The sequence below is a fragment of the Streptomyces sp. 7N604 genome, from assembly GCF_052245475.1.
GTDB lineage: Bacteria > Actinomycetota > Actinomycetes > Streptomycetales > Streptomycetaceae > Streptomyces.
Genome location: NZ_JBQQBX010000001.1, coordinates 450,503 through 506,612, shown reverse-complemented (window position 1 = coordinate 506,612; position 56,110 = coordinate 450,503). Strand labels below are relative to the sequence as shown.

General features: G+C 72.1%; 46 protein-coding genes (1 of these 46 only partly in view). 25 read left to right on the top strand and 21 right to left on the bottom strand.

Annotation, left to right across the window (positions count from 1 at the left end; genetic code table 11):
* Positions 1–109: 109 nt before the first annotated feature.
* The 3 genes from ACTWP8_RS02285 to ACTWP8_RS02275 all read left to right on the top strand — a co-directional run bounded on the left by ACTWP8_RS02285 (position 110) and on the right by ACTWP8_RS02275 (position 5,284).
* Positions 110–1,189, top strand: a complete 1,080-nt coding sequence (locus ACTWP8_RS02285; protein WP_443320428.1) for a nitronate monooxygenase — start codon at positions 110–112, stop codon at positions 1,187–1,189.
* Positions 1,186–1,935, top strand: coding sequence for a 16S rRNA (uracil(1498)-N(3))-methyltransferase (locus ACTWP8_RS02280; protein WP_443320427.1), 750 nt, complete (start codon positions 1,186–1,188; stop codon positions 1,933–1,935). The genes ACTWP8_RS02285 and ACTWP8_RS02280 overlap by 4 nt, the downstream gene beginning before the upstream one ends.
* A gap of 73 nt (positions 1,936–2,008) precedes the next feature.
* Positions 2,009–5,284 carry a S41 family peptidase gene (locus ACTWP8_RS02275; protein ID WP_443320426.1) on the top strand — a complete coding sequence of 1,092 codons (3,276 nt, stop codon included), beginning with the start codon at positions 2,009–2,011 and terminating at the stop codon, positions 5,282–5,284.
* 95 nt (positions 5,285–5,379) lie between these two features.
* Here ACTWP8_RS02275 and ACTWP8_RS02270 read toward each other — a convergent pair whose 3' ends face one another.
* On the bottom strand, positions 5,380–6,606 hold the full coding sequence (locus ACTWP8_RS02270; RefSeq protein WP_443320425.1) for an alpha/beta hydrolase family protein: 1,227 nt from the start codon (positions 6,604–6,606) through the stop codon (positions 5,380–5,382).
* A 384-nt stretch (positions 6,607–6,990) separates the two neighbouring features.
* Between ACTWP8_RS02270 and ACTWP8_RS02265 the strand changes: the two genes are divergently transcribed.
* The 10 genes from ACTWP8_RS02265 (at position 6,991) to ACTWP8_RS02220 (ending at position 17,491) form a co-directional block, all read left to right on the top strand.
* The gene (locus tag ACTWP8_RS02265) at positions 6,991–8,337 is read left to right on the top strand and encodes a tetratricopeptide repeat protein (protein ID WP_443320424.1); all 1,347 of its coding nucleotides are present in this window, start codon (positions 6,991–6,993) and stop codon (positions 8,335–8,337) included.
* Between the two features lie 40 nt (positions 8,338–8,377).
* Complete coding sequence (locus tag ACTWP8_RS02260; RefSeq protein ID WP_443320423.1) at positions 8,378–9,466, top strand: tetratricopeptide repeat protein; 1,089 nt, start codon at positions 8,378–8,380, stop codon at positions 9,464–9,466.
* 93 nt (positions 9,467–9,559) lie between these two features.
* Entirely contained in the window at positions 9,560–9,919 is a 360-nt protein-coding gene (locus ACTWP8_RS02255; protein WP_443314857.1) for a histidine triad nucleotide-binding protein, read from the top strand.
* 19 nt (positions 9,920–9,938) lie between these two features.
* Positions 9,939–10,862, top strand: coding sequence for a ribonuclease Z (locus tag ACTWP8_RS02250; protein ID WP_443320422.1), 924 nt, complete (start codon positions 9,939–9,941; stop codon positions 10,860–10,862).
* Between the two features lie 293 nt (positions 10,863–11,155).
* Positions 11,156–12,571 (top strand): M1 family metallopeptidase, encoded by a 1,416-nt coding sequence (locus ACTWP8_RS02245; protein WP_443320421.1) that lies wholly within the window; start codon positions 11,156–11,158, stop codon positions 12,569–12,571.
* A gap of 198 nt (positions 12,572–12,769) precedes the next feature.
* Complete coding sequence (locus tag ACTWP8_RS02240; RefSeq protein WP_443320455.1) at positions 12,770–13,891, top strand: carbohydrate kinase family protein; 1,122 nt, start codon at positions 12,770–12,772, stop codon at positions 13,889–13,891.
* Between the two features lie 214 nt (positions 13,892–14,105).
* The gene (locus tag ACTWP8_RS02235) at positions 14,106–15,107 is read left to right on the top strand and encodes a PhoH family protein (protein ID WP_443320420.1); all 1,002 of its coding nucleotides are present in this window, start codon (positions 14,106–14,108) and stop codon (positions 15,105–15,107) included.
* Between the two features lie 28 nt (positions 15,108–15,135).
* On the top strand, positions 15,136–15,633 hold the full coding sequence (gene ybeY / locus ACTWP8_RS02230) for an rRNA maturation RNase YbeY (RefSeq protein ID WP_443320419.1): 498 nt from the start codon (positions 15,136–15,138) through the stop codon (positions 15,631–15,633).
* 13 nt (positions 15,634–15,646) lie between these two features.
* The gene (locus ACTWP8_RS02225) at positions 15,647–17,020 is read left to right on the top strand and encodes a hemolysin family protein (protein WP_443320418.1); all 1,374 of its coding nucleotides are present in this window, start codon (positions 15,647–15,649) and stop codon (positions 17,018–17,020) included.
* Positions 17,021–17,137: 117 nt separating this feature from the next.
* Positions 17,138–17,491 (top strand): cytidine deaminase, encoded by a 354-nt coding sequence (locus tag ACTWP8_RS02220; protein ID WP_443318641.1) that lies wholly within the window; start codon positions 17,138–17,140, stop codon positions 17,489–17,491.
* Here the strand turns inward: ACTWP8_RS02220 and ACTWP8_RS02215 are convergent.
* From ACTWP8_RS02215 to ACTWP8_RS02200, 4 genes are all read right to left on the bottom strand, one after another.
* On the bottom strand, positions 17,478–19,469 hold the full coding sequence (locus ACTWP8_RS02215; RefSeq protein ID WP_443320417.1) for an ABC transporter ATP-binding protein: 1,992 nt from the start codon (positions 19,467–19,469) through the stop codon (positions 17,478–17,480). The genes ACTWP8_RS02220 and ACTWP8_RS02215 overlap by 14 nt on opposite strands.
* A gap of 25 nt (positions 19,470–19,494) precedes the next feature.
* Positions 19,495–20,778, bottom strand: a complete 1,284-nt coding sequence (locus ACTWP8_RS02210) for a lanthionine synthetase C family protein (RefSeq protein ID WP_443320416.1) — start codon at positions 20,776–20,778, stop codon at positions 19,495–19,497.
* Between the two features lie 77 nt (positions 20,779–20,855).
* Positions 20,856–24,089, bottom strand: a complete 3,234-nt coding sequence (locus ACTWP8_RS02205) for a lantibiotic dehydratase (protein ID WP_443320415.1) — start codon at positions 24,087–24,089, stop codon at positions 20,856–20,858.
* A 117-nt stretch (positions 24,090–24,206) separates the two neighbouring features.
* On the bottom strand, positions 24,207–24,410 hold the full coding sequence (locus ACTWP8_RS02200) for a hypothetical protein (RefSeq protein WP_443320414.1): 204 nt from the start codon (positions 24,408–24,410) through the stop codon (positions 24,207–24,209).
* Positions 24,411–24,742: 332 nt separating this feature from the next.
* Between ACTWP8_RS02200 and era the strand changes: the two genes are divergently transcribed.
* Complete coding sequence (gene era / locus ACTWP8_RS02195) at positions 24,743–25,684, top strand: GTPase Era (RefSeq protein ID WP_443320413.1); 942 nt, start codon at positions 24,743–24,745, stop codon at positions 25,682–25,684.
* Positions 25,685–25,738: 54 nt separating this feature from the next.
* Here era and ACTWP8_RS02190 read toward each other — a convergent pair whose 3' ends face one another.
* Positions 25,739–26,005, bottom strand: a complete 267-nt coding sequence (locus ACTWP8_RS02190; RefSeq protein ID WP_443318646.1) for a protealysin inhibitor emfourin — start codon at positions 26,003–26,005, stop codon at positions 25,739–25,741.
* A gap of 27 nt (positions 26,006–26,032) precedes the next feature.
* The gene (locus ACTWP8_RS02185; RefSeq protein ID WP_443320412.1) at positions 26,033–27,136 is read right to left on the bottom strand and encodes a M4 family metallopeptidase; all 1,104 of its coding nucleotides are present in this window, start codon (positions 27,134–27,136) and stop codon (positions 26,033–26,035) included.
* A gap of 297 nt (positions 27,137–27,433) precedes the next feature.
* On the opposite strand from ACTWP8_RS02185, the gene leuA reads away from it, so the two are divergent.
* The 4 genes from leuA (at position 27,434) to ACTWP8_RS02165 (ending at position 31,877) form a co-directional block, all read left to right on the top strand.
* The gene (leuA, locus tag ACTWP8_RS02180; RefSeq protein WP_443320411.1) at positions 27,434–29,218 is read left to right on the top strand and encodes a 2-isopropylmalate synthase; all 1,785 of its coding nucleotides are present in this window, start codon (positions 27,434–27,436) and stop codon (positions 29,216–29,218) included.
* Between the two features lie 274 nt (positions 29,219–29,492).
* Positions 29,493–30,167 carry a TerB family tellurite resistance protein gene (locus ACTWP8_RS02175; protein ID WP_443320410.1) on the top strand — a complete coding sequence of 225 codons (675 nt, stop codon included), beginning with the start codon at positions 29,493–29,495 and terminating at the stop codon, positions 30,165–30,167.
* Between the two features lie 96 nt (positions 30,168–30,263).
* Positions 30,264–31,010: a DNA repair protein RecO gene (gene recO / locus ACTWP8_RS02170; RefSeq protein WP_443320409.1), complete on the top strand. Its 747-nt coding sequence runs from the start codon at positions 30,264–30,266 to the stop codon at positions 31,008–31,010.
* Positions 31,011–31,046: 36 nt separating this feature from the next.
* Positions 31,047–31,877, top strand: coding sequence for an isoprenyl transferase (locus ACTWP8_RS02165; protein ID WP_443320408.1), 831 nt, complete (start codon positions 31,047–31,049; stop codon positions 31,875–31,877).
* Between the two features lie 71 nt (positions 31,878–31,948).
* Here the strand turns inward: ACTWP8_RS02165 and ACTWP8_RS02160 are convergent, their stop codons facing one another.
* The gene (locus ACTWP8_RS02160; protein WP_443320407.1) at positions 31,949–32,311 is read right to left on the bottom strand and encodes an SCO5918 family protein; all 363 of its coding nucleotides are present in this window, start codon (positions 32,309–32,311) and stop codon (positions 31,949–31,951) included.
* Between the two features lie 300 nt (positions 32,312–32,611).
* Here ACTWP8_RS02160 and ACTWP8_RS02155 point away from each other — a divergent pair, with 300 nt between their 5' ends.
* Both ACTWP8_RS02155 and ACTWP8_RS02150 read left to right on the top strand, forming a co-directional pair.
* Positions 32,612–32,815, top strand: a complete 204-nt coding sequence (locus ACTWP8_RS02155) for a cold-shock protein (RefSeq protein WP_443318653.1) — start codon at positions 32,612–32,614, stop codon at positions 32,813–32,815.
* 211 nt (positions 32,816–33,026) lie between these two features.
* Positions 33,027–34,466, top strand: coding sequence for a DEAD/DEAH box helicase (locus ACTWP8_RS02150; protein WP_443320406.1), 1,440 nt, complete (start codon positions 33,027–33,029; stop codon positions 34,464–34,466).
* Between the two features lie 23 nt (positions 34,467–34,489).
* On the opposite strand, the gene ACTWP8_RS02145 is transcribed toward ACTWP8_RS02150, so the two are convergent.
* From ACTWP8_RS02145 to ACTWP8_RS02130, 4 genes are all read right to left on the bottom strand, one after another.
* Positions 34,490–34,906: a Fur family transcriptional regulator gene (locus ACTWP8_RS02145; protein ID WP_443318655.1), complete on the bottom strand. Its 417-nt coding sequence runs from the start codon at positions 34,904–34,906 to the stop codon at positions 34,490–34,492.
* Between the two features lie 94 nt (positions 34,907–35,000).
* A complete protein-coding gene (locus ACTWP8_RS02140) occupies positions 35,001–35,897 on the bottom strand; it encodes a metal ABC transporter permease (protein WP_443320405.1) in 897 nt (298 codons plus the stop codon).
* On the bottom strand, positions 35,897–36,664 hold the full coding sequence (locus ACTWP8_RS02135; protein ID WP_443320404.1) for a metal ABC transporter ATP-binding protein: 768 nt from the start codon (positions 36,662–36,664) through the stop codon (positions 35,897–35,899). The genes ACTWP8_RS02140 and ACTWP8_RS02135 overlap by 1 nt, the downstream gene beginning before the upstream one ends.
* Positions 36,665–36,684: 20 nt before the next feature.
* On the bottom strand, positions 36,685–37,677 hold the full coding sequence (locus ACTWP8_RS02130) for a metal ABC transporter substrate-binding protein (RefSeq protein WP_443320403.1): 993 nt from the start codon (positions 37,675–37,677) through the stop codon (positions 36,685–36,687).
* A gap of 171 nt (positions 37,678–37,848) precedes the next feature.
* Between ACTWP8_RS02130 and ACTWP8_RS02125 the strand changes: the two genes are divergently transcribed.
* A complete protein-coding gene (locus tag ACTWP8_RS02125; protein WP_443318659.1) occupies positions 37,849–39,231 on the top strand; it encodes a glycine--tRNA ligase in 1,383 nt (460 codons plus the stop codon).
* A 144-nt stretch (positions 39,232–39,375) separates the two neighbouring features.
* Here ACTWP8_RS02125 and ACTWP8_RS02120 read toward each other — a convergent pair whose 3' ends face one another.
* The 3 genes from ACTWP8_RS02120 to ACTWP8_RS02110 are packed head-to-tail and all read right to left on the bottom strand — an operon-like array spanning position 39,376 to position 41,575.
* Positions 39,376–39,963 (bottom strand): TetR family transcriptional regulator, encoded by a 588-nt coding sequence (locus tag ACTWP8_RS02120; RefSeq protein ID WP_443320402.1) that lies wholly within the window; start codon positions 39,961–39,963, stop codon positions 39,376–39,378.
* A 44-nt stretch (positions 39,964–40,007) separates the two neighbouring features.
* Positions 40,008–40,139: a hypothetical protein gene (locus ACTWP8_RS02115; RefSeq protein WP_443320401.1), complete on the bottom strand. Its 132-nt coding sequence runs from the start codon at positions 40,137–40,139 to the stop codon at positions 40,008–40,010.
* Positions 40,136–41,575, bottom strand: a complete 1,440-nt coding sequence (locus tag ACTWP8_RS02110) for an MFS transporter (RefSeq protein ID WP_443320454.1) — start codon at positions 41,573–41,575, stop codon at positions 40,136–40,138. The genes ACTWP8_RS02115 and ACTWP8_RS02110 overlap by 4 nt, the downstream gene beginning before the upstream one ends.
* Before the next feature lie 206 nt (positions 41,576–41,781).
* On the opposite strand from ACTWP8_RS02110, the gene ACTWP8_RS02105 reads away from it, so the two are divergent.
* The gene (locus tag ACTWP8_RS02105) at positions 41,782–42,699 is read left to right on the top strand and encodes a helix-turn-helix transcriptional regulator (protein ID WP_443320400.1); all 918 of its coding nucleotides are present in this window, start codon (positions 41,782–41,784) and stop codon (positions 42,697–42,699) included.
* Here the strand turns inward: ACTWP8_RS02105 and ACTWP8_RS02100 are convergent.
* Positions 42,672–44,126, bottom strand: coding sequence for an MFS transporter (locus ACTWP8_RS02100; RefSeq protein WP_443320399.1), 1,455 nt, complete (start codon positions 44,124–44,126; stop codon positions 42,672–42,674). The two genes, ACTWP8_RS02105 and ACTWP8_RS02100, sit on opposite strands and share 28 nt — an antisense overlap.
* Positions 44,127–44,224: 98 nt before the next feature.
* Between ACTWP8_RS02100 and dusB the strand changes: the two genes are divergently transcribed.
* Complete coding sequence (gene dusB, locus ACTWP8_RS02095; protein WP_443320398.1) at positions 44,225–45,361, top strand: tRNA dihydrouridine synthase DusB; 1,137 nt, start codon at positions 44,225–44,227, stop codon at positions 45,359–45,361.
* A 46-nt stretch (positions 45,362–45,407) separates the two neighbouring features.
* Here the strand turns inward: dusB and ACTWP8_RS02090 are convergent, their stop codons facing one another.
* On the bottom strand, positions 45,408–47,432 hold the full coding sequence (locus tag ACTWP8_RS02090) for an amylo-alpha-1,6-glucosidase (RefSeq protein WP_443320397.1): 2,025 nt from the start codon (positions 47,430–47,432) through the stop codon (positions 45,408–45,410).
* A gap of 503 nt (positions 47,433–47,935) precedes the next feature.
* On the opposite strand from ACTWP8_RS02090, the gene ppdK reads away from it, so the two are divergent.
* Complete coding sequence (ppdK, locus tag ACTWP8_RS02085; protein ID WP_443320396.1) at positions 47,936–50,671, top strand: pyruvate, phosphate dikinase; 2,736 nt, start codon at positions 47,936–47,938, stop codon at positions 50,669–50,671.
* Between the two features lie 563 nt (positions 50,672–51,234).
* Positions 51,235–52,299, top strand: a complete 1,065-nt coding sequence (locus ACTWP8_RS02080) for a helix-turn-helix domain-containing protein (RefSeq protein ID WP_443320395.1) — start codon at positions 51,235–51,237, stop codon at positions 52,297–52,299.
* Here the strand turns inward: ACTWP8_RS02080 and ACTWP8_RS02075 are convergent.
* The 4 genes from ACTWP8_RS02075 to nirB all read right to left on the bottom strand — a co-directional run.
* Entirely contained in the window at positions 52,277–53,437 is a 1,161-nt protein-coding gene (locus ACTWP8_RS02075; protein ID WP_443320394.1) for an alkaline phosphatase PhoX, read from the bottom strand. The genes ACTWP8_RS02080 and ACTWP8_RS02075 overlap by 23 nt on opposite strands.
* Before the next feature lie 284 nt (positions 53,438–53,721).
* Entirely contained in the window at positions 53,722–54,648 is a 927-nt protein-coding gene (locus ACTWP8_RS02070) for an oxidoreductase (protein WP_443320393.1), read from the bottom strand.
* Positions 54,649–54,768: 120 nt separating this feature from the next.
* Positions 54,769–55,122: a nitrite reductase small subunit NirD gene (gene nirD, locus ACTWP8_RS02065; protein ID WP_443320392.1), complete on the bottom strand. Its 354-nt coding sequence runs from the start codon at positions 55,120–55,122 to the stop codon at positions 54,769–54,771.
* A gap of 96 nt (positions 55,123–55,218) precedes the next feature.
* Positions 55,219–56,110 carry the end of a nitrite reductase large subunit NirB gene (gene nirB, locus ACTWP8_RS02060; protein WP_443320391.1) on the bottom strand. The gene runs 1,706 nt beyond the window's last position, so 892 of the gene's 2,598 nt are visible here — the last part of the coding sequence; its start codon lies off the right edge, out of view — the gene reads right to left on this strand; its stop codon occupies positions 55,219–55,221.

The window sequence follows — 56,110 nt, the reverse complement described above, 5'->3', positions numbered from 1 at the left end:
GTTCCGGGGGGCGATGGGGGTCTCCCCATCGCCCCCCGGAACGAATGCCCACACCACGGCGGCAGGGCCCGCTCAGCCGCAGGACGTCACCGCGTGACACCATGTGGACATGCCCTCCGTGTTCTCCGACCTGTCGCCGCACCCCATCGTGCAGGCCCCCATGGCCGGCGGCGCCTCATGCCCCGAGCTCGCCGCCGCCGTGTGCGACGCGGGCGGCCTCGGCTTCCTGGCTGCCGGGTACAAGACGCCGGAGGCCATGTACCAGGAGATCAAGCGGCTCCGCGGGCTCACCCAGCGCCCCTTCGGCGTGAACCTCTTCATGCCGCAGCCCTGCGTCGCCGACCCGTCCGCCGTCGAGGTCTACCGCGAGCAGCTCGCGGGCGAGGCCGCCTGGTACGAGACGCCGCTCGGCGACACCGACGGGTCGGCGGACGACGCGTACGAGGCCAAGCTCGCGATCCTGCTCGACGACCCCGTCCCGGTCGTCTCCTTCACCTTCGGCTGCCCCTCGCGCGCCGTCCTCGACGCCTTCGGCAAGACCGGCACGCTCACGGTCGTCACCGTCACCAGCGTCGCCGAGGCGCAGGCCGCCCAGTGGTCGGGCGCCGACGCCGTCTGCGTCCAGGGCATCGAGGCGGGCGGCCACCAGGGCACCCACCACGACGACCCGCAGGCCGACGGCACCGCCTCCGGCGTCGGCCTGCTGACGCTCATCGCGCAGGTCCGCGAGGCCGTACAGCTGCCGATCGTGGCGGCCGGCGGGCTGATGCGCGGCGGACAGATCGCGGGCGCCCTGGCCGCGGGCGCCGCCGCGGTCCAGCTCGGCACGGCCTTCCTCGTCACCACCGAGTCGGGCGCGAACGCGCTGCACAAGCGGGCGATGACGGACCCGCTGTTCACCGGTACCCAGCTCACCCGCGCCTTCTCGGGACGCCCGGCGCGCGGCCTGGTCAACCGCTTCATCCGCGAGCACGGCCCGTACGCGCCGGCCGCCTACCCGCAGATCCACTACCTGACCGCCGGGCTGCGCAAGGCCGCGGCCACGGCGGGCGACCCGCAGGGCATGGCGCTGTGGGCGGGCCAGGGCCACAAGCTGGCGCGCCAGCTGCCGGCCGGGCAGCTGGTCGAGGTGCTGATCGCCGAACTGGAGGCCGCGCGGGCGACGTTGACGCTCGGAGCCGCCACGTGACGGCTCCGGTCTTCCTGGTCGACCGCGACCGGCTCCGGCTCGGGGACGGCACGAGGGCCATCACGCTCGACGGCCCCGAGGGCCGCCACGCGGTGTCCGTACGGCGGCTGCGCATCGGCGAGGAGATCGTGCTGACGGACGGCGCGGGCAGCGGGGCGTACGGCACGGTGGCCGCCGTCGAGGGCAAGGACCGGCTGGAGGTCGCGGTCTCCGAGTTCCGTACGGAGGCCGAGCCGAGGCCCCGGATCATCGTCGTCCAGGCACTGCCCAAGGGGGACAGGGGCGAACTCGCCGTCGAGACCATGACGGAGACCGGTGCCGACGCGATCGTCCCGTGGGCGGCGGCGCGCTGCGTCACGCAGTGGAAGGGCGAGCGCGGCCTGAAGTCGCTGGGCAAGTGGCGGGCCACTGCCCGCGAGGCGGGCAAGCAGTCCCGCCGCCTCCGCTTCCCCGAGGTGACCGAGCCGATGACGACGCGTCAGGTCGCCGGGCTGCTGGCGGGGGCGGCGTTCGCGGCCGTGCTCCACGAGGAGGGCAGCGAGCCGCTGGCCACCGCGGAACTCCCCGCCGTGGGGGACATCGCGCTGGTCGTCGGCCCCGAGGGAGGCGTCTCCCCGGAGGAGCTTGCGGCGTTCGGGGAAGCGGGAGCGAAGCCGTACCGGCTGGGCCCGAGCGTGCTGCGCACCTCCACCGCGGGCACAGCGGCGACGGCCCTGCTGCTGGGCCGTACGGGCCGCTGGTCCTGACCGTACCCTGCCCACTGATCGCAAGTCACGGAAAGTGCTGGTCGGGTCCGCAGCGCGTGATTAGTGTGGCGGGGTGACCCAGCCTTCGACGCCTTCTTCGCCGCAGCCCTCGTATCTCCGCCACCCGCATCTGCACGGCGAGTTGATCACCTTTACCGCCGAGGACGACGTATGGGCCGCCCCCATCGACGGGGGCCGCGCCTGGCGGGTCAGCGCCGACAACATGCCCGTCTCGTACCCGCGCATCTCCCCGGATGGTGAGCACATCGCCTGGACCTCCACCCGCGACGGCGCGCCCGAGGTGCACATCGCGCCCGTGGACGGCGGCAGCTCCACGCGGCTCACCTACTGGGGCAGCTGGAAGACCGCGGTCCGCGGCTGGACCCCCGGCGGCGAGGTGCTGGCGATCAGCACGTACGAGCAGGCGTCCGTGCGCCGCACCTGGGCGCGGGCCGTCCCGCTGGACGGCGGCCCGGCGCGCACGCTCCCGTACGGTCCGGTCGGCGCCGTGGCGTACGGCCCGGGCGGGGCCCGCGGGGGCGTGTTGCTGCTCTCGGCGACCATGGGCCGCGAGGCCGCGGCCTGGAAGCGCTACCGCGGCGGCACGGCGGGCAAGCTGTGGCTCGACCGCGACGGGAGCGGGGAGTTCGGGCGGCTGCACGCAGAGCTCGACGGGAACATCGAGTGCCCGCTGTGGGTGGGGGACCGGATCGCGTTCCTCTCCGACCACGAGAGCACCGGCGCGCTCTACTCCTCCCTCCCCGACGGCTCCGACCTGCGACGTCACACCGCACTCGACGGCTTTTACGCCCGCCACGCGGCCACCGACGGGACCCGCGTCACGTACTCCTCGGCGGGCGAACTGTGGCTGCTGGACGACCTGGAGAGCGCGGAGCCGCGCCGCCTCGACGTCCGCCTCGGCGGCCAGCGCAGCGACCTCCAGCCGCACCCGGTGCGGGCCTCCGCGTATCTCGGCGAGGCCCGGCCGGACCGGACCGGCCGGGGCAGCGCGGTCGAGGTGCGCGGCAGCATCCACTGGGTCACCCACCGGGAGGGCCCGGCCCGCGCGCTCGCCGCGACACCGGGCGTACGCGGGCGGCTGCCGCGCGTCTTCCGGGCCGGACCGGGCGGCGACGAGCACGTCGTGTGGGTCACGGACGCGGAGGGCGAGGACGCCCTCGAGTTCGCCCCGGCCTGCGGTGCGGCTCCCGGCGCGGCCCCGCGCCGCCTCGGCGCCGGGCAGCTCGGCCGGGTCCTCGACCTCGCCATGGCCCCCGACGGCAGCCGCGCCGCCGTCGCCTCCCACGACGGCCGCGTGCTGATCGTCGAGCGGGAGTCCGGGGAGGTCCGCGAGGTCGTGCGCAGCGCGTACGGCGACGCCGACGGCCTCGTGTTCTCGCCCGACTCCGGCTGGCTCGCCTGGTCCCACCCGGGCCCGGGACCCTTGCGCCAGCTGAAGATCGCCAATGCCGCCGACCTGTCCGTCGCCGACGCGACGCCGCTGCGCTTCAACGACTTCTCGCCCGCCTTCACCGCCGACGGCAAGCACCTCGCCTTCCTCTCCGAGCGGGCCTTCGACCCGGTCTACGACGCGCACGTCTTCGACCTGGCGTTCGTCGGCGCCTGCCGCCCGCACCTCATCACGCTCGCCGCCGCCACGCCCTCGCCGTTCGGCCCGCAGCGGCACGGCCGCACCTTCGGGGACGACAAGGCGGACGAGGGCGGTGGCGGCGACCACCGGGAGGACCAGGACCAGGCGCCGCCCGCCACCCGTATCGACCTCGACGGGCTCGCCGACCGCATCGTGCCCTTCCCGGTCGAGGCCGCCCGCTACTCGACGCTGCGCGCCGCCGAGGACGGCGTGCTGTGGCTGCGCCACCCGCTGCGCGGCGTCCTCGGGTCGGCCCTGGCCACCCCGGAGGACGACGGGCCCACCACCGCACTCCTGCGCTACGACCTCGCCCAGCGGCGCGTAGAAGAACTCACCGGGGACGCCGACGACTTCGCCGTCAGCGGCGACGGCAGGCGGCTGCTGCTCCTCACCGGCGGCAAGCTGCGGGTCGTACCCGCCGACGGCAAGCCGTCCTCGGCGGGCGACGACGAGGACGGCGGGGACAGCCTCACCGTCGACCTGTCGCGGATCCGGCTGACCGTCGAACCGGCCGCCGAGTGGCGGCAGATGTACGACGAGGCCGGGCGCCTCATGCGCGACAACTTCTGGCGGCCGGACCTGGGAGGGGTCGACTGGGACGCGGTCCTCGACCGCTACCGGCCGGCGCTCGCCCGCGCCGCGACCCACGATGACCTGGTGGACCTGCTGTGGGAGGTCCAGGGCGAGCTCGGCACCTCCCACGCGTACGCCACCCCGCCCGGCGGGTACGGCGACCCGGCCCACCGGCAGGGGCTGCTCGGCGCGGACCTCGCCCGTGACGACGACGGGGTGTGGCGCATCGAGCGGATCCTGCCGTCGGAGAGCTCCGACCCGCACGCCCGCTCCCCGCTCGCCGCGCCCGGCGTGGCCGTACGGGCCGGGGATGCGATCGTCGCGGTCGACGGGCACCGGGTGGACCCGGTCACCGGTCCTGGCCCGCTGCTGGTCGGCGCGGCCGGCAAGCCCGTCGAGCTGACGATCGCCCCGGCCGGGGGCGGCGACCCGCGGCACGCGGTCGTCGTGCCGATCGCGGACGAGGAGCCGCTGCGCTACCACGCGTGGGTCGCGGACCGGCGCGCGTACGTGCATGAACGGTCCGGGGGGCGGCTCGGCTATCTGCACGTCCCCGACATGCAGGCGCCGGGCTGGGCCCAGATCCACCGCGACCTGCGCGTCGAAGTCGCCCGCGAAGGCCTGGTCGTGGACGTCCGCGAGAACCGCGGCGGGCATACCTCCCAGCTGGTCGTCGAGAAGCTGGCACGCCGGATCGTCGGCTGGGACCTGCCGCGCGGGCTGCAGCCGATGAGCTATCCGCAGGACGCGCCGCGCGGGCCGGTCGTCGCCGTCGCGAACGAGTTCTCGGGGTCGGACGGGGACATCGTCAACGCGGCGATCAAGGCACTGGGGATCGGTCCGGTGGTCGGCACGCGGACGTGGGGCGGGGTGATCGGGATCGACCACCGGTACGGGCTGGTCGACGGCACGGTGGTGACCCAGCCGAAGTACGCGTTCTGGCTTGAGGGTTACGGGTGGGGCGTGGAGAACCACGGGGTCGACCCGGACGTGGAGGTCGTCCACGCGCCTCAGGACTGGGCGGCCGGCCGCGACCCCCAACTCGACGAGGCGATCCGCATCGCCTTGGCGGCCCTGTCGGAAAACCCGGCGAAGTCCCCCCCGGACCTCCCGGCTTCGCCCTGACCGCTCGCACGGCACGCACGGCCACCGGCCATACGGCTGGGTGCAGTTGGGGGCGGGCACGGGGCCGGTTGTCGGCCCCGCCCGGCCAGGCGCTGTCAGACCCGCAGGGTGCGGTCGAGCCAGTCGAAGACGGTCTCGCAGTGCGTCTGCGGCGCCATGGGCGAGCAGTGGAGCTGAGCGCCCTGCGCGGCGGTGAGCTTGATGTACTTCTTCGGCGAGCGGAGCAGGTCGTAGAGGGCCTTCGGCTGGCCCGGATAGAACTGCTCGGCGTCGTAGTCCAGGACCAGCGTCGGGCACGTGATCTGCGGCACGACCTTGGCGATGTCGAGCGCGATGACGGCCTGGGCGGGCGTCCAGAAGTCGGTGAAGATGCGGCCCTCGCGGGCGGCGCGCATCACGGCCGGGTCGAACGGCTCGAAGCGCTTCTCCAGGAGGAAGCGGAACTCGGGGGTGAGCGTCGGCACGATCTCCTCGTTCCAGACCCGGTTGGTCTCCTCCTTGGTGTCCTGGAGGATGTCCCGGATCTCGGGCGGGAAGCCCAGCCACGGTGAGACGCAGCCGGGCATGGCGGCCAGCGCGGCGATGCGGTGCTCGGAGGCGGCAGCCCGCGGAGCGAGATTCCCGCCCATGCTCAGCCCGGTGAGCGCGATGCGGTCGTGGTCGACGTCGCTGCGCCGGTGGAGCCAGTTGACCAGCGGGGTCACCACGTGGTCCCAGCGGCTGGTGAACGGGATCTCGTTGACGTAGATCATCTGGCCCTGTCCCGGTCCGTCGTAGACCAGAGCGTTCCAGCCGCGCTCCAGGGCGGCGAACACGCCGTAGGTCCACATGTCGACGTTCTCGCCGTCGCTGCCATTGGTGAGGATGACCGTGGGGCGGCGGGCACCGGAGTCGTCGGGGCGGAAGAACCAGACCGGCATCTTCGCCTTGCCCCAGTTGAGGGTGGTCTGCTCGGCGGCCGGGTCGCAGAGCCGGGCGAAGAGGTCCCACTGTTCGCGGGCCGCCCAGTAGACGTTCTCCTCGGCGCCCGGATCGTCGCTGCCGAGGACGTAGAACAGAGCCTGCGCGTAATACTGGGACGCCCGGAGCGCCTCGGCCCGCTGGGTCTGCGTCCGGCCCTTCTTGCCGGCTGCGGCCGCGCTCGCGGCCAGCCGGTCGCCCCAGTCGAGGAAGGTCTTGGTGTAGGACTGGTTGCTCAGCCCGGCCCCATTGATGGAGTTGACGGCGGTGAGCACCTCGCCGACCTCCGAGGCGCCGTACCCCGCGGCGCCGAGCGCCAGGAGTGCCGAGAAGTTGAACCCGGGGTCGGTGAAGAGCTGCATGGCCCCGGGGGTCGGGGTATCGGCGGGCTCGGCCGGAGACGTGGGCTTCGGGGTGGGAGGGGCAGCGAACGCCGTGTCGCCTGCCGCCGCGGAGACGGTGGCCGCACCTGCTCCAGCGACGAGTCCTCTGAGGGCAACACGCCTGGTCAGGTCGTGTCCGGAAGGTGTGGAAGCGTGGGTCATCCTGGCAACGTAAAAGGCCGGATGTCCTTCCCTGAGGCGCCACTCGCGCCATGCTCCGAATGGACCGGTCCGCTTCACCATCCGCGAGCCTTCGGGTGCGGCAGGGGGGCTGAGAGGGTGCTCTCCGGCTGGGCCGACGGGCTGGGACAAGGAGGCGTACCTCCCGTGCTGCGCGCCGCAGGCGGTTCGTAGGGTGGGGGCATGTCCGAGGAGACACCGCTCATCCGCAGTCTGCGCGCCGCCGTTGAGGCCGCGCCGGAAGACGTACCGCTGCGCCTGCACCTCGCTGGGCTGCTGCTCGACGCCGGGCACGGTGACGAGGCCGTGGCCGAGATCGCGGCGGCGCTGCAGCGCTCGCCCGGCGACGCGCAGGCGCGGGCTCTGATGGCACGGGCCATGGGCGGCAGCCCGCCGCCCGCCCCGGACGGCGGCGCGGCACAGGCTCCCGCGCCGCAAGCGCCCGCGCCCCAAGCCCCTGCCTCAGACGGCGGGTTCGACTGGCAGGCGGCCGAGCGCGAGGTCGGGGATGTCGTACCGCCGCGCTTCGTCCCGTCGTCGGACGACAGCGAGGGCGGCGGTGCGGGCGGCGGTGAGGGCGGCCGTAAGGAAGAGCGCCTTCAACCGCCCCTCGCCGCCGACGGCCCCGCCGACCCCGGCGGCGCCTCCACCTGGGACGTCGAAGCCGCCGGCGCCGTACGCCTGGCCGACGTCGGCGGCATGCACGAGGTGAAGGAGCGCCTGGAGGCGGCCTTCCTCGCCCCCATGCGCAACCCCGAGCTGCGCAGGCTCTACGGCAAGAGCCTGCGCGGCGGCCTGCTCCTCTACGGCCCGCCGGGCTGCGGCAAGACGTTCATCGCGCGCGCCGTCGCGGGCGAACTCGGCGCGCAGTTCCTGTCCGTGTCGCTCAGCGATGTCCTCGACATGTGGATCGGCGCCTCCGAGCGCAACCTCCACGACGTCTTCGAGACCGCCCGCACCTCCGCCCCCTGCGTCCTCTTCCTCGACGAGATCGACGCTCTCGGCGCCAAGCGCAGCCGTATGCACCACAGCGGGCTGCGCAACACCGTCAACCAGCTCCTGACCGAGCTGGACGGAGTGAACGGCGACAACGAGGGCGTGTTCGTGCTCGCCGCCACCAACCACCCCTGGGACGTGGACACGGCCCTGCGCCGCCCCGGCCGCTTCGACCGCACGCTGCTCGTCCTGCCCCCCGACGAGCCCGCCCGCGAGGCGATCCTCCGCTACCACCTGCGCGACCGCCCCGTCGCGGGCATCGAGCTCGGCAAGCTGGTGCGCCGTACCGACGGATTCTCCGGCGCGGACCTGGCCCACCTCTGCGAGACCGCGTCCGAGAAGGCGCTGCTCGACTCCGTCCGCACCGGCGAGCCCCGGATGATCGGCATGCCGGACCTGATGGAGGCGGCCAAGCAGCTGCGGCCGTCCACGGACGCGTGGTTCGCCGCGGCCCGCAATGTCGCGATGTTCGGCAACGAGGGCGGCACGTACGACGACCTGCTCGCGTATCTCAAGCGCAAGAGGAAGCTGTGACGTCCGTGACAGCAGCCGTGCGAAACCACGGCAGGCGCCGGTGACCGCCGCGGCCGTCGAAACCCTGCGCCGCGCCCAGGCCCTCGCCGACCTGGGCCGGTACGAGCAGGCGGCCGCGCTGCTCGTCCAGTACCTCGCCGACGACCCCGGCAGCGCCGCCGCCTGGGCCGAGCTGGCCCGCTGCCGCTCCCTCCTCGACGACAACGAGGGGGCGCTGCGGGCCGCGGACGAGTCGCTGGCCGCCGACCCCTCGCAGGCGAGGGTCTGGCAGACGCGGGCGGCCGCGCTGAGCGACCTCGGCCGGTACGAGGAGGCGGCCGCCGCCGCGCACGAGGCCGTGCGCGCCGAGCCCGGCTACTGGGGCGGCCATCTCGTCCTCGCCAGCACGCTGTTGCGCCAGGGCCGCGCGGGCGAGGCGTACGAGGTCGCCCGCCACGTCGTCCACCTCGAGCCCGAGGAGTCCCGCGCGCACTACATGATCGGCATGACCGCCCAGACGCTGCGCAACTACCCGGTCGCGGAGCAGGCCTACCGCGAGGCGCTGCGGCTCGACCCGGAGAACACCTACGCCCGCAACAATCTCTCCGTCCTGCACATGAACCGGCGCCTGGGCCGCCGCAGCCGCTGGAGCCTGGCGCTCGAGGGCTTCGCCGACGTCGCAGCCGTCGACCTCGAGGACCGCACCGCCCGCCACAACCTGGAGGTCATGGTCTTCGGCGCGGTCGCCAAGGCCCGCTGGATCGCCGCGCTCGGCCTGTTCGCCGGGATGATCGGCGCCGCCTCGTCCGGCGCGGGCCAGGGCACTCCGCCGCAGCCCGGAGAGCTCGGTCCCCGCCTCGGAGCGCTCGCCGTGATCGCCGCGCTGTGGGCGGCCTGGGCGTGGCGCGTACGGTCCAGGATCCCGGAGCGGCTGCGGGCCCCGCTGCTCTCGCTGGCCCGGCACTGCGCGCCCGTCGCCGTGCTGGCCTGCGCGATCGGGGTGGTGGCGGTGATCTCGGTGCTGGTCGTGGCCGTGCCGTGGACGAACCCGGGCTTCATGGGCACGACCGTCGCGCCGTCCGTCTGGCTGGTGGTCCTGGCGTACTGGGGCTGCCGGGCGGCGCTCCGGCGGCGCAGGCCCAAGGATTGAAGTACGGGAGGTACGGGCCGATAGCATGCGGTCCGTAATGATCGGCTGCATTTGATCACCTGCGCGAATGATCCGCGCGAAGGAGGCCCGGGCATGGCCGGAGAGCGGCAGGACGACTGCCTGTTCTGCAAGATCGTCGTGGGGGAGGTCCCGGCTGACGTCGTGCGCGAAACCGACACCACCCTCGCGTTCCGCGACATCAACCCCCAGGCGCCCACGCACGTCCTCGTCGTCCCCAAGGCCCACTACCGGGACGCCGCCACCCTCGCGGCCGCCGACCCGCAGCTCACGGCGGACGTGCTGCGCGAGGCGGGCGAGGTCGCGGCCGAGGACAAGGTCGACGGGACCGGCTACCGCATCGTGTTCAACACCGGCAGCGGCGCGGGCCAGACGGTCTGGCACGCCCATGCGCACGTCCTCGGCGGCCGCGGCTTCAACTGGCCCCCGGGATAGGGCGGGAAAAGAGCTCCCGTTGTCCGCCCGCGAACTCGTCGTCCTCGGCACAGCCAGCCAGGTGCCCACCCGGCACCGGAACCACAACGGCTATCTGCTGCGCTGGGACGGCGAGGGCATCCTCTTCGACCCCGGCGAGGGCACCCAGCGGCAGATGCTGCTCGCGGGCGTGGCGGCCCACGACATCAACCGGATCTGCGTCACGCACTTCCACGGCGACCACTCGCTGGGCCTGGCCGGGGTCATCCAGCGCATCAACCTCGACCGGGTGCCGCACCCGGTCACCGCTCACTACCCGGCGAGCGGCGAGCGCTTCTTCGGGCGGCTGCGCTACGCCACCGCGTACCGCGAGAAGGTCCGTCTGATCGAGCAGGCCGTCTCGGGCGACGGCGGAGTGCTCGCGTCCCAGCCCCGGTTCACGCTGGAGGCCCACAAGCTCTCGCATCCCGTGGAGGCCTTCGGCTACCGCCTCACCGAGCCGGACGGCCGCCGCATGCTGCCGGAGCTGCTGGCGGCGTACGGGATCGCAGGGCCGGACATCGGGCGCCTGCAGCACGACGGCGCGCTCGCCACCGCCGAGCACGGCACGGTCACCGTCGAGCAGGTCAGCGAGGTACGGCGGGGGCAGCGCTTCGCGTTCGTCATGGACACCCGCATGTGCGACGGCGTGTACGCGCTCGCCGAGGGCTGCGACATGCTCGTCATCGAGTCGACGTTTCTCGACGACGCGGTGGAACTCGCGGAGGAATACGGGCACCTGACGGCAGGCCAGGCGGGCCGCGCCGCAGCGGAGTCGGGCGTACGGCATCTGGTGCTGACGCACTTCTCGCAGCGCTACTCGGAGCCCGCCGAGTTCGAACGGCAGGCCCGCGCGGCGGGCTACGAGGGCGAGCTGACGATCGCCCGCGACCTGGACCGCATCCCGATGCCGAAGCGCCGCTAACCTCGGCCGGTTGTGGGCATTCGTTCCGCGGGGCGATGGGGGTACGGGTGGGCACAAACCGGCCACCGGCCCGCGGCCGCGTACGAAACGGCAACCCCTCGGCGGGGGTGCGCGCCGTTGCCGGGTGCGGGTCGCTGTGCCCACCCTCCCCCATAGCCTGAACGGCATGGGAGTACCCCCATCGCCCCGCGGAACGAATGCCCACAGCTTCATCAGGCGGTGGCGGGCGGGCCGCCGTAGCCTGGAAAGGCGCGCCCGGAGGGCGTTGCCGCACCGGCGGGGAGCGGGGCGCAATGAGGCCGACCGTCCGCATCAGCATGCTGGCCGCGGCGCTCGCAGCGCTGCTGGCCGTACCCGGTGCCGGGCTCGCCGAGCGGGCTGCCCGGCCGGTGCCCGCCGCGGCCACCGCCCGCACCGACGCCGGGCCCGCCCACCTCGCGTACGACATCCGCCTGCGCGCCGACGCCACAGCCACCCGATGGACCGGACGACAGACCGTGTCGTTCACCAACACCGGAGGCACGCCCCTGCGCGAGGTGTATCTGCGGCTCTGGGGCAACGCCTGGGACGGCTGCGGCCCGGCAGGCAGGACAACCCCCGTGCAGGTCACGCGCGTCGAGGGCGGCACCGCCCGCGGGCTGTCCGCCGGCTGCACCGCCCTCCGCGTCGACCTGCCGGAGCCGCTCCCGCACGGCGCCCGTGGCACCGTCGGATTCGATCTGGCGGTCACCGTGCCCGACCGGGCCGAGCGCTTCGGCCGGCACGGCCCGTATCGCTTCCTGGGCAACGCCCTGCCCGTGCTGGCCGTACGGGACGCCACACACGGCTGGCACCTCGACCCCGACGTCGGTTTCGGCGAGAGCTACTACACTCTCGCCGCCGACTTCCGGGTACGGCTCGACCACCCCTCGGCCCTGAACGTGCCCACGACCGGCACCGCCACCACACGCCGCGGAGAGCCCGGCGGCCGGACCGTTACCACCGCCACCGCGCGCCAGGCCCGCGACTTCGCCTTCGCCGCGGGCCCCTTCCGCACGGCAACCGCCCTCTCACCCTCCGGAATCCGGATCACCGCCTACCGCACCGCCGCCACTCCGGCCCCGGCCGCCGACGCGGCACGGCGCGTCGCCGCCGAGGCCGTCGACGACTTCGGTGCGCGCTTCGGCCGCTATCCGTACGGCGAGGTGGATCTCGTCCTGCACGACGGATTCGACGCCACCGGGGGCGACATGGAGTACCCCGGGCTCGTCCTGCTCAACGCGGGCTCGCTCAACCCGGGCTCGCTCAACCCGGGCGCGGCGGGCAGCGCGACGGTGCACGAGGTGGCACACCAGTGGTGGTACGGCATCATCGGCAACGACCAGTTCGGCTCGCCCTGGCTGGACGAGGCCTTCGCCGTCTACGCCGAGGACGTCTTCCGCGGCGACCACCGCCCCGGCTGCCGGCCGGCCGCGGACGCGGCCCGCTCCATGGGCCACTGGGCGGCGCGGGGCGGCGGTGCGTGGAAGGCCGCCGTCTACGAGGGCGGTTCATGCGCGCTGCACGACCTGGAGCGGGAGATCGGCGGCCCCGCGATGGCCCGGCTGCTGCGGAACTACGCCCGCGACCGCTGGTACGGCGTGTCCACCACCGCCACCTTCCAGCGCGCCGCGGAGGCCGTCGCGCACAAGGACCTCGGCCCCTTCTGGCGCGAGCACGGCATCCGCTGACCCGGCCCATGTCCGACCCGGTCCATACGATGGGTCACAGGGGATCGACCTGCACTGATCGCTCGGCCAACAGCCGACCATCACCCGGCCGTGAACCCAGCGATCGCGCAGCCATCACCCAGCCGTCGTCCAGCCGTAGCCCCACCCCCCACCCATCGCCGTCGAGCCGAGGAGCGGAGCGTGAAGGGAAGCGACAGAATCAGGCCGCCCCGCCCGGCGGCCGGAGCGGAGAGCGTCCCCGCTGCGAGCAGCCACCTCGTGGACCCGCTCGCCCCCCTCCGCACGCCCGCCGATCCGCCCGTCGACGTCTATCTCACCGGCACCGTCTTCCTGGACATCATCTTCACCGGACTCGACAGCGCCCCCGTCCGCGGCACCGAGTCCTGGGCGCAGGGCATGGGCTCGAGCCCCGGCGGGGTCGCCAACATGGCCACCGCTCTGGCCCGGCTCGGCCTGCGCACCTCGCTCGCCGCCGCCTTCGGCGACGACGTCTATGGCGACTACTGCTGGGACAGCCTCGAGAACGGCGAAGGCATCGACCTGTCCCAGTCGCACCGCGTGCCCGGATGGCACTCCCCGGTCACCGTCTCCATGGCGTACGAGGGCGAGCGCACGATGGTCTCGCACGGCCACGAGGCGCCCCCGCCCGACCCCGCCCCCGACTGCCCGCCCCCGTCCCGCGCCTGCGTCGCCTCGCTGGCCCCCGGCCGCCAGGAGGACTGGATCGCGTCCGCCGCGGGCCGCGGCAGCCGGATCTTCGCGGACGTCGGCTGGGACGACACGGGCCGCTGGGAGCTGTCGGCGCTCGCCGACCTCGGGCGCTGCGAAGCCTTCCTCCCCAACGCCGAGGAGGCGATGCGGTACACCCGCACCGACAGCCCGCGCGCCGCCGCCCGCGCGCTCGCCGACAAGGTGCCGCTGGCCGTGGTGACGCTGGGCGCCGAGGGCGCGTACGCCGTCGACGGCGGCACCGGCGAGACCGCCGCCGTGCCCGCCATCGCGGTCGAGGCGCTCGACACGACCGGCGCCGGGGACGTCTTCATGGCGGGCTTCGTCACCGGCACGCTGGCGGGCTGGCCGCTCGCCGACCGGCTCGCCTTCGCGGGCCTGACCGCCGCCCTGTCCGTCCAGGAGTTCGGCGGCTCGCTCTCCGCCCCCGGCTGGGTCGAGATCGCGGCCTGGTGGCAGCACGCGAAGTCCTACGACGACCAGGTGGCCGCCCTGCGCCACTACGGGTTCCTCGACGACCTGCTGCCCGCGGCCGCCCGCCCCCTCCCGCTGCGCCGCGCTGTCCCCACGATCGGGTTCCGGCAGCGCTGAGCCAGAGCCGGGCAACGCCGGAACCGGACGGTGACCGCCGAAGCCGGACGGTGACCGCCGGAGCCGGACGGTGACCGCCGGAGCCGGACGGTGAAAAGCCCTCGGGTGTTGTCGGTGCTCCGTCGTAGTCTGGGAGTATCAAGGGGCCGTACGGACCGGCGTGCGGCACGTCGAGCACACAGAAGGCGGGGTCAGCAGGCCAGAGAGCCGGCCCATGACTCAGACACCCACACGTTCGCAGGCAACCGCCCACTTCACCGTCTCGCCCAAGCACCCCATGGTGATGGTTCTGGGGTCCGGTGACTCTCTTCTGCGCGTGATCGAGAAGGAGTTCCCGTCGACCGACATCCACGTGCGCGGCAACGAGATCAGCGTGACGGGGGACTCCAAGGAAGTCGCGCTGGTCCAGCGTCTGTTCGACGAGATGATGCTGGTGCTCCGCACCGGGCAGCCGATGTCGGAGGACGCGGTGGAACGCTCGATCGCCATGCTGCGCGAGGAGGCCAGCGCGGCGGGAGCGGCCGAGACCCCCTCCGAGGTGCTCACCCAGAACATCCTCTCCAGCCGCGGCCGCACGATCCGCCCCAAGACCCTCAACCAGAAGCGGTACGTCGACGCCATCGACAAGCACACGGTGGTCTTCGGCATCGGCCCCGCGGGCACCGGCAAGACCTATCTCGCCATGGCGAAGGCGGTCCAGGCCCTGCAGTCCAAGCAGGTCAACCGGATCATCCTGACCCGTCCCGCGGTCGAGGCGGGCGAGCGGCTCGGCTTCCTGCCCGGCACGCTCTACGAGAAGATCGACCCGTATCTGCGCCCGCTCTACGACGCGCTCCACGACATGCTGGACCCCGACTCGATCCCGCGGCTGATGGCGGCCGGGACGATCGAGGTGGCCCCGCTGGCGTACATGCGCGGCCGGACGCTCAACGACGCGTTCATCATCCTCGACGAGGCGCAGAACACGAACCCCGAGCAGATGAAGATGTTCCTCACCCGGCTCGGCTTCGACTCCAAGATCGTGATCACGGGTGACGTCACCCAGGTCGACCTGCCGGGCGGCACGAAGAGCGGCCTGCGCCAGGTGCGGGAGATCCTCGACGGCGTCGAGGACGTCCACTTCTCGATCCTCAACAGCACCGATGTGGTCCGGCACAAGCTGGTCGGCCGTATTGTCGACGCGTACGAGCAGTACGACAGCCGCAACGGGCAGTGACATCACCGAAAGAGCCAGACACAGCGCAATGTCGATCGACGTCAACAACGAGTCCGGCACGGACATCAACGAGCAGGCGATCCTGGACGTCGCCCGCTACGCCCTCGCGCGGATGCGGATCCACCCGCTCTCCGAGCTCTCGGTGATCGTCGTCGACGCCGCCGCCATGGAGCAGCTCCACATCCAGTGGATGGACCTGCCGGGGCCCACGGATGTCATGTCCTTCCCGATGGACGAGCTGCGCCCGCCCGCGAAGGACGACGAGGAGCCCCCGCAGGGGCTCCTCGGCGACATCGTGCTGTGCCCCGAAGTGGCGCGGAAGCAGGGTGAGGAGGCGCCGACGCAGCACTCGATGGACGAGGAGCTCCAGCTCCTCACCGTGCACGGCGTCCTGCACCTGCTCGGTTACGACCACGAGGAGCCCGGCGAGCGGGCCGAGATGTTCGGTCTGCAGAAGGCCATCATCGACGGCTGGCGCACCGAGCGCGGCGTCGCGGGGCCCTCCCCGGCGCCCACCACCCGATGACGGGACGGACACGATGACCGGGCAGTTCATCGCGGCGGCCGTGCTGCTGGTCGTGATCGCCTGGCTCGCCGCCTGCGCCGAGGCGGGCCTGGCCCGTACGACCCGCTTCCGCGCCGAGGAGGCCGTGCGCTCCGGGCGGCGCGGCAGCGCCCGGCTGCTCGCCGTCGCCGGCGACCCGACCCGCTATCTCAATGTGGCGCTGCTGGTCCGGGTCGCCTGCGAGATGGGGGCGGGCGTCTTCGTCACCTACGCCTGCCTGCGGGAGTTCGATCAGACCTGGGAGGCGCTGGCCGTCGCGCTCGGCGTGATGATCCTCGTCTCCTACGTCGCCGTCGGCGTCTCGCCGCGCACCATCGGCCGCCAGCACCCGCTGAACACCGCCACCGCCGCGGCGTACGTCCTGCTGCCGCTCGCCCGCGTCATGGGCCCGATCCCGCAGCTGCTGATCCTCCTCGGCAACGCCTTCACCCCCGGCAAGGGCTTCCGCAAGGGCCCCTTCGCCTCGGAGGCCGAGCTGCGCGCCCTGGTCGACCTGGCGGAGTCGGAGCAGCTCATCGAGGACGAGGAGCGCCGCATGGTGCACTCGGTCTTCGAGCTGGGTGACACCCTCGTCCGCGAGGTGATGGTGCCGCGCACCGACCTCGTCGTCATCGAGCGCGCCAAGACCATCCGCCAGGCCCTCACCCTCGCCCTGCGCTCCGGCTTCTCCCGCATACCGGTGACCGGCGAGAGCGAGGACGACATCGTCGGCATCGTCTACCTCAAGGACCTGGCCCGGAAGACGCACATCAACCGGGAGGCCGAGAGCGACCTGGTCTCCACCGCGATGCGGCCCGCCACCTTCGTGCCCGACACCAAGAACGCGGGCGACCTGCTGCGCGAGATGCAGAAGGAGCGCAACCACGTCGCGGTCGTCATCGACGAGTACGGCGGGACGGCCGGCATCGTCACCATCGAGGACATCCTCGAGGAGATCGTCGGCGAGATCACCGACGAGTACGACCGCGAGCTGCCGCCGGTGGAGGAGCTGGGGGAGGAGCGGTACCGCGTCACGGCCCGGCTCGACATCGGCGACCTGGGCGACCTGTACGGCCTCGAGCTGGACGACGAGGACGTGGAGACGGTCGGCGGGCTGCTCGCCAAGTCCCTCGGGCGGGTGCCGATCGCGGGCGCGACGGCCGAGGTGGACCTCTCGGAGGAGGCTCCCTCCGGCTCGGCCGGTGGGGGCACCCCCAGCGGTAGCTGGGGGAGCAACCCCACCGGCCCGGCGCTCAAGGCCCTGCGCCTGACCGCGGAGTCCCCTGCGGGCCGCCGGAACCGGATTGTCACGGTGCTGGTGGAGCCGGTCCGCTCCATGGAGGCGGGCGACGGCGTGGTGGCGCCGTAACCCCGCGGATCTGGAGAATTCCGCCGCCGAGGTGGCCCGGGACTGGGGCTCCGCCCCAGTCCTCAGGGGTCCGGGGGCGTACGCCGGGCCGGGTGGTCGGCTCTCTATGATCGCCCCATGACCGACAGCGATGCCCTGGACCCCGAAGACCGCAAGATCATCACGCTGGCCCGCTCCGCGCGGGCGCGGAACGCCGTGCCCGAGGGCGCGGCCGTACGGGACGAGACCGGCAGGACCTACGTCGCCGGGACCGTCGATCTCGCGTCGCTCAAGCTCAGCGCGCTGCAGACCGCTGTCGCGATGGCCGTGGCCAGTGGCGCCACGTCCCTGGAGGCCGCGGCCGTCGTCACCGATGAGCCGGCTGCCGCCGACGCCGACCGCGCCGCCGTACGCGATCTGGGCGGCCCGGACACGCCCGTCCTCCTCGCCGCCCCCGACGGCACCCTCCGCGCCTCCGTCACCGCGGGCTGAGCCCGTCCGCGGCCCGGTCGCCCTGCCCGTCCGGGCCGCTGGCGTACTGCGCGGCCTGGAGGCGGTACAGACGGGCGAAGTGCCCCTCGCGGTCCAGGAGTTCGGGGTGAGTGCCCTCCTCGATGAGATGTCCGCGGTCGAGTACGTAGATGTGGTCGGCGTGCCGGACCGAGGCGAGCCGGTGGGTGATGAGGACGACGGTGTGGCCCTGCGCCGCCAGGGCGCGGATCTTGTCGAACGCCTCGATCTCGGCTCTGGGGTCCAGGGCCGCGGTGGGCTCGTCGCAGATCAGCAGGGGCGCGGACCGGTAGTGGGCGCGGGCGAGGCCGAGCCGCTGCCACTGGCCGCCGGAGAGCTGCACGCCGCCGGTGAAGGCGCGGTGGACCAGGCTGTCCCAGCCCTTGGGCAGGGAGCCGACGATCCGGCGGACGCCGGCGTAGTCGGCGGCGCGGTCCAGGGCGTGTTCGTCCAGGGGGCTGTCCGGGCGGCCGATGACGACGTTGGCCCTCGCCGTGAACGGCCAGCGCTGGAAGTCCTGGGTGACCAGGGCGACGCGGTCGAAGAGCTGACGGCGGTCGAGCTCCCTGGCGTCGACACCGTCCCAGGTGATGCGGCCGGTGTCCGGTTCGTAGAGCCCGGCGATCAGTTTGGCCAGCGTGGTCTTGCCCGAGCCGTTCTCGCCGACCAGGGCCACCACCTGGCCGCGCCGCAGGGTCAGGCTGACGCCGTGCAGCGCCGGTTCCGTGCGGCCCGGGTAGCTGAAGCCGGCCTTCTCCACCCGGACCACCTCCGGCTCCCGGGGGACGCCGGCGCCTCCCGCCGGGATGGCCCGCCGGTCGGCCTCGGTGTGCAAGGTATCCAGATCCTTCAGGAACAGCCCCTCCTCGTACAGGTGGTTGACCTGGAGCACCAGCGCGGAGAGGTTGCCGGTGGTGGTCCGGATCGCGATCACGGCGGTGCCGGCGACGGCGAGCGGCAGCCCTCCGCCGATCAGCAGCAGGCCCAGTACGGCGTACGTCCCGGCGGTGGCCAGACCGGACAGGGCCGACGCCGCCAGATCGGTCCGGGCCTGCTTGCCGGCCAGGCGGGTCTGCTCGGCCTCGGCGGCCACGGCCATGCCCGCGTAGTGCTCCAGCAGGAACGCGCCCGCACCGTGCACCCGCACCTCCTGGGCCGCCTCCTGCTGGGTGAACAGACCGGCGAGCAGATGGCTGGCCCGGGAGTGCTCCAGCCAGGCCTGCACCGACTCGTACCGGCGGCGCGCGGTGCGCACCGCGGCCCACCCCCGGGGCACCGCGATCAGGCCCAGCAGCGGGAGCAGTACGGGGTTCAGGACCGTGAGCACCCCGGCGGCGGCGATCAGGACCGCCACGGCGTCGATCACGCCGACGCAGTAGCCGATCATGCGGCGGGCCGAGGCCGTGGCGTGCTGGGCGGCGTCGAGAAGCCGGTGGAACCCCGCGTCCTCGATCGCCGCCAGCTCCACGCGCGCGGCGTGGTGCAGAAACCTGAGCGTCGCCACGCGCTCCACCTTCGGCTCGAGCCGCCCCGTGGCGGCCGTGGAGAGCGACTGCATGAGGGCGGCGAAGCCCGCGACGGCGCCGAGGACCATCAGGGAGGGGGTGGCGGCCGCCACCTTCCCGGGCGTCGGACCGCCCGCGAACAGGGCGACCAGCACCTTGTTCGTCGCCAGCAGCCCCGTGGCCTGGGCGGCGGCCTTCCCCAGCGCGGCCACGGCGACCATCAGCAGCGCGGCCCGGTCGGCCGCCCAGGCCAGGCGAACGCTCTCGGCGAGCACCTGCGGCAGCCGGCGCGCCATCGCGGTGAACGACAGGTTCAGCGACGCCAGTTCGTGGCGGCTGAACCCGAGATCCCAGCGCAGGCGGCCGCCGAAGAGCAGCGCCTCGCTCCCGCATGCGCCCGCCTCGGTGGAGCCCTTGCGCGCTCCGGCCGTCCGGCCGAGACCCGGAAACCTCATCCCGTCACCACATCCCCTTCTCGGTTCAGCTGAGCAGGAGAGCCGCATCCCAGGGGGTGTCCGGCTCGCTGTCCGTCGCGTACGTGTGCAGGGCCAGGGCGATCCCGGCCGCGCCTTCGAGGAAACCGGCCCGGTCACCGGCGACCCGCATGGTCGGGGCCGAGTACCGGTATCCGAACGGGAGTTGCGGGTCGTAGGCGTCGATGACCGGGGCGGCGAGGTGCGGCAGCTGCGCGGTGAGGCGGCTGTCGCCGCTGTCGCGCGCCATCCGCCAGGTGATGAGCAGCACTCCGGTCCGGCCGTGGCACAGGGAGGAGTCGAAGAGTCCCCGGACGTCGTCGAGGTCGGCGGCGAGTGCGTCGACGGCGGTCCGCTGCCAGCCGGTACGGGACAGGGCACGCCCCGCGAGGTACACCGCCCATGCGACGCCCGGGGTGCCGTAACACCAGGCGGTGCGCCCGGGCGGCAGCGGAGCCGTCCGGTCACCGGCCTTCATATGCCAATCGAAGGGGATCACCCACGGCCACCGCCCTCCGGCCGTCCGCCAGTTGAGCAGCCATGCACAGACGCGGGTGATGGCCTCGTCCTGGCCGGGGACGCGTACGCCCGCCTCCCGGGCGAGCGCGAGGAGCGCCATCGGCCCGGGGATGCCGTGCGCCAGGCCGAGGTTGAAGTGCCCGCGGGGGTAGTCGGGGTCGTCGTCGGCGGCGGTCGCCGGGCCTCCGCGCACCCACCAGCCGGGAACGGTGTGGCCGTGGGCGCTGACCGGTTCGGTCAGCCGGACCAGATAGGACAGGACGCGGGCCAGCAGCTCCTGGTGGCGGGGCCGGCGCAGGAGCAGATAGCGGCCGAGGCCGGTCGCCCCGCTGATCACGTCGTAGGCGTGCATGGGCGCTCCGGCCCGGCCCGCTCGCAGGCGCTCCTCCTCGGCCGCGAGCAGGCGCTCCACTTGTGCCGTCACGCGGTCGTCGAGGCGGTCCAGCAGGGTCGCGTAGTCACCCGGTCCGTGCCGCGCCGCCCAGGCCGCGAACGCCAGCGGGGCCGCGCCGTCGAACAGCCCGCCGGAGGTCGGCGCGGCCGTGGCCTGGGCGGCGGTCGACAGGTGCGCGTGCGCGGTGGTGCGGTGCCGGGGAACGGAGCGGGACAGCTCCGCGAAGAGCAGGGCCACACCGGGGTGTCCCTCCGCGAGCGACAGCGGGGCCCACGGGACGCGTACCGGGCCGTCCGGGAGGTGGTCGACGTTCCCGGGGGCGGTCGCCACCGCCGCGACCCGGTCGGGTCCCGCGAGGTGCTCGGTCAGGGCGGTCACGACCTGCCCGGCCCGTTTCCGGACGGCGGACGACGGTGGGGCCGGGGAACGGCGCGCCGGACGCCGCGGCGCGGCCGTCACGGCGCCCACCTGCGGCGGTCCCGGTGGGCCTGGACAGCGCCCCGGGCCACCGCGCAGGAGGCCCGTTCCCCGTCCCGGTCCGCCCCGATGAGGCGGTTGTGGTGCATGTGGAAGAGCGAGGGCAGGACGTCCTGCGGCGACGTCCAGGCCCGCGGCCCCAGCTCGTACAGGAGCCGCCCGTAGTCGGCGAAGGCCCGGGCCCGGTGGTCCCACGCCTGCCGCAGGGACGCGCCGCCGGGCTGCTCGCACAGCGCCTCCCAGCCGCCGTAGGGGTCGATGAGGCGTACGGCGTCCCGGCGCACGCCCTTGAACGCCGCGTGTGCCTCGCCCTTGGGGAACGCCTCCAGCAGCCAGCTCGCCCACGCGGGCTCCGCGCCCCCGCTCGCGTCCTGCGGGTACCAGAACGTACGGGCGAGATCGACGTAGCCCGCCGCCACGAGCAGCAGGGGGTCGACTGTGAGCTGTCCGCCCTGCCGCAGTCCGAGCTGCCGGATGACGGCGACGCTGTCGGCGTGGAACGCGCGCTCGGCGGCTTCCATGGCTTCCGGGCCGCCGTACCGCTCCCACTCCGGGACATAGGTGTCCAGGGTGAGCCGCCACGCCAGGCCCTGCCTGCGCAGCCGGGCCATCCAGTCGTGCAGGCGCGGCAGGACCTCGCCGGCGAGCGTGGCGGGCGGCCCGTGGAAGCGGAATCGCAGATGGTCGTCCTCGTCCCGGTACCGGAGGAAGAACCAGCGGTCGACGCCCGAAGGCAACTCCTCGATCAGCGGGGGCACTTCGGTCGCCAGGAGGTCCGTCTGGCGCTCTTTCGCGCAGTACACCGACGCGTACAGCCACTCGCCGCCGGGCGGGTGCTCGACCGGCGCGGAGCGCGGCACGGCTGGTGCGGAGCGCGGCACGTCAGCGGTGCCGGTGCGCCGCGCCACCAGGGGGATGACCAGTTCGTTCCGGTGCGCGCCGCCCGGACCGGTGAGCCAGCCCCACTCGCCTTCCCCCGCCTCGTCCTCCCCCGTCACCAGCGCCTCGTACAGCAGGGCCTCCGGGTGGCGCCCCAGCTCGTGGCGCAGCAGCCGCAGATGCTCCTCGTCGCCGAGGTCCAGTTCCAGCCGGTGGTCGGCGTATCCGGTGCACAGCCGGCGCGGCACCCTCCATCGGTCCCGCCAGGCGCGCACGGCGGCCGCCCACCGGCCGAACGGGGCCTCCTGGTCGAGGACTTCGGGAGCGGGCCGCCACCGGGCGGGGGCGAGCACGGTACGCCCGTAGCGCACCCGCGGAAGGTACGGCAGTGCCTCGGCCGCGCCCCAGTCCCACAGCCTCCAGGCACGCTCGCCCGTGGCGGAGACCTCGCGCAGGAAGCGGGCGACGTTCGGTGCGTTCCACTGCGTGGTGAGCATGTGGAACACCGTGGGCACCACCTCCCGGCCGGTGGCGCGGTCCACGACGAACAGCCGGTGCGGGTCGGCGCCCACCAGCAGGCTGTCCACGTCGAGGGTGTGCGGGTCGTCGCGGTCGGCGAAGACGGCGACCGGAATCAGGCGCTCCAGCAGCCGGGGCACCTGGGCCACATTGCCGCTGCGCGAGTTGGGGGACGGGAACGTCAGCTGCGCCCGCGCCGCTCCGGGCGAGCGCGTGCCGATGGTGCGCGCCAGCGCGTCCAGCGCGGCTCGGGCGCCCTCGGGCAGCAGATGGGCGAACCGGCCGGAGACCGCGCCCGCCTGCGCGGCCCCGCCGACCACGACCAGGCGGAACCGCCCTTCCTGCAGCGCCGTGGGCGAGTCGGCCAGCAGCTGGGTGAACAGCTCCACCGACCCGGGCGGGACCCCCGTGTCGCGGGAGAGCCGGGAGACCACCGGGTCCTCGGCGTCGTCGGTCAGTACGACTTCGGGCTCGCCGGCCAGGACCGCCTCCTCGGCGAGCCCGGCCAGCACCGCGTCCCGCTCGGGGTCCCGGCCGTGGGCCGGACGCGGGGAGCGGCTGCTGCGCGGGCGCACATAGCCGGCCGGTGCCCCCAGCCCGATGCCGGGGTCGAGCAGTTCCTTCACCGGAACGAGGCGGTCGCTGCCGTACCGCTCCAGGAAGTCCGCGTGGTAGTCCGCCAGGGGACCGTGGTCGCTCCCCCGGGGGCCCAGCCGCCACAGCAGCCCGGCCGCCCGCTCGGCCTCCTCGGCCACCGTCCGCGGCAGCCGTACGTCGGCGTCGACCGCCAGATCCACCTGCACGAGCTGCTCTCCGGCGCGCAAGCGGCCCATCCGGGCGGTCAGTTCGCGCCAGGCCGCGCGCCCATCTCCCAGGGGGCGGGCGCAGTAGTCGGACAGTCGCCGCCGGATGTCCCGCAGCGGCGGGAGGTCGGGCGGCGAGGAGGAGTCCGGGAGGTCCGCGAGCCGGTTCAGGACGTACGCGAGCGGATCGGTCGCCTCCAGCGGCGGGCGCAGGTCGGTGAGGAGGATCTCCTTTCCGATCAGCCGCCCGAGCATGGCAGCGGCCGCGCCCCGGGGTGCGGCCGGAAAGGCCGCCGACAGCCGCCGTTCCAACTCGGCGTACGGCACCGGAGCGCGGGCGGCTTCCCGTACGGCGCGCACCGCGGCGGTGTGACGCACGCTCACCTCGTGGACCGCCCGCCCCTCGCCGCCGCCTCCCGCGGTGTCGGGCAGATACGGCAGGACCAGCCGGTCACCGCGCACGAAGCAGAGGTTGTTGACCGTCACCCGCAGCTGCCGCAGCACCTCGGGGCGCTCCTCCCATCCCGTCACCAGGCCCATCAGCCACTTCCGGTCGGGCCGGGCGGCGCGCCGGTGGCCTTCCCCCAGCCGCACCTTGACCTCGGCCGGGTCGTCGACGAACTCGGCTGCCGCGACACCCGCCATCAGCCCGAAGGGCGTGCAGCGGGTCGCCATCCGCAGCCGGTAGCGGGCCAGTGCCCGCGCCGCGCGCCGCAGTGCGGCCATGTCCGGCAGCTCGCGGCCGCTCTCGCCGTCACCGCTCTCCCTGCCACCGCCTCCGGCCCCGGCGATCAGGTCCAGGCTGCGCGCCAGGGACGGGCTCGAGACCGCGACCGCCTCGCGCACCAGCGGATCCGCCGCGAGGCGGCGGATCCGGTCGACCAGTTTTTCCCCGCCCGCCAGGGAACCGTCCGCGGCTATATCGCACGTTTCCCGGGCGCGCCATTCCGGGTGAACCGGCGCGCGCAGCAACGCGGAACCCGGACAGGAGAAAAGGGAATCAGTGCTCATAAGCCCTCGCAGTCTGTGCTCGCTATTTCGGGTCGGGCGTCGATCCGTATGAGCGGGGTGCCTCCCCGCGGAGCGGAAAGGCACCCCACCGCGGTCACTGGGGACCGCTGCCCGCTGCTAGCACTGCGGGCAGGTGAGACAGGTGCCGCAGAAGGTGGCGCAGGTGTCACCACAGGTGGCCGGGCACGAGAGGCAGGTGCCGCAGAACGTGGCGAACCCCGTGGCGTGAGGCGCGTTGTCCGGGGTCACCTCGGCGGTTTCGCGGATGTCCAGATCGAAGACATCCTCGGCCGGATCATTGACGACAGCGGAGATCGGCATGGTCTTTCCCTCCTTTCCATGTGACGAATGCGGAATTGGCGATCGGGGAGCTCCGGCTCGCTTGCGCAAACGTTTCCAGCGTTGCGCCTTCCCATGAGTAACCCAATAGCAGCAAGCCCATTTACCTCATCCGAAGGAAATTCCCCAAGGGGGTGTTTAAATGCAGGTCACTGGCCTATGCTCTACCTGCTGTGACCTGCGGAAACGTCACCATCGAAAAGCGCCGGGGAATTCCACCGGCGCAGCGCCCCCTGAATTCCCACGCCCATTTCGGCCGCCCGCGGCCTCCGATGCGTACGGAGGAGGCGTCCGCATCGGGGAGAATGGTCGCCATGAGTGCACCTTCCTCCCCCGCCCAGGTCCCCCACCGCGCGGGCTTCGCGTGCTTCGTCGGCCGCCCCAACGCGGGCAAGTCGACCCTGACCAACGCCCTGGTGGGGACGAAGGTGGCGATCACCTCCACGCGACCGCAGACCACCCGGCACACCGTCCGCGGCATCGTGCACCGCCCCGACGCGCAACTCGTCCTCGTCGACACCCCGGGACTGCACAAGCCCCGCACGCTGCTCGGCGAGCGGCTCAACGACGTCGTACGGACGACGTGGGCCGAGGTGGACGTCATCGGTTGCTGTCTCCCCGCGGACCAGAAGATCGGCCCGGGCGACCGGTACATCGCCACCGAGCTCGCCGGAATCCGGAAGACCCCCAAGGTCGCGGTCGTCACCAAGACCGACCTGGTGGACTCCGACCGGCTCGCCGAGCAGCTCATCGCCGTCGACCGGCTCGGCAAGGAGCTGGGCGTCGAGTGGGCCGAGATCGTGCCTGTGTCGGCCGTAGGCGACAGGCAGGTCGGGCTGCTCGCGGACCTGCTCGTCCCGCTGCTGCCCGAGGGCCCCGCGCTCTACCCGGAGGGCGACCTCACCGACGAGCCCGAGCAGGTCATGGTCGCCGAGCTGATCCGCGAGGCCGCGCTGGAGGGCGTACGGGACGAGTTGCCGCACTCGATCGCGGTCGTCGTCGAGGAGATGCTGCCGCGCGAGGGCCGCCCCGCCGACCGGCCGCTGCTGGACGTCCACGCCAACCTCTACATCGAGCGGCCCAGCCAGAAGGGCATCGTCATCGGCCCGAAGGGCGCCCGCCTGAAGGAGGTGGGCAGCACGTCGCGCAAGCACATCGAAGCCCTGCTCGGGACCCCGGTCTTCCTGGACCTCCACGTGAAGGTCGCCAAGGACTGGCAGCGGGACCCCAAGCAGCTGCGGAGGCTGGGCTTCTGAGCCTCGCCGGCCGGGCTTCTGAGCCCGCCGGCCGGGCCGGAGATCGCTCCGAGCCTACGAGCCTTCCTTCAGCACCCGCGTGATCAGCTTCCGCTGCGGCTCGGTGAGCCGCGGGTCGGAGCAGTAGACGGTGCGGTCGTCGATCGTGATCTGGTAGCTGAAGCCGTCGGGCACACCGACCGGGGGCGTGTCCCGGCCGTCGGCGGCCGCCTGCTCGGCCAGGGCACGCCACTCCTGGGCGTCGGGCCGTCCCGAGGTGTCCACCTCGGCGTGGCGGTCGATGCCCGCGAACCCTCCAGTGCGCCTCACGTGAATTCGCATGGGTTCATCAGTACCCGCTTCGGCCGGTTACGTCCCAGGATTCCGCGGCTCCATCCGCCGCGCCGCCGGTACGCCCACCCGGGACCAGGCCTTCAGCAGCGCCTCCTGCTCCTCGCCCTCGCCGTAGCGGGCCCGCGCGGCGGCGACGGTGAGCCGGGCGAAGTCGGCGAACTCCGCGTCCGCGGCCAGCTCGCCGCCGGTCAGCACGTCGTACCAGATCTGCCCGGCCCGCTCCCAGGCGTGCCCGCCCAGGCTCCGGGCGGCGAGGTAGAAGGCGTGGTTCGGGATGCCCGAGTTGATGTGCACCCCGCCGTTGTCGCTGTTCGTGCGGACGTAGTCGTCCATCGTGGCGGGCTGCGGGTCCTTGCCGAGGACGTCGTCGTCGTACGCCGTCCCCGGGGCCTTCATCGAGCGCAGCGCCACCCCGCTGACGCGCGGGGCGAGCAGCCCGGCACCGATCAGCCAGTCCGCCTCGCCCGCGGTCTGGCCGAGCGCGTACTGCTTGATCAGCGAGCCGAAGACGTCGGACACGGACTCGTTGAGCGCGCCCGACTGGCCGAAGTACTCGAGATTGGCGGTGTACTGCGTGACGCCGTGGGTCAGCTCGTGGCCGATGACATCCACCGGAATCGTGAAGTCGAGGAAGACCTCGCCGTCACCGTCCCCGAAGACCATCCGCTCGCCGTCCCAGAAGGCGTTGCCGTAGTCCTCGCCGTAGTGGACGGTCGCGTCCAGCGGCAGCCCCTCGCCGTCGATGGAGTCGCGGGCGAACTCCTTGAGGTAGAGCTCGAAGGTCGCGCCGAGCCCGGCGTAGGCGCGGTTGACGGTCGCGTCCCGCACCGGCTCGTCGCCCTCGCGGCGCACCTCGCGGCCCGGCAGCTCCTCGCGGTGCTCCGCGTCGCAGATGGTCCGCTCAGGCCGGTCGGAGGGGCCGCGCCGGGCGGCTGCGGCGAGTGGGCCCGCAACCGTGGTCAGCCGGCGGCGGGTGCGCTGCGAGGCGTCCCGCTCCAGGGTGCGGCGGGCAGGCCCGGCGAGCGCCGGGTCGCCCGACCTGGCGAGCCGGTCGAGGAGGTGGGGCGGCACGATCGTGCAGAAGACGGGTTGGGTGGCGTGCATGAGATATGCAGTCATGCTGCGCAATGTGGCACATGGTCATGGTCCTGTCACCCATGGCGACGGCAGTTAGTGAAATGGAGTGATTCATCACTCTTCGGTGGTCACCGCCGACACGTCTTGCATACTGAAACGGACTCGGTTCACCCGCGCAGCTCGGTTAGGCTTCTGCGCATCATGCGTTTCGGGCTGCTTCTCCTTAGCTGCCGCGGCGAGGGCCTGTAGTCGTAGGCCGACCCCCTCCCCGCGGAGTCCGGTGTTGCCCACCGCCGCCCCGTCGGCCGTCGAAGCCCATTCGACAGGAGCCCAGCCCACATGACGACCGCCCCGAATTCCGCATCCGCGAATTCCGTAGGCCGACCCACCCCCATCACGGCAGCCGGTGTCACGCAGAAGCCGTCCGGGATGCCGATCCACAAGTACACGCCGTACGAGGCCGTGGACATCCCCGACCGCACCTGGCCGGACAACCGCATCACCAAGGCCCCCCGCTGGCTGTCCACCGACCTGCGGGACGGCAACCAGGCGCTGATCGACCCGATGTCGCCCGCCCGCAAGCGCGCGATGTTCGACCTCCTGGTGAGGATGGGCTACAAGGAGATCGAGGTCGGCTTCCCCTCCTCCGGCCAGACGGACTTCGACTTCGTCCGCTCGATCATCGAGGAGGGTGCGATTCCGGAGGACGTGACGATCTCCGTCCTCACCCAGGCCCGCGAGGAGCTGATCGAGCGCACGGTGGAGTCGCTGCGGGGCGCTCACCGGGCCACGGTCCACCTCTACAACGCGACCGCTCCGGTCTTCCGCCGGGTCGTCTTCCGCGGCACCCGCGAGCAGGTCAAGGCCATCGCCACCGACGGCACCCGGCTGGTGATGGAGTACGCGGAGAAGCTGCTGGACGACCGGACGGCCTTCGGCTACCAGTACAGCCCGGAGATCTTCACGGACACTGAGCTGGACTTCGCGCTGGAGGTCTGCGAGGGCGTCATGGACGTCTGGCAGCCCGAGGACGGCCGCGAGATCATCCTCAACCTGCCCGCCACCGTGGAGCGTTCGACGCCGAGCACGCACGCCGACCGCTTCGAGTGGATGTCGCGGAACCTGTCGCGGCGTGAGCACGTCTGCCTGTCCGTGCACCCGCACAACGACCGCGGTACGGCCGTGGCCGCCGCCGAGCTGGCCATCATGGCGGGCGCGGACCGCATCGAGGGCTGCCTGTTCGGGCAGGGCGAGCGGACCGGCAACGTCGACCTGGTGACGCTGGGCATGAACCTCTTCTCCCAGGGCGTCGACCCGCAGATCGACTTCTCGCAGATCGACGAGATCCGCCGGACTGCCGAGTACTGCAACCAGATGACCATCCACCCGCGCCACCCCTACGCGGGCGACCTGGTCTACACCTCCTTCTCCGGCTCCCACCAGGACGCCATCAAGAAGGGCTTCGAGTCGATGGAGGCCGACGCGGCGGAGCAGGGCAAGACGGTCGACGACATCGAGTGGGCCGTGCCGTACCTGCCGATCGACCCCAAGGACGTCGGCCGGTCGTACGAGGCGGTCATTCGCGTCAACTCCCAGTCCGGCAAGGGCGGTATCGCGTACGTCCTGAAGAACGACCACAAGCTGGACCTGCCGCGCCGGATGCAGATCGAGTTCTCGAAGATCATCCAGGCGAAGACCGACGCCGAGGGCGGCGAGGTCACGCCGAAGGACATCTGGGACGTCTTCCAGGACGAATACCTGCCGAATCCAGACAACCCGTGGGGCCGCATCCAGCTGCGGGCCGGGCAGACCACGACCGACAAGGACGGCACGGACACGCTGACCGTCGAGGCCGTGGTGGACGGGCAGGACACGGTCCTGGCCGGCACCGGCAACGGTCCGATCTCCGCGTTCTTCGAGGCGCTGGCGGCGATCGGCGTCGACGCCCGGCTGCTGGACTACCAGGAGCACACGATGAGCGAGGGGGCCAGCGCCCGCGCCGCCGCGTACATCGAGTGCGCCATCGACGGCAAGGTCCTGTGGGGCATCGGCATCGACCCCAACACGACCCGCGCCTCCCTGAAGGCGGTCGTCTCGGCGGTCAACCGAGCCGCTCGCGCCTGACGGGGTCCGTCGGCCGCCCCGTTGCGGCCGCAGTGCCCGACTCGTTTTTTCAGCCCCTGCCCGCCCGGGTGCAAAACGCCCAGGCGGGCAGGGGTTGTGCAATTGCGGGCCCGGGTCCGGGACCGTTTCCCTCGGCAGGGGGTGCTGACGGCACATCATCGATGTGGTTAACATCACCTCCAACACGGCGCCGTTGCCGAAGAGTCACCGAGCAGCAGCGGACCGTGTCGGGACGAGTCGGGAAACTCTTGGGCCTACGCGCCGGAGGTGCGCTATGCAGCGCGTGTGGGGAGTGCGCACGACCTGGCGCACGGTCGGAGACGGCGAGTTCTTCTGCCCCGACTGCGGGGGCGACCGCAACTACCGCCGCCGCACCGGCCGCCGCCGCCTCGCCGTGCTCGGACTCCCGCTCCTCCCGCGCGGATCCGCGGCCCCGGTCGTCGAATGCTCCTGCTGCCGCGGCCGCTTCGGCGCCGACGTGCTCGACCACCCGACCACCCACCGCTTCTCCGGGATGCTCCGGGACGCCGTGCACACCGTGGCCCTCGCCGTCCTCGCGGCGGGCGGCGCGCAGGACCGTTCGGTCCGCGAGGCCGCGGTCGGCGCGGTGCGCGGCGCCGGGTTCGAGGACTGTACGGGCGAGCAGCTGCTCGCGCTCGTCGAAGCGCTGGCAGCCGACACCGGGCGCCTGCCGTGCCGCTTCGAGGACGGCGCGAAGGGCGGCACCGCGCTCACCATCGAACTCCACGAGTCCCTCGAGCCCCTGGCCCCGCACCTCGCACCCGCCGGGCGCGAGGGCATTCTGCTGCAGGGCGCCCGGATCGCCCTCGCCGACGGGCCGTACAGCCCGGCCGAGCGGCAGGCCCTGGCGGCCGTCGGCCGCGCCCTCCTCATCGGCCCGGAGGACACCGACCGCCTGCTGGCAGCCGCGGCCCGCACGCCGTCGTAGGCCCGTCCCGGAGTCGTACGGGCCTGTGGCGTACGGAGGGGCCCAGGTTCGCCCCCGACGGCCCGAGCCGCCCCTTCCGTACGGGACAATGGCCGCATGAGTCTGTTCCGCGACGACGGCATCGTGCTGCGCACCCAGAAGCTGGGGGAGGCGGACCGGATCATCACGCTGCTCACCCGCGGTCATGGGCGCGTACGGGCCGTGGCGCGCGGCGTGCGCCGGACCAAGTCGAAGTTCGGGGCGCGGCTCGAGCCTTTCTCCCACGTCGACGTGCAGTTCTTCGCGCGCGGCAGCGAACTCGTCGGCCGCGGGCTGCCGCTGTGCACGCAGAGCGAGACCATCGCTCCGTACGGTGGCGGCATCGTCAGCGACTACGCCCGCTACACCGCGGGCACCGCCATGCTCGAGACCGCCGAGCGGTTCACCGACCATGAGGGCGAGCCCGCCGTACAGCAGTACCTGCTGCTGGTCGGGGCGCTGCGCACACTCGCCGCCGGCGAGCACGCCCCGCATCTCGTCCTCGACGCCTTCCTCCTGCGCTCCCTCGCCGTCAACGGCTACGCGCCGAGCTTCGACGCCTGCGCGCGCTGCGGCATGCCGGGCCCCAACCGGTTCTTCTCGGTCGCCGCGGGCGGAGTGGTCTGCGCGGAGTGCCGGATGCCGGGAAGCGTCGTACCCTCGGCTGAGTCGCTGACGCTGCTCGGTGCGCTGCTGACCGGCGACTGGGAGACGGCGGACGCGTGCGAGGCGCGGCACGTACGGGAGGGCAGCGGGCTCGTGGCGGCGTACCTCCACTGGCACTTGGAGCGCGGCCTGCGCTCGCTCCGGTATGTCGAGAAGTAGAAGCGCAGGGCCGATGACATGGGAGACGTGAACCGCATGGCACGACGCGGGATTCTGGGCCGTACCCGCCGCGAATACCTGGCACCCGAGCCGCACCCCTCCGGTGCGCGCCCACCGAAGATCCCGGGCGAGCTGGTCCCGAACCATGTGGCGATCGTCATGGACGGCAACGGCCGCTGGGCGAAGGAGCGCGGCATGCCGCGCACGGAGGGCCACAAGGTGGGCGAGGGAGTCGTCCTCGACGTCCTCAAGGGCTGCCTGGAGCTCGGCGTCAAGAACCTTTCCCTGTACGCCTTCTCGACCGAGAACTGGAAGCGCTCGCCGGACGAGGTGCGCTTCCTGATGAACTTCAACCGGGACGTCATCCGGCGGCGCCGCGACGAGATGGACGCGCTGGGCATCCGTATCCGCTGGGTGGGCCGGATGCCGAAGCTGTGGAAGTCGGTCGTCCAGGAGCTCCAGGTCGCGCAGGAGCAGACCACGGGCAACGACGCGATGACGCTGTACTTCTGCGTCAACTACGGCGGGCGCGCGGAGATCGCGGACGCGGCGGCCAAGCTCGCGGCCGACGTGAAGTCCGGCAAGCTCGACCCCTCGAAGGTCACCGAGAAGACCTTCGCCAAGTACCTGTACTACCCGGACATGCCGGACGTGGACCTCTTCCTGCGCCCGAGCGGCGAGCAGCGCACGTCCAACTACCTGATCTGGCAGAGCTCGTACGCCGAGATGGTCTTCCAGGACGTGCTGTGGCCGGATTTCGACCGGCGCGACCTGTGGCGGGCGTGCCTGGAGTACGCGTCGCGGGACCGCCGCTTCGGCGGCGCACTGCCGAACGAGACCGACGCATCCCAGGGCAGCATGTCCTGACGGGAAATCCGCGCACGGCGACGCACATCCCGGAGCGGTGACCCGCGCTCAGGGGCAGCGAGGGTGCTGCGTCACCTGCCCGGTTCGGTCGCCGGAGGCCGGCCCGCCGGCGGCCACGAGGCCGCGGGCGGCACGACCGGCAAAACGTCCGCGCCGGCGGTGTCGTCCCAGAGGGCGGTGGCCGGGGGAGGAGCAGGTGCGGGCGCCGTCTGGCAGGTGAACCCCAGGCGCTTCATGGCCCGGGTCACCTCGAAGGCGGTGAAGTCGCGGCGGTCCTGGCGGGTGACCAGCGCCCCGACCTGCTTGACCGGGTAGACGGTGCGACCGATACGGACGGAGGCACCGGTGATCGGCTCGGGCCTCACGCCGCGCATCGTCTGCTCCACCTCGCTCGCGGTCAGATCGAAGGGGTAGCCGGCGATGATGCAGCGCATGGTGCCTCAGCTAGGGGGAGGGGGGAGTACGTCGGGCGTACGTCGGTCCGCTCAGCGTCCCACAGTCCTGCCCGGGCGGGAAGCAAATGGGGCCATCCGGAATATCCCCACCCCGCGAAGAAGTGTGCTACCTTGTTGTTAGTTGCAGTTTTGGTACCCATGAAACTTTGTGTGCGCCTGACGGGATGTGACCTTCAGGCGCATTTTGTTTTTCCGATCTCATCGGATGGGGACATACGGCGACGTGGAATCCGCACAGTGCGGGTTCCGTTACTGCTTCCCCTATGAAGGAGATTTCATATGGCCACCGGCACCGTCAAGTGGTTCAACGCGGAAAAGGGCTTCGGCTTCATCGAGCAGGACGGCGGCGGCGCCGACGTCTTCGTCCACTACTCGAACATCGCCACCCAGGGCTTCCGCGAGCTCCAGGAAGGCCAGAAGGTGAACTTCGACGTCACGCAGGGCCAGAAGGGCCCGCAGGCGGAGAACGTCGTTCCTGCCTGAGCCTGGACGCGCCACACAGCAAGGGCCCGCACCTGATGGGTGCGGGCCCTCGCCCGTGCCATGGCGCCATTTGCCGAAACCCAAGGGCACATTTCGCTGAAGTGCCACGTATTCCCATCTCCCGGCCCGTTCCCGCGATTCTCCGACCGGCTCCCAGGCCGCGGATTTCCTGCCCGGTACGCGCCGTCGTCCCGAGGAAGGTTCCTTCCCTTTGAATCGTCGTGCCCGCACCACCCGCCACGCCCGTTCGCAATCCCCTGCACCCGCTCGTGGCCGCGGGGCCGCTCCCGCTCAGAGTGATTTCGCTCTGCCGACCGGAACCACCCCGGCGCTGCCCGCGGCCGGCTCCTTCGCCGAGCTGGACATGGATCCGGCCCTGGTGGCCGAGCTCACCCGGCAAGGCGTGACCGTGCCGTTCCCGATCCAGGCCGCGACCCTGCCGAACGCGCTCGCCGGCCGGGACGTACTGGGCCGCGGACGCACCGGCTCCGGCAAGACACTGGCCTTCGGGCTTGCGCTTCTCGCTCGTACGGCGGGAGGCCGCGCGCAGACCCGCCGGCCGCTCGCCCTGGTCCTGGTTCCCACCCGGGAGCTGGCCCAGCAGGTCACCCAGGCGCTCGACCCGTACGCCCGATCGCTGCGGATCCGGATGGCCACCGTGGTCGGCGGCCTGTCGATCGGCCGTCAGGCGGGGGAGCTCCGCACGGGCTCCGAGGTCGTCGTGGCCACTCCCGGCCGGCTGAAGGATCTCATCGAGCGCGGCGACTGCAGCCTGGACCAGGTGCGCATCACGGTGCTCGACGAGGCCGACCAGATGGCCGACATGGGCTTCATGCCGCAGGTCACCGCCCTGCTCCGGCAGGTGCCCGCCGACGGCCAGCGGATGCTCTTCTCCGCGACCCTCGACCGGAACGTCGATGCGCTGGTCCGCCGCTTCCTGACGGACCCGGTCGTCCACTCGGTCGACCCGTCCGCCGCCACCATCAGCACGATGGAGCACCACGTTCTGCACATCGCGGACGAGGACAAGCACGCCACCGTCACCCGGATCGCCGCCCGCGACGGCCGAGTGATCATGTTCCTGGACACCAAGCACGCCGCCGACCGGCTCGTCCGGCGGCTGCTGGCCAGTGGCGTACGGGCAGCGGCGCTGCACGGCGGCAAGTCCCAGTCCCGGCGCACCCGTACCCTCGACCAGTTCAAGGAGGGGCACGTCACAGCCCTGGTCGCCACCAACGTGGCCGCCCGGGGCATCCATGTGGACGACCTCGACCTCGTGGTCAACATAGACCCGCCCGGCGACCACAAGGACTATCTCCACCGCGGCGGCCGTACGGCCCGCGCCGGGGAGTCCGGCAGGGTCGTCACCCTGGTCCTGCCGCACCAGCGCCGCGACGTGACCCGGCTCATGGCCGACGCCGGGATCACTCCTCAGGTCGTACGGGTGCACTCCGGTGACACGGAGCTCACCGACATCACAGGCGCCAGGAATCCGTCCGGCATCGCGGTCACCATCACGGCTCCGGTCGTCGAGCAGCCCCGCCGGACCGGCGACGGCGGCAACCGCAGGCGCCGCCCGTCCCGGGCGCGCCGCGCCTCATCGGTGGTGGCACGGCAGGCCGGTTCCCCGGCACGCAGAAGGTCGCGCTAGAACTGCGCGCGGCGAAGGTCCCGCTAAGCCTGCGCGGCCTTCGCCGCGCAGGTTCCGCATGTCCCGAAGATCTCGATCGTGTGGGCGACGTCCACGAAGCCGTTGTCCGCCGCGATCTGGTCGGCCCACTTCTCCACGGCCGGGCCCTCCACCTCGACCGCCTTGCCGCACCCGCGGCACACCAGATGGTGGTGGTGGTCGTCGGTGCTGCAGCGGCGGTAGACGGCCTCGCCCTCGCTGGTGCGCAGGACGTCGACCTCGCCGGCGTCCGCGAGCGACTGGAGGGTGCGGTAGACGGTGGTCAGACCGACCGAGTCGCCGCGGTGCTTGAGCATGTCGTGCAGCTCCTGGGCACTGCGGAACTCGTTCACCTCGTCGAGGGCGGCCGCCACTGCGGCGCGCTGCCTGGTCGACCGGCCGCGCACTGGGGCTGTGCTCATCCCACTGCTCCCCGCGGTAGCCACCGTTGCCTCCTCTGCTCGCCGTCCGCACCTACGGCTGGCCATTGTGCCAGTTCGCGGGTGCGGCAAAGAGCTACACCTTGACGTCGTCTCCCGAGGGGCCCGCGCCCGGTACCTCAAGGGTGCACTGTTCCTCGAAGGCCGCCGCGGCCCTGCGCGCACGTTTCCTGGCCAGCGGCGCCACGAGCGCGGTGATCACCGCGAATACGGCGATGGCCAGCACCACGATGCTCGCCCCGGGCGGCACGTCCACGTAGAAGGAGTAGGCGGTCCCGGTCAGGCTGACGCCGACGCCGATGCCGACCGCGGCCGCGAGCGTCATCGCGAAGCTGCGGGTGGCCTGCTGGGCGGCGGCGACCGGCACCACCATCAGTGCGCTGACGAGCAGCAGGCCGACGACCCGCATGGCCACGGTGACCGTGACGGCGGCGGTGACGGCGAGCAGCAGGTTCAGCAGCCGTACGGGCAGCCCGGTGACCCGCGCGAACTCCTCGTCCTGGCAGACGGCGAACAGCTGCCGCCGCAGTCCCAGTGTGATCGCGATCACGAAGGCGGCCAGCGCGCAGATCGCCCAGATGTCCGAGCTCGAGACCGTGGTGATCGAGCCCCAGAGATACGTGGTGAGGTTGGCGTTGGAGCCGTTCGGCGCGAGGTTGATCAGCAGGACGCCGCCCGCCATGCCGCCGTAGAAGAGCATGGCCAGCGCCAGGTCGCCGCGCGCCTTGCCGTACCAGCGGATCAGCTCCATCAGCACCGAGCCGGCCACGGTGACCGCGATAGCCGCCCAGATCGGGTTGGTCCCGGTCAGGAAGCCGAGCGCGACACCGGTCAGCGCCACGTGCCCGATTCCGTCGCCCATGATCGCCTGGCGGCGCTGGACGAGGTAGATGCCGACGGCGGGTGCGGTGATGCCGACGAGGACGGCGGCCAGCAGCGCCCGCTGCATGAAGTCGTAGCTGAGGATGTCCATCAGGTCAGCAACCCCGTCCGGATCGTTTCGGCCGTCTCGCCCGCGTGCGGGTGGACGTGGTCGTGGCCGGGCAGCGCGTGCTGGCCCACGGCCTGGGGCGGTGGCCCGTCGTGGACCACGCAGCCGTCGCGCAGCACCACCGCGCGGTCGATGAGCGGCTCCAGCGGGCCGAGTTCGTGCAGCACGAGCAGCACCGTGGCGCCCGCGGCGACCTGTTCGCGCAGGGTGTCCGCGAGCACCTGCTGGCTCTCGTGGTCCACCCCCGCCATCGGCTCGTCCAGGATCAGCAGCTCGGGTCCGGTGGCGAGCGCGCGGGCTATGAGCACCCGCTGGTGCTGGCCGCCGGAGAGGTTGTTGACCGAGTCCTTGGCCCGGTCCGCCATCCCGACCAGCTCCAGCGCCCGCTGCACCGCATCCTTGTCGGCCTTGCGCTGCCGCCCCAGCTTCGTACGGGCGAGCCGGCCCGCCGCCACGACCTCGCGGACGGTCGCGGGCACCCCGCTCGCGGCGGTGGTGCGCTGCGGTACGTACCCGATGCGGGCCCAGTCACGGAACCGGCTCCGCGGGGTGCCGAACAACTCCAACTCGCCTCCGGTGAGCGGGACCTGGCCGACGATGGCCCGTACGGCCGTGGACTTGCCGGAGCCGTTGGCGCCGAGCAGCGCGACGACCTCGCCGTGCCCCAAGGTCAGGTCGATCCCGCGCAGGACGGGCCGCGAGCCGAGCGAGGCGCTGGCCTTGCTGAGGGATATGACCGGCTGCTCCATGTGCGGTGCCTCCGTTGCCGTCACTTGGCCCCGAGGGCCTTCTGCAGGTTCTTCAGGTTCGCTTGCATGACCTCGAGGTAGTCGTCGCCCTGGGACTTGTCGTTGATGCCCTCGAGCGGGTCGAGCACACCGGTCTTCAGGCCGGTGTCGCCCGCCAGGGTCTCGGCGGTCCTGGGACTGGCGATCGTCTCGAAGAACACGGTGGTGACCTTGTCCTTCTTGGCGATCTCGTGCAGCTCCTTCATCCGGGCCGGGTTGGGCTCGGACTCCGGGTCGAGACCGACGATGGCCTCCTGGTCCAGGCCGTAGCGCTCGGCGAGGTAACCGAAGGCGGAGTGGGTGGTGATGAAGGTGTCGGTGGAGCGGCTCTTCAGGCCGTCCTCGTACTCCTTGTTCAGCCCGTCCAGCTTGCCGACCAGGGCCTCGGTGTTCTTCTTGTAGTCGTCGGCGTGGTCCGGGTCGGCCTTCTCCAGGGCCTTGCCCACGCCCTCGGCGATCTCGGCGTACTTGACCGGGTCCAGCCAGACGTGCACGTCGCCGCCGGCGTCCTCCGCGCCGGGCTCGTCGCCCTCTTCCTCGGGGCCGTGCTCTCCGCCGTGTTCCTCGCCGTGGTCGTGGCCGACCTCGGTCCCGTGGTCCCCGAGCTTGGTGAGGGTCGTGGCGTCGACGGTGTTCTTCACGCCGGACTGCTCGACTGCCTCGTCCACGGCGGGCTGCAGGCCCTTGAGGTAGAGGATCATCCCGGCTTCGCCGAGCTCGGCGGTCTGCTGCGGGCTGAGCTCGAGGTCGTGCGGCTCGATGCCCGGCTCGGTGAGGTCGGATACGGAGACGTGGTCGCCGCCGATCTCCTTCGCGAGGTACTCCATGGGGTAGAACGACGCCACCACGGTGAGCTTGCCGCCGTTGCCACCGCCTCCCGAACCGGAGCCGGAGCAGGCGGACAGGGAGGCGAGGCCGAGCGTGACAGCCCCGGCGACGGCGGCGGTGGGTATGAGGCGACGGCGTACGTTCATGACACTCATTTTCAACAAAATTGGAAACGATTGTCAACAACGTCTCTGTGGGGCCTCAAACGCTTACCGATTTGATCCGAGGGGTGCGGCCGCCGGTAATCTGAGGTATTCGCTGGGCCGGACCCCGGCGGAACCCACCATCACCGCCTTCGTCGTCATGAAGAGAGCACCGTGGCCGCCGACAAGATCGACACCATCGTCAGCCTGAGCAAGCGCCGTGGCTTCGTCTACCCGTGCAGCGAGATCTACGGCGGCCAGCGCGCCGCCTGGGACTACGGGCCGCTCGGCGTCGAGCTCAAGGAGAACATCAAGCGCCAGTGGTGGCGCGCCATGGTCACCTCGCGCGACGACGTGGTCGGTATCGACTCGTCCGTGATCCTGGCCCGCGAGGTCTGGGAGGCGTCCGGCCATGTCGCGACGTTCACCGACCCGCTCACCGAGTGCACCTCCTGTCACAAGCGGTTCCGCTCGGACCACCTGGAGGAGGCGTACGAGGCCAAGCACGGCCACATGCCGGCCAACGGCCTCAACGACGTCAACTGCCCGCACTGCGGCAACAAGGGCGCCTTCACCGAGCCCAAGCAGTTCTCGGGTCTGCTCGCCACTCATCTCGGCCCGACCCAGGACTCCGGCTCCGTCGCGTACCTGCGCCCCGAGACCGCGCAGGGCATCTTCACCAACTTCGCGGCGGTGCAGCAGACCTCGCGCAAGAAGCCGCCGTTCGGCATCGCGCAGATGGGCAAGTCGTTCCGCAACGAGATCACGCCGGGCAACTTCATCTTCCGCACGCGCGAGTTCGAGCAGATGGAGATGGAGTTCTTCGTCAAGCCGGGCGAGGACGAGAAGTGGCACGAGTACTGGATGCAGGAGCGCTGGAACTGGTACCGGGACCTGGGTCTCCAGGAGGCCAACATCCGGTGGTACGAGCACCCGAAGGAGAAGCTCTCCCACTACTCGAAGCGCACCGCTGACATCGAGTACCGCTTCAACTTCGGCGGCACCGAGTTCTCCGAGCTCGAGGGCGTCGCGAACCGCACGGACTTCGACCTCTCCGCGCACTCCAAGGCCTCCGGCCAGGACCTGTCGTACTTCGACCAGGAGGCGGGGGAGCGCTGGACGCCGTACGTCATCGAGCCGGCGGCCGGTGTCAACCGCGCGATGCTCGCCTTCATGCTCGACGCGTACACCGAGGACGAGGCGCCGAACGCCAAGGGCGTGATGGAGAAGCGCACCGTCATGCGGCTGGACGCCCGGCTGGCGCCGGTCAAGGTCGCGGTCCTGCCGCTGTCCCGCAACCCGCAGCTGTCGCCGAAGGCGAAGGGGCTGGCGGCGGACCTGCGCAAGCACTGGAACATCGAGTTCGACGACGCGGGCGCGATCGGCCGCCGCTACCGCAGGCAGGACGAGATCGGCACGCCGTTCTGCGTCACCGTCGACTTCGACACGCTCGACGACAATGCGGTGACGGTGCGCGAGCGCGACACGATGAAGCAGGAGCGGGTCTCGCTCGACCAGGTCCAGGCGTACCTGGGGGCGCGCCTGCTCGGCTGCTGAGCCGCGGAGCCGCCTCCGGCGCGGTGAACTAACGTGCCGGGGTCCCGCAAGGGACCCCGGCACCGCCCTGTGGGTCCGCTTTTCCCCCCATGCGTTCCGCCCCTGCGGAACGCATGCCCACACCACAGGGCGTGCTGCGGCCGGTCAGGCCATGAGGCCGCGGAGTGCGAGCGCGCGTACGGCGGCGAAGGCCGTGGTGATGTCCGGCGACGACCACTCCGGGGCGTAAGCCGGGTCGTGGAAGCGGTTCGTGGCGTCGAAGACCGCGCGGGCCGCGGTGGCGTAGTCGCCGTCGGGGGCCTTGAACACCCCCTGCTCGTGGCCGTCCTGGAGGATTTGCGCCAGCTGGCCGACCAGGTCGGCGACGTGTCGCTCGACGACTCCGCCGCTCTCGCCGATCAACGCCATGTAGGTGGCGAAGAGTTCGGGGTCGTCACCCGCCTTGTGGCGCTTGGCTTCGAAGAGTTCCGACAGCCACCGCTCGAGCCGCTCCGGAGCCGGGCCCGGCCCGGCCGCGATCGCGGCCAGTGCCTCTGACGTACGGCTGAGCCAGCGCTCCGTGACGGCCTCCCGCAGCGCGGCCTTGCTCGGGAAGTGGCGGTAGACGCTGCCGTGGCTGACCCCCAGCGCCCGCGCGACGTCCACCACCGTGGCCTTGGCCGGGCCGAAGCGGCGGAGCACCTCCTCGGTGGCTTCGAGGATGCGGTCCGGGGTCAGGGTCTCGGGCGGCATCTGCTCCCTGCGGCCTCTCTCGTTGTCGTGCCGGGGTTGTCCCGCTACGTCTTCTTCTCGCTGTCGAGGTGCGCCATCTGGGCCGCAGGGTAGCGCTCGCCCGCCGCCGCCGCGGCCGGGACGGCGGCCTCGATCGCTGCCAGGTCGTCCGCGCCGAGGGTGACGTCCGCCGTCACGTCACCGCGCGCGGCAGCCGCAGGCTCATCAGCGTGGTCAGCAGCACCGCCCCCAGCTGTACGGTCAGCGTGATCGCCAGCGCATCGCGCATCCCCATCGACCCGGCCAGCGACAGGAACAGCGAGCCGAGCGTCGCCACGCCCAGCGCCAGGCTGGCCTGCTGGGTGGTCACCAGGACCCCGCTGCCGACCCCCGCCCGTTCGCCCGGCACGTCCGCCAGCACGATCCGGAACAGCACCGGCAGTTGGAGCCCCTGGCCGAAGCCCGCCACGGCCATCCCCGGCAGCAGCTGCCAGAAGCCGAGTTCCGGCCAGCTCCGCAGCGCCGCCGCCACGAGCAGGGCCAGGCCCGTCGCCTGCAGCAGCCCGCCCGCGGTCACGACCCGGCTGCCGTACCGGCCCACCAGGCGCGGTCCCATCAGCGAGGCGACGAAGAACGCCACCGCCATCGGCACCAGCGAGACCCCGGCCTCCACGGGACCGTGCCGCAGCCCCTGCTGAAGCGCGACCGCCATGACGAACATGAAGCCGCCGAAGCCGATGGCGACCGGCATGAGGACCCCGAGACCGCGCCGCAGACCCGGCAGCGCGAACAGGCTCGGCGGCACCAGCGGCGTACGCCCCAGCCGGTCGGCCCGCCGCTCCACCGCCCAGAACGCGCCCGCGGCGAACGGGAACACGGCCAGCGAGGCCCCCGTCCACGCCGGCCAGCCCGCCGCGCGGCCCTCCGTCAGCGGCATCAGCAGGGTCACCAGCGCGACCGCCAGCAGGACGGTGCCGGGACCGTCGACCGGCGCGGGCCGGTCCGAGCGGGTCTCGGGGACCGTACGGGCGGCCAGCACCAGGCCGATCAGCGCCACCGGCACGTTGACCAGGAAGATCGACCGCCAGCCGGTGCCCGCTATGTCGGCGGACACCAGCACGCCGCCCAGGATCTGCCCCGCGACCATCGACAGGCCGGCCGTCGCGCCGTAGAGGCTGAGCGCCCTGGCCCGGCGCCGGCCGGCCGTGGTGGCGTGGATCGTGGCGAGTACCTGAGGCAGCATCAGCGCGGCTGACGCGCCCTGCGCCACCCGGGCCACCACCAGCGTCCCGGCGTCCGGCGCGAGGCCGCACGCCAGCGAGGTCAGCCCGAAGGCCGCCATGCCGGCGAGGAAGAGCCTGCGGCGGCCGAACATGTCGCCCAGGCGGCCGCCCACCACCAGCAGGACGGCGTACGCCACGCCGTAGCCCGCGACCACCAGCTCCAACAGGGCGGGTCCCGCGGAGAGTTCGCGATCGATGGACGGCAGGGCGACATTGACGATGAAGAAGTCGATCAGAGGGAGGGACGCTCCCAGCAGGATCGTGATCAGCCCGAGCGGGCTGAGCGCGGCCGCCGGATCGCCGGCTCCGCTGGCGGGCCCGGGAGCGGCTCCGGGTCCTGTCTCGTCCACCGGGTCCCCGAGCTGGCGGACGCGCGGGTGGATCTCGGCGCGCGACGGCGACCCGGTCACCGGCGGCGGGGGCGTGTACGGGGTTCCTGTCGTTGATTCGGTCACGTCCCCGACGATGCGCCTCCGCTGAGACGGGTACCAGAGTGCCCTTATCCTGGTACTGGATATACCTGGAAACTGGCTGAGGACTCGCTCATGCTGGACGCATGAGCACCGCCACAGAGCCTTCCGCCGACCGAACCCCCGCCGCCTGGGCAGTCGGAGCCGTCGAGGCGGCCCCCGGCGCCGATACCGTGCGCCGCAGCGAGCTGGCCGCCTTCCTCCGCAGCCGCCGCGAGCGGATCTCCCCCGAGCAGGTCGGCCTGCCCCGGGGCCCCCGCCGCCGCACGCCCGGACTGCGGCGCGAGGAGGTCGCGCACCTGTCCGCGGTCGGCGTCACCTGGTACACCTGGCTCGAACAGGCCCGGGACATCCATGTATCAGCCCAGGTCCTCGATGCGCTCGCCCGCGCCCTGCAGCTCGACCCGAGCGAGCGCAGCCACCTCTTCGCTCTCGCCGGGGCCGCCGACCCCGACCCCGGCACCGAGTGCTCGGGCATCTCGCCGTCGCTGCGCCAGATACTCGAGCAGCTCGAGCCCTACCCGGCGTGCGTGCAGAACAGCCGGTACGACATCCGCGCGTACAACCGCACCTACGGCCGTCTGCTCTGTGACCTCGACAGCCTCCCCTACCAGGACCGCAACAGCATGTGGCTGGCCTTCACCCATCCCCAGTGGCAGGCCGCCCTCGTCGACCGCGAGGAGACGGTCCGCCTGATGGCGGCCAAGTTCCGCGCGGCCATGGCCGAGCACATCGCGGAGCCGGCCTGGAAGGCGCTGCTCAAGCGGCTGCAGCAGGCCTCGCCCGAGTTCCGGGCGATCTGGGAGCGCCATGAGGTGCTGAGCGGCGTGACCAGCCGGACCAAGCGGTTCCGCAACGCTGACGTCGGCCTGCTCCACGTTCAGCACACCGACCTCTGGCTCGGGCCCCGGCACGGCCCGCGCGTGGTGGCGTACGTCCCCGCCGACGCCGAGACCGGCGAGCGGCTCGAGAAGCTTCACGCCCTCGCGCTCGCCGACTCCTGATCAGCGGCTTCCGTGTCCAGCCGGGCGGCGGTGCGGTGTGCCGTACGGGCCGCCCAGTCGCCCGTCGTGGCGGCCCCGACGAGCAGGATCGACAGTCCGCAGCCGGCGATGATCCACCACGCGGGGCGGCTCGCGGCAGTGAACCCCTCGACGTCCGCGGCACCGCGTACCCCCGCCGCCAGCACCGCCCCGATCACCGCGACGCCGAGCGCTTGCCCGACCTGCCGGCTCGTGGAGGCCACGGCGGCGGCCACGCCCGCCTGCGAGCGCGGCATGCCGGAGACGGCGGTGTTGGTGATCGGCGCGTTGACCAGGCCGAAGCCGACGCCGAAGAGCACATAGCCGGTGAAGAGCAGCGACACCGACGCCTCGGCCTCGAAGCCCGCGAACAGCACCCCGCTCGCCGCCATCGACACCCCGGCGAGCAGCAGTGGCAGCCGCGGCCCGCGGCTGCCGACCAGCCGGCCCGACAGCGGCGCGAAGACGAAGGTCATCGCCGCCATCGGCAGCATCCACGCCCCGGCGTCCAGCGCCGACAGGCCGCGCACCTCCTGCAGATACAGGGTGTTGACGAACAGGAAGCCGCCCAGCGCGGCGAACGCGCTCACCGCGATCACCGTGGCGCCGGTGAACGGCGCGCTGCCGAAGAAGCGCAGATCGATCAGCGGCTCCGCGCGCCGCGGCTCGTACAGCACGAGCGCCGGCAGCGCCGCCGCGGCCACCCCTGCGCAGGACAGGATCAGCGGCGAGGCCGGGCCCGCGACCGGGGCCTCGATGATCGCGTACGTCAGGGAGCCCAGCAGGGCGATGACGAGCAGCTGGCCGACCGGGTCCACGCGGCGCGGCTTCGGGGCGCGCGACTCGGGCACGTAGCGGGCGGTGAGAAGCAGGGCCGCGAGCCCCACCGGCAGGTTGAGCCAGAAGATCGACCGCCAGCCGACCGCGTCCACCAGCCCCCCGCCGACCAGCGGCCCCGCCGCCATGCTGATCCCGACGACACCGCCCCACACGCCGATCGCGCGGGCCCGCTCCCTCGGATCCGTGAAGACGTTGGCGACGATCGACAGCGCCACGGGGTTCAGCATCGAGCCGCCGACGGCCTGCACCATGCGGAAGACCACCAGCCACTCCAGCGTCGGCGCGAGGCTGCACAGCAGCGAGCCGAGCGTGAACAGCACCAGGCCCGCCTGGAAGACCCTGCGCCGCCCGATCCGGTCGGCGGTCGAGCCCGCGAGCATCAGCAGCGACGCCAGCACCACCGTGTACGCGTCGATCGTCCACTGCAGGCCCGAGACGGAAGCGCCCAGCTCCCTGCGCATGGCGGGCAGCGCGACATTGAGAACGGTGTTGTCGAGGCTGACGATCAGCAGGCTCATGCAGCAGATCCCCAGCACGAGCAGCCGCCGGCGGTGGCTGAGTTCCGACATGGCTGAACCGTACAAGCACCGGCGCCGACGTCCGGGACAACGCCCGGCGCGGGTGCGGGACAATGGGTGGTCGTCCCCCGTCCGTACGGCCCCGAAGGATGCCCTCCGTGACCCAGCTGCAGATCGGTCCGCACACGGTCCTGCCACCGGTGGTCCTCGCCCCGATGGCCGGGATCACCAACGCGCCGTTCCGCACCCTGTGCCGCGAGTTCAGTGGCGGAAAAGGGCTGTTCGTCAGCGAGATGATCACGACGCGGGCGCTCGTCGAGCGAGACGCCAAGACCATGCGGCTGATCCGCTTCGACGGAACCGAGAAGCCGCGCTCCATCCAGCTGTACGGCGTCGACCCGGAGACCGTCGGCAGGGCCGCCCGCATGATCGCGGACGAGGACCTGGCCGACCACATCGACCTCAACTTCGGCTGCCCGGTGCCCAAGGTGACCCGCAAGGGCGGCGGTTCCGCCCTTCCGTACAAGCGGAACCTGCTGCGCTCGATCCTGCGCGAGGCGGTCGCGGGCGCGGGCGGCCTGCCCGTGACCATGAAGATGCGCAAGGGCATCGACGACGACCACCTCACGTACCTCGACGCGGGCCGGATCGCGGTCGAGGAGGGCGTCACGGCGATCGCGCTGCACGGACGTACGGCGGCGCAGCACTACGGCGGTACGGCCGACTGGGACGCCATCGCCCGGCTGAAGGAGGCCGTCCCCGAGATCCCGGTGCTGGGCAACGGCGACATCTGGTCGGCGGACGACGCACTGCGGATGATGCGCGAGACCGGCTGCGACGGGGTGGTCGTGGGGCGCGGCTGCCTGGGGCGGCCGTGGCTGTTCGGCGACCTGGTGAGCGCCTTCGAAGGGACGGGCGAGGTTGCGGCCCCGAGGCTGAAGGAGGTCGCGGTCGTCATGCTGCGCCACGCCCAGCTGCTGGGGGAGTGGCTGGAGAACGAGGCGCGCGGCGTCATCGACTTCCGCAAGCACGTCGCCTGGTACACGAAGGGCTTTGCGATCGGCTCCGAGATGCGGAAGCGGCTCGCGGTCGCCTCGTCGCTCGCCGAGCTGGACGAGCTGCTGGGCGGGCTGGACCTGGACCAGGCGTGGCCGGCCGGTGCGGATGGGCCGCGGGGCCGCACGTCCGGCAGGGACCGGGTGGTCCTGCCGGACGGCTGGCTCGACGACCCGTACGCGTGCGCTGCGCTGAGCGAGGACGCGGAGTCGGACACGTCCGGGGGGTAACCGGTTGTGCCCACCCGTTCCGCCCCGCGGAACGCATGCCCACAACCTAGATAAGGGCGCTGAGCAGGGCCAGCGGGGTGGCGGCCGCCCAGGCTTGGGGGGAGCAGGAGTGCGGGTACGGCACGGGCGTCGGGTGCTCGTCCCGCCCGTACCCGGCCATCACCTCCGGCAGCCGCCACCCGTGCACCGCCGCCGCCTCCACCAGCCCGCGGACCACCGCGAGCGCCTGCTCCGTCAGCCCGTACCGCGCAAGCCCCAGCACCGTCAGCGCGTTGTCGTGCGGCCAGATCGAGCCCTTGTGCCAGGACAGCGGGTGGTACGGCACCTGGCCCGCGGCGAGCGTGCGGATGCCCCAGCCGGAGAAGAAGTCCGGTTCGAGCAGCCTGCGGCCGACCCGCGCCCCGTGCTGCGGATCCAGAATCCCCGACCACAGCAGGTGCCCGGCCTCCGACGCCAGGACGTCGACCTGGCGGCCCTCGCCGTCCAGGGCGAGGGCGGGGAACTCCTGCCCCGGCATCCAGAATTCGCGGTGGAAGCGGCCGCTCAGCTGGGCCGCGGCCTCCTCGAGCCGGTCCGCGAGCGCCGCGTCGTCCCAGGTCTTGCGGGCGAGCGCGGCGGTGCGCAGGAGCGCGTCGTACGCGTACCCCTGCGCCCCGGCGACCGCGATGGGCCCTTGTGCCGGGGTCCCGTCGCTGAAGCAGATCGCGCCGGGGGAGTCCCGCCAGCTCTGGTCGCCGCCCGCGGCGACCGGCACGCCGCCGTAGACGAGCCGCCCCAGCTCCGCAAGACCGCCGTCCTGGAACATCCACTCGACGGCGGCGCGGGCCTGTGGTTCGAGGCGGCGGGCGAGCGCGTCGTCGGCCGTCCGCTCGGTGTAGGCGTGGAGGAGGATCAGGAAGAGCGGGGTGGCGTCGACGGCGCCGTAGTAACGGCCGTACGGGACCTGGCGGAAGCGGGCGAGTTCGCCGTGCCGGATCTCGTGCGCGATGCGGCCCGGCTGCTCCTGCCGCGGGGCGTTCTGCCCCTGCCCCCGGCGGGTGCGCTCCCAGCCGGAGGCAGGCGGAGGGTCGTACTCCGTGCCCTGCGCCGCGGCGAGCGCGGCGAGGGTGGCGGCCGCCAGCCCGGGCCGGTACGGCAGGGTGAACAGCGAGGTGAGCAGGGAGTCCCGGCCGAAGAGGGCCAGGAACCAGGGGATTCCGGCGGCGGGCACCCGCAGCGGCTCCCCGTCGGGGCCGACCGCCGGTACGCGCAGGCCCGCCAGGTCGGCCAGGCCCTGCTCGCAGGCGCGGGCCAGTTCGGTCCAGCCGATGAGGTCGCGGGGCCTGGGGTCGGCTCCGGTGAACGCGGCGTTCTCCTGGGCGAGGCCCGCGACTGCCGTGGCCGGGGGCTGGACGCGTGGCGGCTCGGCGTCCGTGCCGGACGGCAGCGCGCAGGCCTGGAGGACGATCTCGCCGTTGCCGTGCGGCGGGAGGAGGACGCGCCATTCGAGGGTGCGGGCGGTGCCGCTGGCCGGGTGGGTCACCTTGTCGGGCGCGGGGACGGCGGTGATCACGGTTCTGGAGTGCCACTCGGGGCCGGGCCCTCCGCCGGGGGCTGGGCGTTCGTAGCCGAGGGCCACGCCGTCCTGGAGGGCCTCGGCGGTGCGCACGGCGTCGGTCTTGTCGTAGGTGCGGTAGTCGGTGCGCAGCTCGAACTGGTCGGCGAAGTCGGCGTCCACGGTCAGGGAGACCCGGGCGGTGGTCGGCACGGGGCGATTGCTGGTCAGCCGGATGCGCTCGGCCAGCGATCGGTCCGCGACCGCCTGCTCCCGGAAGACCGTGTACGCCGGGGGCTCGTGCCCGCTGCCGGGCGGGGTGAGTACGGCGGCGAGCGGCCGGTCGGGCCCGGCCTGCCCGGCCGCGACGAGCAGCTCGGGCGAAGAGCCCTCCACGGTCAGCTGCCACCGGCTGAGGTGGCGCGCATCGCGGGAGAACAGCCCGTCCGGGGAGGCGCCGCATGCGCCGCTGATGTCGCCGGAGTCGGTTACGACGGCGAATGTCCCGTCATGCACCAGAAGATGGTGTCCTGTCATCGGTCAAGCCTGCCCTTCGTCGGGCTCCGTGCGGAGGATGTCACTCCATGTGTCCGTATCACGGCAAGGAGTGCCGACCTGGGACGCCACACGGCCTGCTCATCTGAGCAATTTCGTATGCGAATGTGTCCACGGGGTGAGATCCGGGGTACGCCTAGGGCGTGATTCTCACCACCCCTGATAGGGGGTCTGCTCAGATGAGCGACTTCGGTCAGGGTGCACCTTTCCAAGGGGTGGCACCCAGTGCCACCCTTGCGGGCTTCGAGTGATCTAGGAGTAAGTCACTCTCCGCCGATGGCAATTGGCGGACCCGTCGGCCGAGAGTGATGATGTCTTCACCTCTTAAAGGAGGCGGAGTTGATCTAAAACCAGCCATGTACCTGCGATCTGCTGGCGGACGAGTGGTTACGGCCGTATGACGGCCAGGTGGACGTACTCATGCGCCTTCGATCTGGGTACGCTCCCGGCCGTCAGGGCAGCCGTCCGCGAGGAGTCGAGATCCCGTGTCGGAAAACCAAGATCCCCACGTATCCCAGCCTGAGCCCCAGAAGTTCGTCTACGACTTCACCGAGGGCAACAAGGACCTCAAGGACCTGCTCGGCGGGAAGGGAGCCAACCTTGCCGAGATGACCAACCTGGGGCTTCCCGTCCCTCCGGGCTTCACGATCACCACCGAGGCGTGCAAGGTCTACCTGGACAGCGGCAGCGAGCCCGCGGCACTGCGTGACGAGGTAAGTGCGCACCTCGTCGCCCTCGAGCAGAAGATGGGCAAGAAGCTCGGCCAGCCGGACAACCCCCTCCTCGTGTCCGTGCGTTCCGGGGCCAAGTTCTCGATGCCCGGCATGATGGACACCGTCCTCAACATCGGCCTCTCCGACGATTCGGTCGCGGGCCTCGCCGACCAGGCCGGGGACGCGCGCTTCGCCTGGGACTCCTACCGCCGGCTGATCCAGATGTTCGGCAAGACCGTGCTCGGCGTCGACGGTGATCTCTTCGAGGAGGCGCTCGAGGAGGCCAAGGAGGCCAAGGGCGCGGCCACCGACGTCGACCTCAAGGCCGCTGACCTGCAGCAGCTCGTCGAGGACTTCAAGGGCATCGTGCTCAAGGAGACCGGCCGGGAGTTCCCGCAGGACCCGCGCGAGCAGATGGACCTGGCCATCAAGGCCGTGTTCGACTCGTGGAACGGCGAGCGCGCCAAGCTCTACCGCCGCCAGGAGCGCATTCCGCACGATCTGGGCACGGCCGTCAACGTCTGCTCGATGGTCTTCGGCAACCTCGGCCCCGACTCCGGTACCGGCGTCGCCTTCACCCGCGACCCGGCCAGCGGCCACCAGGGCGTCTACGGCGACTACCTGCAGAACGCGCAGGGCGAGGACGTCGTCGCGGGCATCCGCAACACCGTGCCGCTCGCCGATCTCGAGCGGATCGACAAGACCTCGTACGACCAGCTGATGCAGATCATGGAGACCCTCGAGACGCACTACAAGGACCTGTGCGACATCGAGTTCACCATCGAGCGCGGCCAGCTGTGGATGCTCCAGACCCGGGTCGGCAAGCGCACCGCGGGCGCGGCCTTCCGGATCGCCACGCAGCTCGTCGACCAGGGCCTGATCGACGAGGCGGAGGCGCTGCAGCGGGTCAACGGCGCCCAGCTCGCGCAGCTGATGTTCCCGCGCTTCGACGAGTCGGCGAAGGCGGAGAAGATCGGCCGGGGCATCGCCGCGTCGCCGGGCGCGGCGGTCGGCAAGGCGGTCTTCGACTCGTACACCGCCGTCAAGTGGTCGCGGTCCGGCGAGAAGGTCATCCTCATCCGCCGCGAGACCAACCCCGACGACCTCAACGGCATGATCGCCGCCGAGGGGATTCTCACCTCGCGCGGCGGCAAGACCTCGCACGCCGCCGTCGTCGCCCGCGGCATGGGCAAGACCTGTGTCTGCGGCGCCGAGGAGCTGGAGGTCGACACCAAGCGGCGGCGGCTGACGACCACCGACGGGACGGTCGTCGAGGAAGGCGACCTGGTCTCCATCGACGGCTCGTCCGGCAAGGTCTACCTGGGCGAGGTGCCGGTCGTCCCGTCGCCCGTCGTCGAGTACTTCGAGGGCCGGATGCACGCCGGGGCCGAGGACGCCGACGAGCTGGTCAGGGCCGTGCACCGGATCATGGCGTACGCGGACCGGGTGCGCCGGCTCCGAGTCCGCGCCAACGCCGACAACGCCGAGGACGCGGCGCGCGCCCGCCGGTTCGGCGCCCAGGGCATCGGCCTGTGCCGCACCGAGCACATGTTCCTCGGTGAGCGGCGCGAGCTGGTCGAGAAGCTGATCCTCGCCGACACCGACGAGGAGCGCGACGACGCCCTCAAGACCCTGCTGCCGCTGCAGAAGCAGGACTTCGTCGAGCTCTTCGAGGCCATGGACGGGCTGCCGGTGACGATCCGGCTGCTCGACCCGCCGCTGCACGAGTTCCTGCCCGACATCACCGACCTCTCGGTGCGGGTGGCGCTCGCCGAGTCCCGCAACGAGCAGCAGGAGAACGACCTGCGGCTGCTCCAGGCCGTGCACAAGCTGCACGAGCAGAACCCGATGCTGGGGCTCCGCGGCGTGCGCCTCGGTCTGGTCATCCCCGGCCTGTTCACCATGCAGGTGCGGGCCATCGCGGAGGCCGCGGCCCAGCGGAAGGACGCCAAGGGCGACCCGCGGGCGGAGATCATGATCCCGCTGGTGGGCACCGTCCAGGAACTGGAGCTCGTACGGGACGAGGCGGAGGAGGTCATCGCGGAGGTCCAGGAGGCCACCGGTGTCGACTTGAAGATCGCGCTCGGCACGATGATCGAGCTGCCGCGGGCCGCCCTGACGGCCGGTCAGATCGCGGAGGCGGCCGAGTTCTTCTCCTTCGGCACCAACGACCTCACCCAGACCGTGTGGGGCTTCTCCCGCGACGACGTGGAGGCCAGCTTCTTCACCGCGTACCTGGAGAAGGGGATTTTCGGGGTCTCGCCGTTCGAGACGATCGACAAGGACGGCGTCGGCTCCCTCGTACGGAACGCCGTCCAGGCCGGCCGTGCCACCCGCCCCGACCTCAAGCTCGGCATCTGCGGTGAGCACGGCGGTGACCCGGAGTCGGTCCACTTCTTCCACGAAGTGGGTCTGGACTACGTCTCCTGCTCGCCGTTCCGGATTCCGGTCGCGCGCCTTGAGGCGGGCCGCGCGGCGGCACAGAGCAAGGGCAGCGACTCGCGCTGACCCTCCGAGGAAAAGAGCCACCGGAGCAGCCGCCGGGAACCCCGACCCTCAGCCCGGCGGTGGCTCCGGCACCCTGAAAGGGGGCGGCACCTGTGCGGAGGTGCCGCCCCCTATCTCTTTGAACGGCTTACCAATTGAAACCGCTTACCCGCGGTGTGCCACCGGCGTGCTACGGCAAAAATCCGCCCGGGTTTTCCGGGCGGATTCTTGGTGGTTGCCGCTTGTACCGGCCGCGCGGGGGTGGCGCGTCGGCGCAGTTGGCGCGGTTGTACGGGGAGGCGGGGCTGTCGGCCCGCGGTCCGGACGGGCTCGAGGTACCGGACCGCAGGCCGTAACCCCTGCCAGACACGTGGCGGTACCCAAAGCCGCCCGGAAACCGCCGTACTGCCCCCACAACAGCTGCATCGGCGGGCTTCCGTGTGCCCAACGAGATACAGCATTTCGTTACGGGGCGTATCCCTGCGACCCGTTTCAACTGTGGCTAAAAGGGCGTGGTCACCGTCCGTGCCTGTGTGCATACTCGATGACCGGGACAAAGGCGGGGGGCCACTTGTGGGGGTTTGGTGCTACGCATCCATTTCACCGGGCTTGACCTCGCCCGGGTCCGGATAGCTGCTCGTCCGGACGCGCTGTGGGAATCCGTACTCAGTTTTCACCGGCTGCGCGACAAACAAGGAGCGTCGATCTTCCGGCAATGGCGCGGCGAAACCAGAACCAGGTTGAGTGGTGAAACACGGCCGCTCGCCTCGCTCGTGCCGTGCCGGGGCTATTTCCCGGACTTCCTCACCCCGCCCGAAGGGGCACTCGGCGTGGAGCCGGCGTTCGAGGCGCTGCGCGAGACACCGGACCACCGGCTGCAGCGCGACATGCGGCTGCTCGGCGGGGAGCGCTCGCGGCCTGGCTGGATGGACGGTCTCGCCGAGGGCGACAAGGGGGCGCTCGGCCGGCTGATCGGCATCCTGCGCAGCTACCACAAGGCGGCCATCGCCCCGTACTGGCCGCACATCCGGGCCCGGATCGAGGGTGACCGGGCGGCCCGCGGCCGGGCCCTGCTGGACGGCGGCGCCGACGAGCTGCTGGCCTCGCTGCCGCGGATGGTGCGCTGGCGGCCGCCGGTGCTCGAGGCGGACTATCCGGTGGACCGGGACCTGTATCTGAGCGGGCGGGGGCTGCTGCTCCAGCCGTCGTTCTTCTGCCGCAGGACTCCGGTCACCTACCACGACCGGGACCTGACCCCGGTGCTGGTCTATCCGGTGGAGCACACCGCGGAGTCGGCGCCGTCGGCCGCGCCTGTGCGGGCGTACGCGGACGACCCCTGCTCGCTCGGCAAGCTGGTGGGACACACCCGCTCCGCGGTCCTCCAGACCATAGGTCAGGGTTGTACGACCAGTGAACTCGCCCGAAGAGTCGGGGTGTCCGCCGCCTCGGCGAGCCAGCACGCGAGCGTGCTGCGCGAGGCGGGGCTCGTGCTGACACTGCGGCACGGCAACGCCGTCCTGCACACGCTGACACCGCTGGGCGCCGCCCTGCTGCGGGGCGGCGCCGCAGCGGTGCCGGATCTGCCGGGGTTGCCGGCCGGACCCGTTGCTCAGACCGCTCCGACCGCTACGTCCGGAACGGGCCGGTGACCTCGTACGTGATGCCGCCCGAGGAACTGCCGCTGGTGCCGCGCTGGCTGGAGAAGTACAGCCGGGAGCCGCTGGGCGAGAAGGCCGGTCCGGTGATCTCCGAGCTGGACTGGCCGTTGATGCGCAGGAAGGGCGCGACGATGTCGTCCGGCGTGATGATGCAGATCTCCATGTTGCCGCCGTCCTCGGCCACGTAGAGGTCGCCGAAGGTCGAGCCGGTGACGTTGTCCACGCCGGTGAGCGGGGCCGGGCCGGGGTTGACCAGGCTGTCGTCGTAGGCCAACTCGTACGTGCTGTTGGACAGGTTGATCTGCCAGACGCGGTTGTCGCCCTTGGTGGTGAACCAGACGGTGTTGTTGGCGTAGTGGCAGCCCTCTCCGCCGTTGAACCGCTTCGCGCCGGAGACCTGGTTGCGTGTCGCGGTGGGGGAGCCGTCCGGGTCCGAGACGGTTCCCCAGGTGAAAGAGCCCGACGTGCCGGTCCCGGCCACGAGCGCCTGCAGGGTGCCGGAGGACAGGTCGCCCCAGGTGGTCGGGATGAAGCGGTAGAAGACGCCGTCGGACGCGTCCTCGGTCAGGTAGATCACGTTGCGCACCGGGTCGGCGGCCGCCGCCTCGTGGTTGAACCGGCCCATGGCGGGGCGCTGCGTGGCGGCGTTCACGCCCCAGGGATCGGTCTCGTAGACGAAGCCGGTCGAGACCTCCTCACAGGAGAGCCAGGTGTTCCACGGGGTGGCGCCACCGGCACAGTTGCGGTTGGTGTTGGACAGGATCCGGTATGCCCCGGTGATGCTGCCCGAGGAGTTGAACTTGACGGCACCCGCGCCGCCCGTCGAAGAGATCTCGGAGTTGGAGACGTAGATCCAGCCACTCCCGTCGGCGAAGCAGGCGCCGCCGTCGGGGGCGTCGTGCCAGGTGTAGGACGTGCCGGACACGGTCTGCCGGGAGCGGGCGATCACGCGGCTGGTGAAGCCGCTCGGGAGCTGGATGCCGTTGGCGTCGGCCGCGCCAAGCGGGCCGTAGGGGCTGGTACCGAGCTGGGCGGGGGCGGCGTACGCGGCGCCGTGCGAGAGGGTGCCGCCGAAGACGGCGGCCGAAGTTCCGATGACTGCTGCGCGCAGAAGACTGCGGCGTTCCATGGTCACTCCGAGGGTGTCGTGACTGTGGCCCGCCACCGGTCGGCGGCGGGGAGGGGGCAGCGCGGAGGACTCTAGGATCGGCGAATTTACTGAGCATGAACAGCCGACCGTCGCTTGCGTCCGGGCAGGCCAACAGGAGTGGATGCGGTCCAGGCCATCTGGCTCAAATGAGGTCTTGGCCAAGGAAGTTGAGGATGAGGAGCAGGGGGCGGGGCGGCCGGCGAACTCCGGCGCGAACCACGTGCCTGGGCGGCTGGTGGCGGATGTGGTGGCGTTGCTGCCCGTCAGCGCTGCAGGGCGTCGTACGTCACGCCCGTCAGCCGCTCCGACGCGCCCCACAGGCGCTCGCCCGCCGCGTCGTCATGGGTCCACGGCGCCCGCCACGACGGGCCCGGCGCGCCACGCCAGCCCTGGACGCGTGGGCCGGTGAAGGAGTCCGAGCTCACGCCGGGTGCCGTGGCCGCGTACAGCGTCGGCAGCGCCCCGGCCTCGGCCGGCTGCGCGAAGATCCGGTTGGCGATCCCCACGACCCGCTCGGCCGCCGTGCGGCCCTCCATCCGCACGCCCGCCGTCTGCAGATTCGTGTCGGCGTAACCGGGGTGCGCGGCCGCCGCCACCACGTCCGAGCCGGCCCGCGCCAGCCGCCGCGCCAGCTCGTGGATGAACAGCAGATTCGCGGTCTTGGAGCGGGCGTACGCGATCCAGCGGCGATAGCCGCGCTCGCTGTTGAGATCGCGCAGGTCGACATTGGCCAGCGCGTGCATGCCGCTGGACACGCTGACCACCCGCGCCAGCGGTGTGGCCAGCAGCTTCGGCAGCAGGAGCCCGGTCAGCGCGAAGTGCCCCAAGTGGTTGACCCCGAACTGCATCTCGAAGCCGTCGACCGTCCTGCGGTGCGGCAGCGCCATCACACCGGCGTTGTTGATCAGCAGGTCGAGCCGCTCGTGGCCGTAGCCGCGGGCGAACTCCCGCACCGAGGCCAGGTCCGCCAGGTCCAGGGGGGCGAACTGCACGTCCGCCTCCGGGACTTCGCTCCTGATGTGGGCCTCGGCCTCCTTGCCGCGCGTCTCGTCCCGGCACGCCAGCACCACCCGTGCGCCGCGCCGGGCGAGCTCCCGGGCGGTGATGTAGCCGATGCCGCTGTTGGAACCGGTCACCACTGCCGTACGCCCGCTCTGATCAGGGATGTCGCTCGCGGTCCAGCGCTTCATGACAGCTGCTCTCCTCGCGTCGGCGCGGGACGTTCCGCGCCGTTCCGCCGCACGTAGCCATGCGTTACCCGCGAGTCAGCTTAGGCGCCGCCGGTCACGGGCGCGAGAGCAGCTCCCCCGTCAGGCGGCGCGGACGGCGTACGCCGGCACGGAGACCGACTCGTCGTCCAGGCACCGGCCCGTCTCGAGATCGAAGCGCTGCTTCAGGAGCGGCGAGGCCACGAAGGGCCGGCCCTCCGCCGTCCGCCCGAGCAGCCCGCGCGAGAGGACGTACGCACCGGTGAACGGGTCCTGGTTCCCCACGGCGTACGCGGTGCCCGCGCGGTCGAGGAACAGCGCCACCTGCCGCCCGTCCGGCAGCAGCGCGGCCACCCCGCGCCCGGGCGTGAGGTGGGCGAGGTCGCAGACCGCGAACCACCGCTGGTCGACCAGCAGTTCCACTCTGACGGTGGTCTTGTCCGGGGCGAGCGTCATGGGTCTTGGCTCCTTAGCGTGTGGTGCCGACGGGAAGGGTGGGGCGGCCGGGGCGGACGTATCCGGACCGGGCCGCCGTCAGGGGCCTGGCCGCCATCAGGCGGGCGTCCCTTCGAGGGTGCGGATCGGCAGGACGGGACCGGCGGCCAGCACGGCCAGGTCCGGCTTCACCTGCTCGCGCTCGGGCACGAACTGCACCGACGGGTCGGGCGTGCCCGGCGCGTTGACGAAGGAGACGAAGCGCCGCAGCCGGTCCGGGTCGTCGAGGGTTGCCGCCCACTCGTCGCGGTAGTTCGCCACGTGGTCGGCCATCAGCCGCTCCAGCTCCGCGCACAGCCCGAGCGAGTCGTCCACCACTACGTCCCGTACGTGGTCCAGGCCGCCCTCGATCCGCTCCAGCCAGGCCGAGGTGCGCTCAAGCCGGTCAGCCGTGCGGATGTAGAACATCAGGAACCGGTCGATGAGCCTGACCAGCTCCTCGTCGTCCAGGTCCTGGGCCAGCAGGTCGGCGTGGCGCGGGTCCGCGCCGCCGTTGCCGCCGACGTACAGATTCCAGCCATTGGAGGTCGCGATGATCCCGAAGTCCTTGCCGCGCGCCTCCGCGCACTCCCGCGCGCATCCGGAGACCGCCGACTTCAGCTTGTGCGGGCTGCGCAGCCCCCGGTAGCGCAGCTCGAGGTCGATCGCCATCCGCACCGAGTCCTGCACGCCGTAGCGGCACCAGGTCTGCCCCACGCACGACTTCACCGTGCGCAGCGCCTTGCCGTACGCGTGCCCCGACTCGAAGCCCGCCTCGACCAGCCGCGCCCAGATCTGCGGCAGCTGGTCCACGCGCGCCCCGAACAGGTCGATCCGCTGACCGCCGGTGATCTTCGTGTAGAGCCCGAAGTCCCGCGCGACCTCCCCGATCACGATCAGCTTCTCGGGCGTGATCTCGCCGCCGGGGATGCGCGGCACGACGGAGTACGAGCCGTTGCGCTGCATGTTG

Bases quoted from the DNA above. Each gene is read 5' to 3' on its own strand.
- ACTWP8_RS02285 (WP_443320428.1), top strand. From the start codon at position 110: ATGCCCTCCGTGTTCTCCGACCTGTCGCCGCACCCCATCGTGCAGGCC.
- ACTWP8_RS02270 (WP_443320425.1), bottom strand. From the start codon at position 6,606: ATGCAGCTCTTCACCGACCCCGGGTTCAACTTCTCGGCACTCCTGGCG.
- ACTWP8_RS02265 (WP_443320424.1), top strand. From the start codon at position 6,991: ATGTCCGAGGAGACACCGCTCATCCGCAGTCTGCGCGCCGCCGTTGAG.
- ACTWP8_RS02255 (WP_443314857.1), top strand. From the start codon at position 9,560: ATGGCCGGAGAGCGGCAGGACGACTGCCTGTTCTGCAAGATCGTCGTG.
- ACTWP8_RS02245 (WP_443320421.1), top strand. From the start codon at position 11,156: ATGAGGCCGACCGTCCGCATCAGCATGCTGGCCGCGGCGCTCGCAGCG.
- ACTWP8_RS02235 (WP_443320420.1), top strand. From the start codon at position 14,106: ATGACTCAGACACCCACACGTTCGCAGGCAACCGCCCACTTCACCGTC.
- ybeY (WP_443320419.1), top strand. From the start codon at position 15,136: ATGTCGATCGACGTCAACAACGAGTCCGGCACGGACATCAACGAGCAG.
- ACTWP8_RS02225 (WP_443320418.1), top strand. From the start codon at position 15,647: ATGACCGGGCAGTTCATCGCGGCGGCCGTGCTGCTGGTCGTGATCGCC.
- ACTWP8_RS02220 (WP_443318641.1), top strand. From the start codon at position 17,138: ATGACCGACAGCGATGCCCTGGACCCCGAAGACCGCAAGATCATCACG.
- ACTWP8_RS02215 (WP_443320417.1), bottom strand. From the start codon at position 19,469: ATGAGGTTTCCGGGTCTCGGCCGGACGGCCGGAGCGCGCAAGGGCTCC.
- ACTWP8_RS02205 (WP_443320415.1), bottom strand. From the start codon at position 24,089: ATGAGCACTGATTCCCTTTTCTCCTGTCCGGGTTCCGCGTTGCTGCGC.
- ACTWP8_RS02200 (WP_443320414.1), bottom strand. From the start codon at position 24,410: ATGCCGATCTCCGCTGTCGTCAATGATCCGGCCGAGGATGTCTTCGAT.
- era (WP_443320413.1), top strand. From the start codon at position 24,743: ATGAGTGCACCTTCCTCCCCCGCCCAGGTCCCCCACCGCGCGGGCTTC.
- ACTWP8_RS02190 (WP_443318646.1), bottom strand. From the start codon at position 26,005: ATGCGAATTCACGTGAGGCGCACTGGAGGGTTCGCGGGCATCGACCGC.
- ACTWP8_RS02185 (WP_443320412.1), bottom strand. From the start codon at position 27,136: ATGACTGCATATCTCATGCACGCCACCCAACCCGTCTTCTGCACGATC.
- leuA (WP_443320411.1), top strand. From the start codon at position 27,434: ATGACGACCGCCCCGAATTCCGCATCCGCGAATTCCGTAGGCCGACCC.
- ACTWP8_RS02175 (WP_443320410.1), top strand. From the start codon at position 29,493: ATGCAGCGCGTGTGGGGAGTGCGCACGACCTGGCGCACGGTCGGAGAC.
- recO (WP_443320409.1), top strand. From the start codon at position 30,264: ATGAGTCTGTTCCGCGACGACGGCATCGTGCTGCGCACCCAGAAGCTG.
- ACTWP8_RS02165 (WP_443320408.1), top strand. From the start codon at position 31,047: ATGGCACGACGCGGGATTCTGGGCCGTACCCGCCGCGAATACCTGGCA.
- ACTWP8_RS02160 (WP_443320407.1), bottom strand. From the start codon at position 32,311: ATGCGCTGCATCATCGCCGGCTACCCCTTCGATCTGACCGCGAGCGAG.
- ACTWP8_RS02155 (WP_443318653.1), top strand. From the start codon at position 32,612: ATGGCCACCGGCACCGTCAAGTGGTTCAACGCGGAAAAGGGCTTCGGC.
- ACTWP8_RS02145 (WP_443318655.1), bottom strand. From the start codon at position 34,906: ATGAGCACAGCCCCAGTGCGCGGCCGGTCGACCAGGCAGCGCGCCGCA.
- ACTWP8_RS02140 (WP_443320405.1), bottom strand. From the start codon at position 35,897: ATGGACATCCTCAGCTACGACTTCATGCAGCGGGCGCTGCTGGCCGCC.
- ACTWP8_RS02135 (WP_443320404.1), bottom strand. From the start codon at position 36,664: ATGGAGCAGCCGGTCATATCCCTCAGCAAGGCCAGCGCCTCGCTCGGC.
- ACTWP8_RS02130 (WP_443320403.1), bottom strand. From the start codon at position 37,677: ATGAACGTACGCCGTCGCCTCATACCCACCGCCGCCGTCGCCGGGGCT.
- ACTWP8_RS02120 (WP_443320402.1), bottom strand. From the start codon at position 39,963: ATGCCGCCCGAGACCCTGACCCCGGACCGCATCCTCGAAGCCACCGAG.
- ACTWP8_RS02105 (WP_443320400.1), top strand. From the start codon at position 41,782: ATGAGCACCGCCACAGAGCCTTCCGCCGACCGAACCCCCGCCGCCTGG.
- ACTWP8_RS02100 (WP_443320399.1), bottom strand. From the start codon at position 44,126: ATGTCGGAACTCAGCCACCGCCGGCGGCTGCTCGTGCTGGGGATCTGC.
- dusB (WP_443320398.1), top strand. From the start codon at position 44,225: ATGCCCTCCGTGACCCAGCTGCAGATCGGTCCGCACACGGTCCTGCCA.
- ACTWP8_RS02090 (WP_443320397.1), bottom strand. From the start codon at position 47,432: ATGACAGGACACCATCTTCTGGTGCATGACGGGACATTCGCCGTCGTA.
- ACTWP8_RS02075 (WP_443320394.1), bottom strand. From the start codon at position 53,437: ATGGAACGCCGCAGTCTTCTGCGCGCAGCAGTCATCGGAACTTCGGCC.
- ACTWP8_RS02070 (WP_443320393.1), bottom strand. From the start codon at position 54,648: ATGAAGCGCTGGACCGCGAGCGACATCCCTGATCAGAGCGGGCGTACG.
- nirD (WP_443320392.1), bottom strand. From the start codon at position 55,122: ATGACGCTCGCCCCGGACAAGACCACCGTCAGAGTGGAACTGCTGGTC.